The 55,739-nt window shown below is 73.0% G+C and carries 53 protein-coding genes (1 of these 53 only partly in view); 24 read left to right on the top strand and 29 right to left on the bottom strand.

Annotated elements, in window-relative coordinates:
* Positions 1–174 precede the first annotated feature (174 nt).
* Positions 175–891 (bottom strand): response regulator, encoded by a 717-nt coding sequence (locus ACH4E7_RS16415; protein ID WP_396249728.1) that lies wholly within the window; start codon positions 889–891, stop codon positions 175–177.
* Positions 888–1,730 (bottom strand): sensor histidine kinase, encoded by an 843-nt coding sequence (locus tag ACH4E7_RS16410; RefSeq protein WP_396249727.1) that lies wholly within the window; start codon positions 1,728–1,730, stop codon positions 888–890. The genes ACH4E7_RS16415 and ACH4E7_RS16410 overlap by 4 nt, the downstream gene beginning before the upstream one ends.
* A gap of 140 nt (positions 1,731–1,870) precedes the next feature.
* Here ACH4E7_RS16410 and ACH4E7_RS16405 point away from each other — a divergent pair, with 140 nt between their 5' ends.
* The 4 genes from ACH4E7_RS16405 to hemC all read left to right on the top strand — a co-directional run bounded on the left by ACH4E7_RS16405 (position 1,871) and on the right by hemC (position 6,190).
* Positions 1,871–2,596: an ABC transporter ATP-binding protein gene (locus ACH4E7_RS16405; protein WP_396249726.1), complete on the top strand. Its 726-nt coding sequence runs from the start codon at positions 1,871–1,873 to the stop codon at positions 2,594–2,596.
* Positions 2,593–4,905, top strand: coding sequence for an ABC transporter permease (locus tag ACH4E7_RS16400; protein ID WP_396249725.1), 2,313 nt, complete (start codon positions 2,593–2,595; stop codon positions 4,903–4,905). Before ACH4E7_RS16405 ends, ACH4E7_RS16400 begins: the two co-directional genes overlap by 4 nt.
* Before the next feature lie 92 nt (positions 4,906–4,997).
* Positions 4,998–5,213, top strand: a complete 216-nt coding sequence (locus ACH4E7_RS16395) for a hypothetical protein (RefSeq protein WP_396249724.1) — start codon at positions 4,998–5,000, stop codon at positions 5,211–5,213.
* Between the two features lie 41 nt (positions 5,214–5,254).
* Positions 5,255–6,190, top strand: a complete 936-nt coding sequence (gene hemC, locus ACH4E7_RS16390) for a hydroxymethylbilane synthase (protein ID WP_396249723.1) — start codon at positions 5,255–5,257, stop codon at positions 6,188–6,190.
* 553 nt (positions 6,191–6,743) lie between these two features.
* Here the strand turns inward: hemC and ACH4E7_RS16385 are convergent.
* Positions 6,744–7,391, bottom strand: a complete 648-nt coding sequence (locus tag ACH4E7_RS16385; RefSeq protein WP_396249722.1) for a CAP domain-containing protein — start codon at positions 7,389–7,391, stop codon at positions 6,744–6,746.
* 216 nt (positions 7,392–7,607) lie between these two features.
* On the opposite strand from ACH4E7_RS16385, the gene ACH4E7_RS16380 reads away from it, so the two are divergent.
* Positions 7,608–8,126 carry a hypothetical protein gene (locus ACH4E7_RS16380; RefSeq protein WP_396249721.1) on the top strand — a complete coding sequence of 173 codons (519 nt, stop codon included), beginning with the start codon at positions 7,608–7,610 and terminating at the stop codon, positions 8,124–8,126.
* A 13-nt stretch (positions 8,127–8,139) separates the two neighbouring features.
* Here the strand turns inward: ACH4E7_RS16380 and ACH4E7_RS16375 are convergent, their stop codons facing one another.
* Positions 8,140–8,658, bottom strand: coding sequence for an ArsR/SmtB family transcription factor (locus ACH4E7_RS16375; protein ID WP_396249720.1), 519 nt, complete (start codon positions 8,656–8,658; stop codon positions 8,140–8,142).
* A gap of 40 nt (positions 8,659–8,698) precedes the next feature.
* Here ACH4E7_RS16375 and def point away from each other — a divergent pair, with 40 nt between their 5' ends.
* The 5 genes from def to ACH4E7_RS16350 all read left to right on the top strand — a co-directional run bounded on the left by def (position 8,699) and on the right by ACH4E7_RS16350 (position 13,034).
* Positions 8,699–9,307, top strand: a complete 609-nt coding sequence (gene def, locus ACH4E7_RS16370; RefSeq protein WP_396249881.1) for a peptide deformylase — start codon at positions 8,699–8,701, stop codon at positions 9,305–9,307.
* 9 nt (positions 9,308–9,316) lie between these two features.
* Positions 9,317–10,066 (top strand): methyltransferase domain-containing protein, encoded by a 750-nt coding sequence (locus tag ACH4E7_RS16365; protein ID WP_396249719.1) that lies wholly within the window; start codon positions 9,317–9,319, stop codon positions 10,064–10,066.
* A gap of 137 nt (positions 10,067–10,203) precedes the next feature.
* Positions 10,204–10,635 carry an SRPBCC family protein gene (locus tag ACH4E7_RS16360; protein WP_396249718.1) on the top strand — a complete coding sequence of 144 codons (432 nt, stop codon included), beginning with the start codon at positions 10,204–10,206 and terminating at the stop codon, positions 10,633–10,635.
* Between the two features lie 471 nt (positions 10,636–11,106).
* Entirely contained in the window at positions 11,107–12,321 is a 1,215-nt protein-coding gene (locus tag ACH4E7_RS16355; RefSeq protein WP_396249717.1) for a serine hydrolase domain-containing protein, read from the top strand.
* Between the two features lie 185 nt (positions 12,322–12,506).
* Positions 12,507–13,034, top strand: coding sequence for a hypothetical protein (locus ACH4E7_RS16350; protein WP_396249716.1), 528 nt, complete (start codon positions 12,507–12,509; stop codon positions 13,032–13,034).
* Positions 13,035–13,127: 93 nt separating this feature from the next.
* Here ACH4E7_RS16350 and ACH4E7_RS16345 read toward each other — a convergent pair whose 3' ends face one another.
* Positions 13,128–14,147: a hypothetical protein gene (locus tag ACH4E7_RS16345; protein WP_396249715.1), complete on the bottom strand. Its 1,020-nt coding sequence runs from the start codon at positions 14,145–14,147 to the stop codon at positions 13,128–13,130.
* Between the two features lie 125 nt (positions 14,148–14,272).
* Between ACH4E7_RS16345 and ACH4E7_RS16340 the strand changes: the two genes are divergently transcribed.
* Positions 14,273–14,863 (top strand): TetR/AcrR family transcriptional regulator, encoded by a 591-nt coding sequence (locus ACH4E7_RS16340; RefSeq protein WP_396249714.1) that lies wholly within the window; start codon positions 14,273–14,275, stop codon positions 14,861–14,863.
* Here ACH4E7_RS16340 and ACH4E7_RS16335 read toward each other — a convergent pair.
* Complete coding sequence (locus ACH4E7_RS16335) at positions 14,860–15,477, bottom strand: TetR/AcrR family transcriptional regulator (RefSeq protein ID WP_396249713.1); 618 nt, start codon at positions 15,475–15,477, stop codon at positions 14,860–14,862. The two genes, ACH4E7_RS16340 and ACH4E7_RS16335, sit on opposite strands and share 4 nt — an antisense overlap.
* 115 nt (positions 15,478–15,592) lie before the next feature.
* Here ACH4E7_RS16335 and ACH4E7_RS16330 point away from each other — a divergent pair, with 115 nt between their 5' ends.
* Positions 15,593–16,336, top strand: coding sequence for an SDR family oxidoreductase (locus ACH4E7_RS16330; protein WP_396249712.1), 744 nt, complete (start codon positions 15,593–15,595; stop codon positions 16,334–16,336).
* Between the two features lie 159 nt (positions 16,337–16,495).
* On the opposite strand, the gene ACH4E7_RS16325 is transcribed toward ACH4E7_RS16330, so the two are convergent.
* The 4 genes from ACH4E7_RS16325 to ACH4E7_RS16310 form a co-directional block, all read right to left on the bottom strand.
* Complete coding sequence (locus ACH4E7_RS16325; protein WP_396249711.1) at positions 16,496–17,905, bottom strand: SDR family oxidoreductase; 1,410 nt, start codon at positions 17,903–17,905, stop codon at positions 16,496–16,498.
* Between the two features lie 132 nt (positions 17,906–18,037).
* A complete protein-coding gene (locus ACH4E7_RS16320; protein WP_396249710.1) occupies positions 18,038–19,540 on the bottom strand; it encodes a carbohydrate binding domain-containing protein in 1,503 nt (500 codons plus the stop codon).
* Positions 19,541–19,740: 200 nt separating this feature from the next.
* Positions 19,741–20,643 carry an aldo/keto reductase gene (locus ACH4E7_RS16315; RefSeq protein WP_396249709.1) on the bottom strand — a complete coding sequence of 301 codons (903 nt, stop codon included), beginning with the start codon at positions 20,641–20,643 and terminating at the stop codon, positions 19,741–19,743.
* The gene (locus ACH4E7_RS16310) at positions 20,640–21,524 is read right to left on the bottom strand and encodes an NAD-dependent epimerase/dehydratase family protein (protein ID WP_396249880.1); all 885 of its coding nucleotides are present in this window, start codon (positions 21,522–21,524) and stop codon (positions 20,640–20,642) included. Before ACH4E7_RS16310 ends, ACH4E7_RS16315 begins: the two co-directional genes overlap by 4 nt.
* 132 nt (positions 21,525–21,656) lie before the next feature.
* Between ACH4E7_RS16310 and ACH4E7_RS16305 the strand changes: the two genes are divergently transcribed.
* Positions 21,657–22,571, top strand: a complete 915-nt coding sequence (locus ACH4E7_RS16305; RefSeq protein ID WP_396249708.1) for a LysR family transcriptional regulator — start codon at positions 21,657–21,659, stop codon at positions 22,569–22,571.
* Between the two features lie 98 nt (positions 22,572–22,669).
* On the opposite strand, the gene ACH4E7_RS16300 is transcribed toward ACH4E7_RS16305, so the two are convergent.
* Positions 22,670–23,266, bottom strand: a complete 597-nt coding sequence (locus tag ACH4E7_RS16300) for a choice-of-anchor C family protein (RefSeq protein WP_396249707.1) — start codon at positions 23,264–23,266, stop codon at positions 22,670–22,672.
* A gap of 292 nt (positions 23,267–23,558) precedes the next feature.
* Between ACH4E7_RS16300 and ACH4E7_RS16295 the strand changes: the two genes are divergently transcribed.
* Complete coding sequence (locus tag ACH4E7_RS16295) at positions 23,559–24,197, top strand: GDSL-type esterase/lipase family protein (RefSeq protein WP_396249706.1); 639 nt, start codon at positions 23,559–23,561, stop codon at positions 24,195–24,197.
* Between the two features lie 72 nt (positions 24,198–24,269).
* Positions 24,270–25,226, top strand: coding sequence for an aldo/keto reductase (locus ACH4E7_RS16290; protein ID WP_396249705.1), 957 nt, complete (start codon positions 24,270–24,272; stop codon positions 25,224–25,226).
* Positions 25,227–25,274: 48 nt separating this feature from the next.
* Here the strand turns inward: ACH4E7_RS16290 and ACH4E7_RS16285 are convergent, their stop codons facing one another.
* From ACH4E7_RS16285 to ACH4E7_RS16270, 4 genes are all read right to left on the bottom strand, one after another.
* Complete coding sequence (locus ACH4E7_RS16285; RefSeq protein ID WP_396249704.1) at positions 25,275–25,877, bottom strand: GNAT family N-acetyltransferase; 603 nt, start codon at positions 25,875–25,877, stop codon at positions 25,275–25,277.
* An 85-nt stretch (positions 25,878–25,962) separates the two neighbouring features.
* A complete protein-coding gene (locus tag ACH4E7_RS16280) occupies positions 25,963–26,646 on the bottom strand; it encodes a nitroreductase family protein (protein WP_396249703.1) in 684 nt (227 codons plus the stop codon).
* Between the two features lie 71 nt (positions 26,647–26,717).
* Positions 26,718–28,355 carry an ABC-F family ATP-binding cassette domain-containing protein gene (locus ACH4E7_RS16275; protein WP_396249702.1) on the bottom strand — a complete coding sequence of 546 codons (1,638 nt, stop codon included), beginning with the start codon at positions 28,353–28,355 and terminating at the stop codon, positions 26,718–26,720.
* A gap of 106 nt (positions 28,356–28,461) precedes the next feature.
* Complete coding sequence (locus ACH4E7_RS16270; RefSeq protein ID WP_396249701.1) at positions 28,462–29,679, bottom strand: trypsin-like serine peptidase; 1,218 nt, start codon at positions 29,677–29,679, stop codon at positions 28,462–28,464.
* A 505-nt stretch (positions 29,680–30,184) separates the two neighbouring features.
* Between ACH4E7_RS16270 and ACH4E7_RS16265 the strand changes: the two genes are divergently transcribed.
* The 3 genes from ACH4E7_RS16265 (at position 30,185) to ACH4E7_RS16255 (ending at position 32,735) form a co-directional block, all read left to right on the top strand.
* On the top strand, positions 30,185–31,792 hold the full coding sequence (locus tag ACH4E7_RS16265) for an ABC-F family ATP-binding cassette domain-containing protein (protein WP_396249700.1): 1,608 nt from the start codon (positions 30,185–30,187) through the stop codon (positions 31,790–31,792).
* A gap of 267 nt (positions 31,793–32,059) precedes the next feature.
* The gene (locus ACH4E7_RS16260; RefSeq protein ID WP_396249699.1) at positions 32,060–32,272 is read left to right on the top strand and encodes a hypothetical protein; all 213 of its coding nucleotides are present in this window, start codon (positions 32,060–32,062) and stop codon (positions 32,270–32,272) included.
* Positions 32,273–32,360: 88 nt separating this feature from the next.
* A complete protein-coding gene (locus tag ACH4E7_RS16255; protein WP_396249698.1) occupies positions 32,361–32,735 on the top strand; it encodes a toxin Doc in 375 nt (124 codons plus the stop codon).
* A 70-nt stretch (positions 32,736–32,805) separates the two neighbouring features.
* On the opposite strand, the gene ACH4E7_RS16250 is transcribed toward ACH4E7_RS16255, so the two are convergent.
* The 5 genes from ACH4E7_RS16250 to ACH4E7_RS16230 form a co-directional block, all read right to left on the bottom strand.
* A complete protein-coding gene (locus tag ACH4E7_RS16250) occupies positions 32,806–33,453 on the bottom strand; it encodes a Pr6Pr family membrane protein (protein WP_396249697.1) in 648 nt (215 codons plus the stop codon).
* A 136-nt stretch (positions 33,454–33,589) separates the two neighbouring features.
* The gene (locus ACH4E7_RS16245; RefSeq protein ID WP_396249696.1) at positions 33,590–34,291 is read right to left on the bottom strand and encodes a response regulator; all 702 of its coding nucleotides are present in this window, start codon (positions 34,289–34,291) and stop codon (positions 33,590–33,592) included.
* Positions 34,288–35,550 (bottom strand): sensor histidine kinase, encoded by a 1,263-nt coding sequence (locus ACH4E7_RS16240; protein ID WP_396249695.1) that lies wholly within the window; start codon positions 35,548–35,550, stop codon positions 34,288–34,290. Before ACH4E7_RS16240 ends, ACH4E7_RS16245 begins: the two co-directional genes overlap by 4 nt.
* A 40-nt stretch (positions 35,551–35,590) precedes the next feature.
* On the bottom strand, positions 35,591–36,613 hold the full coding sequence (locus ACH4E7_RS16235) for a hypothetical protein (RefSeq protein WP_396249694.1): 1,023 nt from the start codon (positions 36,611–36,613) through the stop codon (positions 35,591–35,593).
* An 81-nt stretch (positions 36,614–36,694) separates the two neighbouring features.
* Positions 36,695–37,219: a GNAT family N-acetyltransferase gene (locus tag ACH4E7_RS16230; RefSeq protein ID WP_396249693.1), complete on the bottom strand. Its 525-nt coding sequence runs from the start codon at positions 37,217–37,219 to the stop codon at positions 36,695–36,697.
* Between the two features lie 272 nt (positions 37,220–37,491).
* Here ACH4E7_RS16230 and ACH4E7_RS16225 point away from each other — a divergent pair, with 272 nt between their 5' ends.
* Genes ACH4E7_RS16225 through ACH4E7_RS16210 form a run of 4 tightly spaced genes read left to right on the top strand, consistent with a single transcriptional unit; the run spans position 37,492 to position 43,248 of the window.
* Positions 37,492–38,619 carry a CaiB/BaiF CoA transferase family protein gene (locus ACH4E7_RS16225; protein WP_396249879.1) on the top strand — a complete coding sequence of 376 codons (1,128 nt, stop codon included), beginning with the start codon at positions 37,492–37,494 and terminating at the stop codon, positions 38,617–38,619.
* A 2-nt stretch (positions 38,620–38,621) separates the two neighbouring features.
* Positions 38,622–39,764, top strand: a complete 1,143-nt coding sequence (locus ACH4E7_RS16220) for an acyl-CoA dehydrogenase family protein (RefSeq protein ID WP_396249692.1) — start codon at positions 38,622–38,624, stop codon at positions 39,762–39,764.
* A 51-nt stretch (positions 39,765–39,815) separates the two neighbouring features.
* Positions 39,816–41,030, top strand: a complete 1,215-nt coding sequence (locus ACH4E7_RS16215) for an acetyl-CoA C-acetyltransferase (protein ID WP_396249691.1) — start codon at positions 39,816–39,818, stop codon at positions 41,028–41,030.
* A 37-nt stretch (positions 41,031–41,067) separates the two neighbouring features.
* On the top strand, positions 41,068–43,248 hold the full coding sequence (locus ACH4E7_RS16210) for a 3-hydroxyacyl-CoA dehydrogenase NAD-binding domain-containing protein (RefSeq protein ID WP_396249690.1): 2,181 nt from the start codon (positions 41,068–41,070) through the stop codon (positions 43,246–43,248).
* A 158-nt stretch (positions 43,249–43,406) separates the two neighbouring features.
* Here ACH4E7_RS16210 and ACH4E7_RS16205 read toward each other — a convergent pair whose 3' ends face one another.
* The 4 genes from ACH4E7_RS16205 to ACH4E7_RS16190 all read right to left on the bottom strand — a co-directional run bounded on the left by ACH4E7_RS16205 (position 43,407) and on the right by ACH4E7_RS16190 (position 47,933).
* Positions 43,407–44,144, bottom strand: coding sequence for a MerR family transcriptional regulator (locus ACH4E7_RS16205; RefSeq protein ID WP_396249689.1), 738 nt, complete (start codon positions 44,142–44,144; stop codon positions 43,407–43,409).
* A gap of 293 nt (positions 44,145–44,437) precedes the next feature.
* On the bottom strand, positions 44,438–45,496 hold the full coding sequence (locus ACH4E7_RS16200; RefSeq protein ID WP_396249688.1) for an isopenicillin N synthase family dioxygenase: 1,059 nt from the start codon (positions 45,494–45,496) through the stop codon (positions 44,438–44,440).
* Positions 45,497–45,882: 386 nt separating this feature from the next.
* On the bottom strand, positions 45,883–46,530 hold the full coding sequence (locus ACH4E7_RS16195; RefSeq protein ID WP_396249687.1) for a response regulator: 648 nt from the start codon (positions 46,528–46,530) through the stop codon (positions 45,883–45,885).
* Positions 46,482–47,933 (bottom strand): histidine kinase, encoded by a 1,452-nt coding sequence (locus tag ACH4E7_RS16190; RefSeq protein ID WP_396249686.1) that lies wholly within the window; start codon positions 47,931–47,933, stop codon positions 46,482–46,484. The genes ACH4E7_RS16195 and ACH4E7_RS16190 overlap by 49 nt, the downstream gene beginning before the upstream one ends.
* A 278-nt stretch (positions 47,934–48,211) precedes the next feature.
* Here ACH4E7_RS16190 and ACH4E7_RS16185 point away from each other — a divergent pair, with 278 nt between their 5' ends.
* Positions 48,212–48,925, top strand: a complete 714-nt coding sequence (locus ACH4E7_RS16185; protein ID WP_396249685.1) for an ABC transporter ATP-binding protein — start codon at positions 48,212–48,214, stop codon at positions 48,923–48,925.
* Positions 48,926–49,075: 150 nt separating this feature from the next.
* Positions 49,076–51,469, top strand: a complete 2,394-nt coding sequence (locus tag ACH4E7_RS16180) for an FtsX-like permease family protein (protein WP_396249684.1) — start codon at positions 49,076–49,078, stop codon at positions 51,467–51,469.
* A gap of 65 nt (positions 51,470–51,534) precedes the next feature.
* Here ACH4E7_RS16180 and ACH4E7_RS16175 read toward each other — a convergent pair whose 3' ends face one another.
* From ACH4E7_RS16175 to ACH4E7_RS16155, 5 genes are all read right to left on the bottom strand, one after another.
* A complete protein-coding gene (locus tag ACH4E7_RS16175) occupies positions 51,535–52,296 on the bottom strand; it encodes a MerR family transcriptional regulator (RefSeq protein WP_396249683.1) in 762 nt (253 codons plus the stop codon).
* A 214-nt stretch (positions 52,297–52,510) separates the two neighbouring features.
* Positions 52,511–53,515: a DUF2332 domain-containing protein gene (locus ACH4E7_RS16170; protein ID WP_396249682.1), complete on the bottom strand. Its 1,005-nt coding sequence runs from the start codon at positions 53,513–53,515 to the stop codon at positions 52,511–52,513.
* A gap of 223 nt (positions 53,516–53,738) precedes the next feature.
* Positions 53,739–54,116 (bottom strand): hypothetical protein, encoded by a 378-nt coding sequence (locus ACH4E7_RS16165; RefSeq protein WP_396249681.1) that lies wholly within the window; start codon positions 54,114–54,116, stop codon positions 53,739–53,741.
* Between the two features lie 108 nt (positions 54,117–54,224).
* On the bottom strand, positions 54,225–55,373 hold the full coding sequence (locus tag ACH4E7_RS16160) for an SUKH-4 family immunity protein (protein WP_396249680.1): 1,149 nt from the start codon (positions 55,371–55,373) through the stop codon (positions 54,225–54,227).
* Between the two features lie 128 nt (positions 55,374–55,501).
* Positions 55,502–55,739, bottom strand: the 3' end of a protein-coding gene (locus ACH4E7_RS16155; RefSeq protein ID WP_396249679.1) for a hypothetical protein. It continues 731 nt past the right edge of the window; only the last 238 of its 969 coding nucleotides appear in the window; the start codon falls outside the window, past its right edge — the gene reads right to left on this strand; the stop codon is at positions 55,502–55,504.

Here is a 55,739-nt window from a genome sequence, read left to right as displayed (position 1 = left end):
TGTCTTCGTCATGCCGGGTGATGCCGACCCGAACGGTTCGTCATGGTTCGGGCAGGGACATGCAGATGTTCCCGCATGGACTGGCAAAAATGTGAATCCGTCGAACTCTTCCCACTATCGAGTGAGATAGATGATGGTCATGAGAATTGTCTTCGCTGATAAGGAAATTGACGGTCAGTCGGTGTCGCCCGGCGAGACCAGTCCGGTCTCATAGGCGAGCACCACCGCCTGGGCCCGGTCGCGCAGATTCAACTTGGCGAAGATCCGGGCGACATGCGTCTTCACCGTGGACTCGCTCAGGGTCAGTTCGGTCGCCAACTCGGTGTTGGACAGGCCGCGTCCGAGCAGCCCGAGTACCTCCACCTCGCGCGGGGTGAGCGGTGCGAGGTCGCGGTGCAGCCGGGGCGCGTCCGAGCCGCGGGCGGCGGGGTGCGGGGAGCCGGCCGCGAAGCGCTCGACCAGCCGACGGGTGATCGAGGGGGCGAGCAGGGCGTCGCCGGTGTCCACCAGTCGTACGGCGGAGGCGAGATGGGCCGAGGTGACGTCCTTGAGCAGGAAGCCGCTGGCCCCCGCGGACAGCGCGGCGTAGACGTAGTGGTCGAGGTCGAAGGTGGTCAGCATGATCACCCGACAGTCGGGGGCCTGGGCCAGGATGCGGCGGGCGGCCTCCAGGCCGTCCATGACCGGCATCCGGATGTCCAGCAGGGCCACGTCGGGCCGGTGCAGCACGGCCGCGGCCACCGCCTCGGCGCCGTCGGAGGCCTCGGCGACCACGTCGATGCCGCGTGCGGTGAGGATCATCCGGAAGCCGGTGCGGACCAGCTCCTGGTCGTCGGCGATCACCACCCGGGGGCGGCGCTGCTCGGTCGGCTCCACGGTCGCCCCCGTCACGGTCGGTCCAGCGGGATGCGGGCGCGCACCCGGTAGCCGCCGCCGATCCGGCGCCGGGCGTCCAGGTCCCCTCCGTACACCGCGACCCGCTCGCGCAGGCCGATCAGCCCGCGCCCGGCGCCGTCCGGCTCCGGCCGGTCCTTGCGCACGGGCGCGGCGGGCGCGCCGGAGAGCACGCTCGGCCCGCTGTTCAGCACCTCCACCCGCAGGTAGTGGTCCGCGTACCGCACCGTCACCTCAGCCGTCACCCCGTCCCCGTGCTTGAGCGCGTTGGTCAGCGCCTCCTGGATGATCCGGTACGCCGTCACGTCGATGCCACCGGGCAGCGGCCTCGGCTCGCCGGAGATCCGGACCTCGACCGGCAGCCCGGCGAAGGCGAACCGGTCGATCAGCGGGCTCAGCCTGGTCAGGCTCGGCTGCGGTGAGAAGCCCTCCTGCTCCGGCTCCTCGGTGCCGTCCGCGGCCGGGGCGAGCAGGCCCAGCAGATGCCGCAGCTCGGTCATCGCGTCCCTGCCCGCCGCCTCGACCGCGCCCATCGCGGCCGCGGCCTCTTCCGGCATGGTGGCCAGCACCTCGCGCGCGGCCCCGGCCTGCACCACCATCAGGCTCACATTGTGGCTGACGATGTCGTGCAACTCGGCGGCGATCCGCGCCCGTTCGGCGTCCACGGCGGCGCTGGCGGCGCTCTCCCGCTCCCGCTCCAGCAGCCAGCCGCGCTCGCCGATCGCCGCCCGGTACAGCCGCCGCGCCCGCATCAGCGCGACGCCCAGCCACCCGGCGCCCGCGCACGCCGTGCCCGCCACCGCGATCGCGGCCCATTCCGTCCCCGTTCCCCACACGAGGGCCAGCTTTCCAGGTCAGTGCTTGATCGACATCATCCGGGGGTGCTGCCCCCGTACATCCCCGGTACTACGGCGACCTGCGGTTACACCTGGGGTGGGACGCCCGGCCGGGGCCGCCGCGCCTACCGTCGTCGACCATGAGCAACGACCACGACGGGACCATCCGGCCGGACGACGCGCAGGTCGTCGTCGAGCTGTCCGGGGTGCACAAGGAGTTCGGCGACGCCAAGGCGCTCGACGGCGTCGACCTGCGGATCCGGGCGGGCGAGGCGGTCGCCGTGATGGGCCCCTCGGGGTGCGGCAAGTCCACCCTGCTCAACATGGTGGCCGGGTTGGACCGGCCCAGCTCCGGCACCGTCCGGGTGCAGGGGCAGGACCTCGGGCAGCTGAACGAGAACGGGCTGGCCCTGTTCCGCCGCCGCCACATCGGCATGATCTTCCAGTTCTTCAACCTGATCGACGACCTCCCGGCCCTCGACAACGTCGCGCTGGCCGCCCAGCTGACCGGCACCACGGCCAAACAGGCGCGGCGCCGAGCACTTGAGTTGCTGGACGAGCTCGGCGTCGCCCACCGCAAGGACGTCTACCCGGCCTCGCTCAGCGGCGGCGAGCGCCAGCGCGTCGCGGTGGCCCGCGCCCTGATGAACCGTCCGGCGCTGCTGCTCGCCGACGAGCCGACCGGCGCGCTGGACAGCCGCTCGGGCGAGCAGGTGATGGACCTCCTGATCGACCTCAACCAGATCGGGCAGACCCTGCTGATCGTCACCCACGACCCCAACCTGGCCACCCGCTGCGCCAGTCGGCTGGTCGAGGTCGCGGACGGCAAGGTGGCGCGCGAGCGGATGCTGGAGGCCCAGTCGTGAGTGGTGCTGTGTGGCGCGCCTCCCGGGCGGCGGTGAAGCGCCGCCGGGTGCAGACCATCGTGATCGGGCTGGTGGTGTTCTGCTCCACCGCGACCGTGCTGCTCGCCCTGGCGGTGATCAGTGCCGCCCGGGCTCCCTTCGACGCCGCCTTCGAGGCCGAGCACGGTGCGCACGTCACCGCCCTGTTCGACCCGGCCAAGGCCTCGGCGGAGCAGCTGGCCGCCACCGCCCACCGGCCGGGCGTCGAGGCGGCCGCCGGGCCCTTCGACGAGGCCGTGGTGACCATCCCCACCGACTGGGTCGGCCGTCCGCCCGGACCGCTGACCCTGGTCGGCCGGGCCGACCCGGCGGCCGCGCCGGTGGACCGGGTGGATCTGCTGGCGGGTCGTTGGGCCACCGCGCCCGGCGAGGTGGTCATCAACAACCCGGGCGGGGGCAGCGGGGCGTGGAACCTCGGCTATCAGCTCACCACCAGCACGGGGCTGAAGCTCACCATCGTCGGCTTCGCGACCGACATGAGCCAGTCCTCCGGCGGTTGGGTCACCCCCGAGCAGGCGGCCGCCCTGCACCCCACCGCCCGGCAGATGCTCTACCGCTTCACCGACGCGGGCACCGAGCAGCAGCTCACTGCCTCGCTCGGCAACACCACCGAGGGCCTGCCCAAGGACGCCGTTGCCAGCGCGCAGTCGTACCTGGTGCTCAAGCAGGCCTTCTCGGCGGGCGCCGACGCCTACCTGCCGCTGATGACGGTCTTCGGCGTGCTCGGCCTGGTGGTCGCCGCGCTGATCGTCGGCAACGTGGTGAGCGGTGCGGTGGTCTCCGGTTACCGGCACATCGGCGTCCTGAAGTCGATCGGCTTCACCCCGCGCCAGGTGGTCATCGTCTACCTGACCATGGTCTCGGTTCCTGCGGTCGTCGGCACCGTCCTCGGGACGGCGGCCGGCTGGGCGGCCTCGTACCCGATCCTCCTGGCCGCCTTCTCCGGGATCTCGACCGGCACCGCCGTGATCGAGCCGGCCGGCTGGCTGCCCGCCGCCACCCTGATCAGCGTCCCGCTGCTGGTCGCCCTCGCCGCCCTCGTCCCCGCCTCGCGCGCCCGCCGGCTCTCCGCCGCCCAGGCCATCTCGGCCGGAAGCGCGCCGCGCACCGGGCGTGGGTTGAAGGTCCAGCGCTGGCTCAGCGGCACCCGGCTGCCGCGCGCCGTCAGCCTCGGCCTCGGCCAGCCCTTCGCCCGCCCGGCCCGCACCGCGCTGACCATGGCGGCGATCGTGCTCGGCGTGGTCACCGTGACCGTGACCACCGGGGTGAGCGGCACCCTGGCCAAGTCCATGGCCGCGCCCGACCGCAACACCCACATCGACGTGCAGACCAGTGCCTTCTCCGAGAACAAGGTCGCGCCCCGGCTGACCCCGGAGCAGACCACGGCGACGCTGCGGGCCACCCCCGGCGCCGACCAGGTCTCCGTCCGCGGGCTGGTCCGGGTCGGCATCGTGGGCCAACCCCAGCTCGTCTTCGCCAACTTCTACGGTGGCGACGCCATGGTCGACCACCGGCGGCTCAACGTGGTCGAGGGCCGCCCGGCGACCGGGCTGGGCGAGATCGAGGCCGGGCCGGCCTTCCTCGACCAGCACGGGCTCAAGCTCGGCGACCGGGTCACCCTGCTCCTGGACGGGCGGCAGACCGCCGTCACCCTCGTCGGCGAGGAGGCCGCAGGCAACGCCAATGCGATCACCTCCAACGACGCCACCAGGGCTTTGCTCACCCCCGACCCGCATGTGGTCGAGTACGACGTGCGGCTCGCCGCCGGCACCGATGCCGCGGCCTACCAGAAGGCCGTCACGGCCGCCGACCCGAGCCTGTCGGCCTCGGTGGTCACGCCGGGCACGGAAGGGTCGATCGTCGCGATCCAGACCTTCAGCACGACCTTCACCGTCCTGCTGTCCGTGGTCGCCGCGCTCGGTGTCTTCAACACCCTGCTGCTCACCATCCGGGAGCGCCGCCGCGACCTCGGCATGCTCAAGTCGATCGGGATGACGCCCCGGCAGGTCGTCGCGATGACGGTCACCTCGGTGGCCTGGCAGGGCGTGGCCAGCGGGATCATCGGCATCCCGCTCGGGATCCTGGTGCACCGGTTGATCGTCGAGAACGTCGCGATCATCCACTTCTCGGACAAGATGATCGACGTCTGGGGTGCCCCGCTGCTGGCCGGCCTCGCCCTCGCGGGCGTGGCGATCGCCGTCCTCGGCGCGCTCGTCCCGGCCCGCTCGGCGGCCCGGCTGCCGATCGCGGAGGTGCTGCACAACGAGTGACGTCCGGCAGGAGGGGGACGGCCGGGCGGGGAACCGCCCGGCCGCCCGTCGCGTCCCAACTCCCGTTGACGCCGGGGGACGCGGCGAGGCGGGTGTCCGTCAACTCCTCGGGCCCGGGCCGTCGGGCGGCCACCACGCTCGGCGGCGTCGTGCTGTTCCGGCTGGGGCAGAGCCTGCCGCTGCCCGGCGTCGACCCGGCGGTCCTGGGTCGGGTCGCGGACCGTATCCTGTCAGGCGACCAACTGTGCGGTTTGGACGAACTGGTGACCGGCGGACGACGATCTCCCGGCGGTATGCCGATCATCTGACGTGCCATCAAGCGTGACGCCGGAGCGCCTATCATCGCGCCATGGCCACCGCTGAGCTGATCCGCATCGTCTCCCGCTCCTCACCCATGGCGCTCGCCCAGGTCGAGCGGGTCCGCACCGAACTCGCCACCCTGCACCCGGGGCTGCGCACCGAGGTGGTGCCGGTCACCACCTCGGGCGACCGCTGGACCGGCGACCTCGCCAAGCTGGGCGGCAAGGGCGCGTTCACCAAGGAGGTCGACGCCGCGCTGCTCGCCGGGGAGGCCGACGTCGCCGTGCACTGCCTCAAGGACGTACCCGCCGACCGCCCGCTGCCCGCCGGCACCGTCTTCGCCGCCTACCTGCGCCGCGACGACATCCGCGACGCCCTGGTCCACCCCGGCGGCCTGACCCTGGCCGAACTCCCGCCCGGCACCCGGCTCGGCACCTCCTCCGTCCGCCGGGTCGCCCAACTCGCCGCCTCCCACCCGCACCTGGAGTGCGTCCCGATCCGCGGCAACGCCAACAGCCGGCTCGCCAAGCTGGCGGCGGGGGACGTGGACGCGCTGCTGCTCGCCGTCTCCGGCCTGGAGCGGATCGGCGAGCAGGCCCGGATCACCGAGGTCCTCGGCGTCGAGGAGATGTGCCCGCCGATCGGCGCCGGCATCCTCGTCCTGCAGTGCCGCGAGGACGACGCCGCGACCATCGAGGCCGTCACCGGCCTGGGCCACCCCGGCACCTGGCGCGAGGCGGCGGCCGAGCGGATGTTCCTGCACGTGCTGCAGGGTCACTGCAACAGCCCGATCTCCGGCTACGCCAAGGCCGAGGAGGACGGCCGCCTCTCGCTGCGCGGCCGGGTCTTCACCCCGGACGGCAAGCGGGTGCTGGACGCCCACGAGTGGGCTGGCGCGCTCAGCCCGGAGGACCTCGGCACCTCGGTGGCGCTGGCGCTCAAGCGGCAGGGGGCGCAGGAGCTGATCGCCTCGATCCCGCACTGAGGCCGCTCCCGGTCCCGGGGGTCAGGCTTTACCGGCGCGATCTTTTCCGCCGCGCCCGCTGCTGACATGATTCGGTCTGCACGACGCCGCAACTGACGTTGCGTCAGGCGGTGTTGATTCAAAGAGTGCGGATCGATCGCGGGCGAGCCGGTCGGCCCGGCCTGTGACCTGTTCAGCCTCGGGCGGGTGCTCTGCCACGCCGCCGGGAGCGACCCGTACGGGGGTGGCGGCAACCCGCAGGAACTGCTCTACCGGATCATGTACACCGAGCCGGACCTCACGCGCGTGCCCGAGGCGCTGCGCCCGGTCGTCGCCGCCTGCCTGGCCCGCCGCCCGCAGGACCGGCCCACCCCCGCCCAGCTGCTGGAGCGGCTCGACCCGCTCGGCGACGGCGTCCACACTCTGACCGCCCAGGCGACCGGGAGGCGCCTGGGCGTCGCCGGCGGCGACAGCCGGAGGCGGTGGCTGACCCCGGTCGCTGAGGCGATCGCCACGCCACCGTGGGCAGGGCGCTGCCCACGGTGGCGGATGCCCAGCGGCGTCCGATCAGTCGCTACGACCTGGCCGGCAGGACGTTCTTGGTGTAGGCGCTCGCGGCCTCGCCCTGCACGTAGAAGTTGCCGGGCGGGGTGAAGTCGCAGGCGATGAACGTGTCGTGCCAGTAGAAGCCATCGCCGGCGGGGCCGCCTTCGCGCGCCCCGCCCACCCTCGCGCAGCCGACGGCGGTCGTGGCCTTCCACACGAGCTGGGTGAAGCTGCCCGTCTCGTAGGCCTGGTCGGGTCCGGGGTTGTTGAAGTCGTAGTGCCCGGCTTGGCCGTACCAGCTCTCCACGGCCGCCTTGCAGGTGCTCGGCGTGTACGGCGTGTTCGGGTCAGGGGTGCCGCGCGAACCCCAGTAGAGGTTCTCGCCGTACCCCGGGGCCAGGCCGTCGTGGTTGAAGTTGCCGGGCTGCGAACTCCGCAGCGCCCGGGTCTTGGCGTGGTCCACGGCCTTCTGGTCGATGGTGAGCGGCGATGCCTGGTGCTTGGCCCGGTAGGCGTTGATCGCGGTGAGGCATTCGTTCTGGAAGTCGGAAGTCGTCTGGTCCGACATGGTCCGCGGGGACTGTCCGTCGGCCCACACGGGCTGTGCTGCCGTCATCACGGCCATGGTCGCCGCGGCTGCGGCGAGGACGATCCTGCGGATCGGACGTGCGGTCAAGGCATTCTCCTCATCCCGTCGATAGTGCCGATCTGCTCAACGCGGCAGGAGGCGCCAGGACACGGAGATCCACAACCGGACGGCTCGACGGACCGCGGCCGCCCGGAGCCCGGCGAGTCCCGTCCCGGATCCGTCGTGATGCGGTCGGCCCCGGCGCAGAACCGAGCGGGCGTTCGGGGCGTCCGTTGTGGCGTGATCAGTGCGGTGCTCGGCGGGATGCCGAATTTCTGGCCCGGGCTGCTGCTCTCGCTGGTGCCGGCGGCTCTGCTGAACCGGCCGGTGGGGCGGCTGCTGCGGGCCCATTGGGTGGTGGGCTTCCTGCTGCTGCTCGGGCTCGGCGGGGTCGTCGTGGCGACACTGCTGCCGGACGCGTTCCAGCTGTCGGAGGACGTCGTGCGGCACTGCACGGTGCGGGGCGGGCGACCGCGCTCGCCGCACGAACTGCTGCACGTGCGGCACATCGAGCTCAAGCTGGCGACCTACGTCCCGGTGGGCTTCGCCGCCGCCCTGGCCGGGACGCGGCGGCGGGCGGCGGTGGCGCTGCTGGGCGCCGCCGCGCTGCCGTTCGGGGTGTCGGTGCTGCAGTACGCGGTGCCGGCGATCGGGCGGGCGTGCGATGTGCAGGACGTCTGGGACGGCGTGCAGGGCGTCGTGCTGGGGGCGGCGCTGGGGCTGGTGGTCGGGCCGGTGCTGCGGGCGGTGACCAGGTCCCGGGCGCGCTCGCGGGCGGCCTGACGAGGCGGCCCGACTACTGGTCGAGCAGCGGGAACAGGCGCGTCACGGCGGCGACCGGACGGGCCCCGGCGGGACGGGTGGCCGGGTCGTCGTCGCGGCCGCGGTAGCGGGCGAGCACCTGCCGGACGGCTTCGCCGACGGCGGTCAGTTCCTCGGGGGTCAGGTAGACGACGGCGCTGAAGGCCTCGTCCTGCCGCCAGTCGGCCGGGGCCTCGGCGCGCCGGGCCAGCCAGCGCTGGTAGCTCTCGTCCTCCAGGCCTCGGGCCAGTTCGCCGAACTCGGCGTCGTCGGGCGCGGGTTGGTCCTGCGGCAGCCGCCACGGCCGGGCCCGTCCGTCGACGGCCGGCGCCTCCTCGATCAGCCCGTACCGGGCCAGCTGCCGCAGGTGGAACGAGCACAGGCCCGAGCTGTACCCGAGCCGGGCGGCCGCTTCCGTGGAGGTGACGGTGCCGCGTTCGGCGAGCAGCCCCAGCAGCGCGGTGCGGACGGCGTGCTCGGGGAGCGAGCCGGTTCTGACGAAGTCTTCGGTCACTTTGCAAAGTCTGCTACTTTGCAAAGCCGACAGCAAATCCATCGAGGGAGCACCCGTGTCCGAGCTGCGCGAACGCCCGACCGTCCTGCGGATCACCGAGGTGGGGGAGGAGATCCTCCGGCGCACCTGCCGCACGGCGACGGAGGAGGACTTCGGCAGCGAGCGCCTGGCCCGGCTCATCGAGTCCATGTTCACCACGATGTACGTCGCCGACGGCTGCGGCCTCGCCGCCAACCAGGTGGACGTGGACCTGCGCCTGTTCGTCTACGACTGCACCGACGAGGAGGGCGTCAGGCACGTCGGCCACGTGCTCAACCCGGTCGTCGACGAGCAGGAGCCCGGCCGTCGCCTGATCGAGGACACCGAGGGCTGCCTCTCCGTACCCGGCGCCAACACCCGACTCGCCCGCCCGGCCCACGCGGTGGTGCGCGGCGTCGACCAGCACGGCACCCCGGTCACGATCGAGGGCACCGGCTACTTCGCCCGCTGCCTCCAGCACGAGACCGACCACCTGAACGGTCACCTGTACATCGACCGGCTCTCCGCCCGCGACCGGAAGCGGATGATGAAGCAGACCGCGGACCGCCGCGAGAAGGTGTTCGCCGAGCGTGCCGCCAAGGCGGCCAAGGTGGTTGAGGCCGGACGCTAGGGTGGCGCGGTGACCGAACCCGCCCACCTCGCCGCCGTCCGGGAGTCGTACGACACCCTCGCCGCCGACTACCTCCGCCTCGTCGTCCCGCCGGAGGGCATGGATCCGGTCTCAAGGGCGATGCTCGCCGCCTTCGCCGAGCTGGTCCGGGAGTCGGGCGGCGGCCAGGTCGCCGATCTCGGGTGCGGGCCGGGGCGGGTGACGGCGTATCTGGACGGTCTCGGCCTGTCGGCCTTCGGCGTCGACGTGTCGGGTGAGATGGTCGCCCTCGCCCGTCGGGCCTACCCCCAACTGCGCTTCCTGCGCGGCTCGATGGCCGCCCTCGACGTTGCCGACGGCGCCCTCGGCGGCGTCCTCGCCTGGTACTCCGTCCACCACACCCCGCCGGAGCGACTGCCGCAGCTGTTCGCCGAGTTCGCCCGCGTCCTCGCCCCCGGCGGTCACCTGCTGCTGGGTGGCCACGCCGGTGACGCCCGGCTGTGCCCGGCGGAGGCGTACGGCCACCCGGTGTCGTACGCCGCGCACCTGGTTCCGGCAGACCGCCTCGCCGGGCTGCTGGAGCAGGCCGGCTTCACGGTCACGACCCGGCTCGAACAGCCGAACCCGCGGCACGCGGATCGGTCCTATGTGTGCATTCTGGCGCGCTTCGAAGGCGGTGCCCCCGAGCGCGTCATCGCCGACCACCACATGGTCGCCGACAGTAGCGGAACCCAGCCGGAGCGCGACCGCCGGTGTCCTGCTGCCCGGAACCCGGGCTGACCCCTCGCCCGCCCTCCGGGGCGCAACGCGGACGGGCGTGGAGCCGCTTCCCGGCCCTGGTTGCCGGGCAGGTGTCGACGGCGCAGGCTGGAAGAACCCAAGGGCCCGGTGTGCCGGGTCAGGAGGTGAGGTTCGCGATGAGCAGGCTTGAGGAACAGATCACCATAGACGCCCCCGCGCATGAGGTCTGGGGTCGGCTGCACGACGTCGAGGCCTATCCGACGTTCATCGACGGCATCCAACGTGCTTATGCGCCCAGCAGCGACCGCGCCCATCTGGACGTGCGGGCTGGCGACGTGCAGCGGGAGTTCGACGCCGTTCTCACCGACCGAGGCAACGAGCAGGTCCTCGCCTGGGAGACGCAGGGCAGTCCGGAGCTGAAGGGCACACTCTCGGTGCGGGCGCTGGACCGAGACCACAGCCAGCTGCAGGTGCAGGTGGAGTACGAGCCGGAGGCCATCCACGACACCTTCGGCGGACCGCGGGGCATGGCCCAGGTCCACCGGATCGAGAACACCGTCCGGGGCGACCTGGAGCAGTTCAAGAACATGCTGGAGTCGGAGCGGTAGCCATCCGGCGTGAAGCCGGAGAACGTCGGAGCGGCGGCGAGCCTCGGGTGGTGATCAGCACGGCGAACCCCTCGGGGTGCCCCGCCGCCCACCCGGAACCCCCGGGCTGATCCGGACTCCCTCCTCCGTCCGGGCGCGCCAGAAAGGAGTGGGAAGTCGGCCCCACCGACTTCCCACTCCTCGCGGTGCCCCCGTCCATACCCGGTGACAAGGGCTCTGGTCGCTCCCGCGCACCGGGCGCGTCTGCCCCAGTCTCATAACGCGGCGGGCGAGCCATGCGTGAGGTCGATTCCGCCCACGGCGTGACCCGTCCTCTTGAGCCGAGGGGTTCGGGGTCGTCCCTGACAGAAGATCAGGGTTCATCGGGGGCCCAACCCTGATGATCTTGGCGTCCGGGTTCGGGAGACTCATCGTGCGGGCCGGGAAACGACCACCGGTCCGGATGACGATCAGTCTGGAGACGGACCTCACGTGAACGCCTACACGAACCGCACCCGTTGGGCCGTTGTCGCCGCCGCCGGCGCTCTGGCGGCCGCGCTGACGGTCGGGGCGGGCGCGCCCGCCCTCGCCGCGACGCCCGCCGCCCCGTCCGCCGGTGCGTCCGCGAGTGCGTCCGCGCTGCCGCCGCTGGACCAGGCGGCCATCCGGGCCGCTCTCGCCAAGCGGCCCGCCGCCGACGTCTCGGCCGCCTTCGTGCGCGTCACCGGCTCCGGTGGGCGGTTCGAGGGCACCTCGGGGGAGGACGGCATGGACATCGACCCGCACGGCAGGTTCCGGGTCGGCTCGATCTCGAAGGTCTTCACCGCCACCGTCGTCCTCCAGCTCGCCGCCGAGGGCCGGATCGACCTGGACGGCAGCGTCCAGCAGTACCTCCCGGACTTCCCCTACGCGTCGGTCAAGGTCGGCCAGCTGCTCAACCACACCAGTGGACTGCCCGGCGGCTCCAACGTGCCCTGGGGCGACGGCACCACCACCTGGTTCGCCGAGCACCGCTTCGACTCGTTCACCCCCGAGCAGGTCCTCGCCACGATGGCCGGCCAGCCGTTGGGCTTCCAGTCCGGCACCGCCCAGCAGTACAACGGCATGAACACCTTCGTCGCCGGGCTGATCGTCGAGAAGGTCACCGGTAACAGCTACGCCGACGAGCTGCGCGAGCGGATCATCCGCCCACTCGGCCTGCACGACACCTCCCTCCCGGACGCCGACGACCCGGAGCTGCGGCACCCCGCCACCCACCCGTACCTGACCGTCCCCGACGCGGACGGCGGCTCGCACCGCGTGGACGTGACCGAGCAGAGCCCGTGGCCCTGGGCCGAGGGCGGCATGATCTCCACCGCCCCCGACCTGGACCGCTTCATGACCGCCCTGTTCCGGGGGCGCCTCCTCCCGTCGGCCGAGCAGGAGAAGCTGTTCACCGTTCCCGACGTGCCCGTCGCCGATCACAGCAGCCACTGCCCGGGCGGCAAGGCGTGCATGAGCATGGGGCTTGAGCGCCTTGAGGCCAACGGCGTCGTGGCCTGGGGCAAGACCGGATCCCGCCCCGGCTACACCAGCGGCGTCTTCGCCACCCGCGATCTCGCCCGCAAGGTCGTGTACTCGGTCGACCCGACCGCCCTGAACGGCGCCGAAACCCCGTACGCCCTCGGGCTCCTGGTCACCGCCTTCGGCCTGGGTGCCAAGTCCTGACGGGGCGACAGCTCTGCGGGCCCGCCGGAGCGGGGCGGGCCCGCCGCCTCCTGCGCGGGAAGTCGGTCCCGCCGACTTCCCGCGCGTCTCCACCCGTGTGACGACCGACAGCTGGCTCGCGCGGGGGAGGGGGTCGGGCCCTGCGGTGGAGGTGGGGCCGGGGTGGTGTCCGCGACGGTGGACACATGCTGAAGAACATCCCGGTGGGTGACACCGAGCGCCCCGTCCCCCGTTGGGCCCTGCGTCTCGCCAAGGCCCTCCCGTTCATCGTGCTGCCGCACTGCCTGTGGCGGCTGCCGTTCGCGTTCGACTTCCGGATGGGCACCGTCGACCCGAACGCCGGGCCGTACGTCTGGTGGGCAGCCCCGTACGTGTTCGGCCTGAGTGTGATCACCGAGGCGCTGACGATCCTCACCCTGGGACTGGTCAGCGGCTGGGGCGAGGTGTACCCGCGCTGGGTGCCGTTCCTGCGGGGCCGCCGGGTGCCGCCGCTCGCGGCGGTCGTTCCGGCGGTGTTGGGCGGGCTGACCCTGGTCGCGCTCTTCGACGGCATGCCCCTCGCCTGGCTCGGCGTGTTCAAGGAGGTCGGCTACAGCAACGGCTGGTGGATGGCACTGGGCCGCATCTGCACCTCGACGGCGACGTTCTGGGGCCCCATCACCCTCGTCCTCGCCTGGGCCTACTACCGCCGCCGTCGTCCTGCGGTCGCCTGACCGGCGGGCGCCGGCTCGCTCGCAATCCGTCCCCGTCCGCCCACACGTCACGCGCAGGAAGTCGGATCCGCAGACTTCCTGCGCTGCTGCGGGTCAGTGCGTCCGGTAGTACTCGCCGACCGACGCGAAGGCGGCCTTCGGCTCCCAGGGCAGGCCGGGGTGAGCGCTGCCGGAGCGGTCCTCGTAGACCTTGACGACGCCGTAGCTGGCGAGGTCGAGGTCCTCGATCGGGTCGCCGTCCGGGCGGTGGGTGAAGTCGTACAGAGCGAAGGTGAACACGAAGGCGGCGTCGACCCCGCCGGCCTCGAAGGCCTCCAGCAGCTCGTGCAGGTAGGCGGCCTGGCCGGGCTCGTCGCGCTCGTAGGCGGCCTTCAGGCGCACCGGGCCGTCGGCGTCGTACTCGACGACGTCCAGGCCGAGGGCGCCCCGGTCGCCCGCGCCCCGGTAGGTGGCCGAGCCGAACTCGGTGATGGCGACCGGCTTGCCCTGCGCCGTCAGGTCGCGGACGCCGTCGGCGAAGCGGTCGGCGGTCTCGGCGGAGCGGTAGAGGTCGAGGGAAATGACGTCGAAGGGCGCCCAGTCGACCCGCTCCAGCGGGACGGCGGCGTAGGTGACCGGCCCGGCGAAGTGCTCGCGGACGGAGGCCACCGCCTTGCCGAGGAACTCGTTGACCCTGCCGCTGACCGCGCCGAGGTGCTCGCGCACCGCCTCCGGCCGGGCGAGCAGCGCGATCCGCTCGTCCGTGCCGTCCCCGGGCAGGAAGCCCGGGTTCATGAGACTGAGTTCGGCGCCGGCCACGAACACCACCTCGGCCCCGCGCCGCCGCAGCCGTTCCGCCCGCTCGGCGCAGTCGGCGAACAGCCGCAGCATCTCGTCGCCGGTCAGCTCCAGAGGGTACGGGGAGTACCAGATATCCAGTCCGAGGTCGGCGGCGTACCCGGCCGCGAGCTCGATCCGATCCGGGTCCCCGCCCATGATCCGGACGGCGGTGCAGTGCAGCTCGTCGCGGATGATCCGCAGTTCCTGCTCGACCACCTCGGGGTCGAACCGCTTGCGGGAGTACGCCCCGTCCCTGACGAACCCGGTGTCGTAGCTGATTCCCTTGGCGCGCATGGTCTCCTGCCTTCGTGGCTCACTGGAAACTTACGGTACGGCCAGTACCGTAGTTGCCGTCGCCTCGGGATGGCAAGAAGGATGGGGCGGGACGGTGCGGGCGACAGCGAGTGCGGAGCGTGGGCATGGCCGGGCAGACGCGGCGGCGCGGGGCGGCGCTGGAGGAGGCGATCCTCCGGGCGGCGGTCGCGGAGCTCGTCGAATCCGGGTACGCCGGGTTGACCATGGACAAGGTCGCCACCCGCGCCGGCACCAACAAGAACGCCATCTACCGCCGCTGGCCCAACCGCCTCGCGCTCGGCATCGCCGGCTACAAGCAGCTCGCCAAGGCCGCGCCGCTCCCCGACACGGGTGAACTGCGCGGTGACGTCCTGGAGCTGCTGCGCCAGGCGAACCGGCACTGGAGCTCCCCGCTCGGCGCGATCCTGCGCGAGCTGCTGGCTGCGGCGGGCGGCGCGACGGAGGTCCTGGCGCAGCTGCAGGACCAGTCCGGCGACGCGGCGGCCGCCCCCTGGCTCACCGTCCTTGGTCGCGCGGTCGCCCGCGGTGAGGCGGCCCCCGAGGTGCTGCATCCGAGGGTGGCGACGGTGGCGATGGTGCTGCTGCGCAACGAGTTCGTCGTGCGCGGGGTGCCGACGGCGCCCGACGACGTGCTCGTGGAGATCGTCGACGAGGTGTACCTGCCGCTGGTGCGGCGCCGCGGCCCCCTCGCCTAGACCGCCGCGCTCCCCCTGGCCAGGGAGTCGGCCAGCCGCTCGGCGACGGTCCCGTCCAGCGGGCCGTGGCCGAGGAGGAAGCGGTACCAGAACACCCCGTAGACCTGGTCCACGATCAGGTCCAGGTCGGCGTCCCCGGCCAGTTCGCCGCGCTCCCGCCCCCGGGAGAGCAGGTCGCGCAGGGCGGTCCGGCGGGTGCCGATGAAGCTCTGCATCAGTTCGGCGAGGTGCGGGTCGCGGGCGGCCTCGCGGGTGAGGGTGCGCAGCGCGGAGGCGGTGGTGCCGTGCTGGACGGCGTCGAAGGTGGCGGCGATGAAGGCGCGCAGGTCGGTGCGCAGGGCGCCGGTGTCGGGGCCGGAGACGTCCTGGTCGGCGCGGTCGGTGAGGGCGTCGAGCAGCACGGCGCCCTTGGAGGGCCACCAGCGGTAGACGGTCTGCTTGCCGACGCCGGCGGCGCGGGCGATGGCGTCGATGGTGACGGGCGTGTCGTCGGACTCGGCGAGCAGTTTCAGTGCGGCGTCCAGGATCGCGCGGTGGGCGGCCTCGTTGCGGCGGCGGCCGGTGTGCGGCCGGGTGGAGGGGGCCTGCTCGGCCTGGGGTTCGGTGTCGCTCATCGTGGTCGTCCCTTTCTTCTTGCCCCCGCTTGACAAGACTAGCAGTCTCGACAACCATCATTACCGGAACTAGCGGTATCGACAAGCTCTCGAACCAGCCGGAAGGGCCCCGACCATGAGCACTGCATCGAACCTCTTCACCGGACAGCGCGTCGTCGTGATGGGCGGCAGCTCGGGCATCGGCGAGGCGGCCGCCACCGCGTTCGCGGCGGACGGCGCCGAGGTCGTGATCACCGGCCGCGACCGTGAGCGGCTGGACGCCGCCGTCGAGCGGATCGGCGGCAAGGCCGGTGGTAAGCGGCTGGACGCGACGGACCCGGCCGCCCTCGCCGCCTTCTTCGCCGAGACCGGGACCGTCGACCACCTGGTGGTCGCGGTCAGCGGCGCGGCCGGCAGCGGCCCGTTCGCCCAGCTCGACCTGGCCGACCTCGCCGGCGGCTTCGACGCCAAGTTCTGGCCCCAGGTCCGGGTCCTGCAGTCGGCGCTGCCGCACCTGCGCGAGGACGGCTCGGTCATCCTGATCACCGCCGCCTCCGCCCGGGCCGCGATCCCCGGCACCGCCGGACTGGCCGCCATCAACGGAGCCCTGGAGGCGATGGTCCCGCCGCTCGCGGTCGAACTCGCCCCGCTGCGGGTCAACGCCGTCTCGCCCGGCGTCATCGACACCCCGTGGTGGGACCGCGTGCCCGTCGAGCAGCGCACCGCGCTCTTCGACGGTCTGGCCGCCACCACCCCGGTCGGCCGGGTCGGCCGCCCGGAGGACGTCGCCCGGGCGATCCACATGCTCGCGGCGAACACCTTCGTCACCGGCGTGGTCCTCGACTGCACCGGCGGGGCCAACCTGCCCACCGGCCGCTGAACACGTGTGAGCGTGCCTGAGCGCGTCTGAGCGTGCCTGAGCATGCCTGAGCGCGTCTGAGCGTGCCTGAGTGCGCCGCAATGGCCCGGCCCGGGAGGGATCCCGGCCGGGCCGTTGCGGCGAGCCGGTCGCCCCTGCCGCGTCGCTACGCCCCGCCCGTCACCACTCCGCCACTCGGTAGTCCTTCAGGAACACCCCCGACACCGGGTGCCCCGCCTCGCCCCGCACGATCGGGTCGTAGACCCGGGCCGCGCCGTCGACGATGTCCAGCGGGGTGCGGAAGCCGTGGGCGGCGATCCGGGTCTTCTTGGGGGCCGGGTTCTCGTCGGTGATCCAGCCGGTGTCGACGGCGCACATGTGCACGCCCTGGGTGGCGAGTTCGGCCGCGCTGGTGCGGGTGAGCATGTTGAGCGCGGCCTTGGCCATGTTGGTGTGCGGGTGGCGCGAGGTCTTGTTGCGGACGGCGAACCGGCCCTCCACCGCCGTGACGTTGACGATGTAGCGGGCGGGGAGCGGGGAGGCGAGCAGCAGCGGCAGCAGTCGGTCGCAGAGCAGGGCCGGGGCCAGGGCGTTGACCAGCTGGGTCTCCAGCACCTCCGCCGGGTCGAGCGAACCGAGCGTGGCGGACCAGGAGTTGGCGGGCGCGAGGTCGGGCAGCAGTCCGGCCTCGTCGGTGAAGTCCAGCAATGACCCGGCGCCCGCGGGGAGTTGGGTGGAGGCTCCGGAGAGCGGCCGGAAGCCGGGGGCATGGGTGATGGCCCGGTGGTCGGTCGCGGGCAGCGCCGTCACCTCGCCCGCCGCCAGCAGGGCGTACGACTCCGGCGGGCGGCGCAGGGTCTGCGCGGCGTTGTTGACGAGGATGTCCAGCGGGCGTCCGTCGGCCCGCAACTGCTCGGTCAGGCCGAGGACTTGGCGGGGGTCGCGGAGGTCGATGCCGACCACGGTCAGCCGGTCCCACCACTGCTCGCTGCCCTGGGCGGCGCGGAAGCGGCGGACGGTGTCCTGCGGGAAGCGGCTGGTGACGATCAGCTCGGCGCCGTCCCGCAGCAACATCAGCGCGAGCTGGAAGCCGATCTTCACCCGCCCGCCGGTGAGCAGCGCCCGGCGTCCGCGCAGGTCGGTGCCGAGGTCCCGGCGGGCGGTGTTGTCGGCCGCGCAGTCCGGGCAGAGCATGTGGTAGAAGCCGTCGACCTGACGGTAGGCCTGTTTGCAGACGTAGCACCGGCGCGGGAGCTGCAGCTCGCCGACCGGTCCGGTGGTGGTCCGGGTGAGCGGCGCGTCCTCGCGGCGGCGCCGGCCGCCGGTGGCGGTGGCGGCGAGCAGTTCGGCGTCGGCCTGCCGGACGGCCTGCTTGGCCTCCTGGCGGCGGCGCTTGCGGCTCTCCATCACGAAGGAGCTGAGCTGCCGCTCGGCGTGCAGCCGGGTGCGGTCGTGGGAGGGGAGCGCGCGCAGCCGGCCGAGGGTGCGGCTGAACGCGGCGAGTTCCTCGGGGGTGAGGCCCGCCGCGCAGGCGGCGTCGCCGGTCGGAAAGATCGTGTCGAGCTGGTCGTGGTCGTCCCGGACCGTCATGTCCGCCCCCTCGTGCCGTACAGGTGGGAGGGACTGTAGTGGACGGTCCGGGGCGATGAGATGCCAATTTCCGCGGGCTCGCAGCCGAGGTGCCGGCGGCCCCCTGACCCGCCGGCACCTCGGACGACCGGCTCAGCCCGTGTACTGGCTGAAGATCTTCGCGAACTCGTACGGCTGCTGCGGGATGTTGGTGCACTTCGACAGCGAGCCGCCGGTGCAGGCGTTGGCGTCCCGGGTGGCGTCCCAGAAGGCCAGCAGGCCGAGGTGGTTCCGCTCGGCGAAGGTCACCAGCTGCTGGGCGGCGGCCTGGTGGTAGATCTGGTGGTCGTCGTTCTCGCCGATCATCGGGGTGACCCCGACCATGGCCCACAGCTGGGCGTCGGTCTTCGCCGGGTAGAGCGCCTTGAGCTGCCCGAAGAGCGACTGCGCGGCCTGGACGGCGGCGTCGCCGTAGTCGGTGCCGGACCGGTAGTAGTCCATCGCCATGATGTCGACCAGGTCGAGGTTGACCCCGGCGTCCCGGGCGGACTTGACGATCGCGACGCCCTCGCTGGTCAGGCCCTCGGGCAGGACCGGCAGGGTGAGCGAGACCTTGAGGCCGGGGTGGGCCTGCTGGAGCTTGGCGAGCGCGGCGGAGCGGCGGTCGTTGGAAGCGGTGTCGGCGATCGCCGCGCCCTCGATGTCGTAGTCGACGTAGCGCAGGTTGTAGGCGTTGACCACCGCGTCGTACTCGTTGAACAGCGAGTCCACCGAGCCGCAGGCGGCGGCGAGTTCGGTGCCGCCGGCGCCGCCGAAGGAGAGCTTGACGTCGCCGCCGGCCGCGCGCAGCGCGTCGATCTGGTCCTTGGCCCAATCGGTGCGCGGGTCATAGGCGTTGAACCAGCTGGCCTTGCAGCCGATGCCGGTGACGAAGCCCATGGTGTAGCCCTTGACGCCGCCCGCCTCGGCCATGTTCGGCATGGACGGGGTGGGCCAGGCGCCCATGTCGATGTACGGGGCGACCGGCAGCGGGACGTTCGGCGGCGGGGTGCTCGGACCGCCGGTGGGAGTACCGGTGGGAGTGCCGGTGCTCGGCGGGGTGCTGGGACTGCCGCCGCCGGGGCCGGTGAGCGTGAGGTCGTCGGCGAGGTAGCCGCCCTGCCCGTACCAGCCGTGCAGGTAGACGGTGACGCTGGTGGTGCTCGGGCCGGTGGTGAAACTGGTGGACAGCTGCTGCCAGTCGGGGCCGCCGACGGTCCAGGTGGCGGGGTCGGTGACCCCGCTGCCGGTCGCGCCGAGGTAGACGTACCGCCCCTGCACCCAGGCGCTGAGGTTGTACGTGGTGTCGGGCTGGACGCTCACGGTCTGGCCGCACTGCGCGGTGTCGCTCGCGCCGACCGCCCCCTTGAGCGCGTAGGTCCCGCTGCGCGCACCGGAGTTGACGATGCTACCGGTCCCGCCGGAACAGCTCCACGGGTCGAGCGTGCCGCTCTCGAACCCGGCGTTGGCGAGCAGGTTGCCGTCGGTGGCGCCGGCGTTCCCGGCGAGGGCGGCCAGGCCGCCCGCCGCGAGCACGGTGGCGGCGGCGAGGCTCGGCAGTTTGGTCCGGCCGGCCGGACGGCGGTGCGTGGGGGCGTGCTGGGGCGCGCTGGGCATGGGGGTGCCTCTCGGGACGGTGGGCCGCCCGCGCAGCGAAGGGGGGATGCGGGGCGGGCGGCAGCGTGGGGGCTGGTCCGGTGCGGGGAGGAGCGCGGTGCTGAGGATCAAACTGGACTAGACCAGCTGTGCACGTCAAGCACTTCCCGGGTTCCGAAAGCCCCCCGAAGGCAGGTTTTAGGACGGGTTTAAGGGCGGGTTCAAGGGCGGGGGGTCAGTTCCGCCAGCTCCTGCGCCGAGAGCGCGAGCCCGGTGGCCGCGGCCGAGTCGCGGATGGAGGCCGGTCGGCGGGCGCCCGGGATCGGGATGACGGCGGGGGACTGGGCCAGGTGCCAGGCCAGGCAGATCTGCTGCGGGCTGACGCCGTGGGCCCGGGCGAGGGTGTGGAAGGGGGTGTCCGAGGCCGGCGCGCTGGTGCCGGGGTCGTCGACGGCGCTGAGGGAGATGCCGCCGAGGGGGCTCCAGGGGAGGAAGGCCAGGCCCAGTTCGGTGCACAGGTCGAGGGTGTCGCGGGTGGCCGGGTGTGCGGGGGAGAAGCGGTTCTGCACGGACACCAGGCAGGGGCCGAGGATCCGCTGGGCGGTGCGGATCTGCTCGCGGTCCACGTTGGAGAGGCCGACCATGCGGATGGTGCCGGCATCGGCGAGGTCCCGCAGGGCGCCGACGGAGTCGGCGAAGGGGACGGCGGGATCCGGCTTGTGGAGCTGGTAGAGGCCGATGGCCTCCACGCCCAGCCGGGCGGCCGAGGCCTCGGCCGCCCGGCGCAGGTGGCGCGGATCGCCGTTGACCGTCCAGGTCCCGTCGCCGGGGCGGCCCCGGCCGCCCTTGGTGGCCACCAGCACCTCGTCGGTACCACTGCCGCGGGCGGCGAGCGCCCGGGCGATCAGCCGTTCGTTGTGGCCGAGTTCGTCGGCGTGCCAGTGGTAGCTGTCGGCGGTGTCGATCAGCGTCACGCCCGCGTCGAGGGCGGCGTGGATCGTGGCGACGGCCTGGTCCCGGTCGGGGCGGCCCTCGACGGACAGGGGCATCGCGCCGAGGCCGACGGCGCTGACCGTGATGCCGCCGATGGTGCGGGCGTCGGTCGGCACGGGGGTCGGGGTCATCGGCGGGCCTCCTCGACGGCCTGGGGCAGCCAGTCGGTGATCGGGGCGAAGCGGAAGCCGAGGCGGGCCGCCCGGCCGGTGTCCATCGCGTAGCAGCGGTCGAAGGAGAACGGCGAGAGCGGCTCGTCGGCCCCGACCGTCAGCACCGGCTCGGCGCCCAGCTCGCGACCGATCGCCGCGCACAGCTCACGTACGTCCAGCGCCCCGTGGGAGGCCGCGTTGACCGGGCCGGTGAACTCGCTCGTCGCGGCCCAGGCCAGGAAGCGGGCGATCTCCGCCTGGTGGACGAAGGAGGCGCTCTGCGGTGCCGGGTGGACGGCCACCGGCAGGCCGCGCCCGATCCGCTCCACGTAGTGCGCCAGCCGTCCGGTGAAGTCGGTGCCGCCGAGGACGTGCGCGGTGCGCACGGCGACGACGTCGAAGGGCGCCTGCCCGGTGAGCAGCGCCTCCGCCTGGCGCTTGCCCTGACCGTAGTGGCCCGCCTGGAACGCCGGGTCGGCCCACGGGAGTTCGAGGTCCACCGGTTCGGCCGACAGGTCGAGGGCCTCCTCCCCGAGGGCCGGTCCGCCCGCCCGGCCGAGGTGGGCGTAGACCTCGACCGTGGAGGTCAGCACGTAGCGCGGGGTGCGGTCGGCGAAGACCCGGGCGGCGAGGGCCGCCTGGACGGGCGTGTAGCAGACCTGGTCGACCACGGCGTCGAAGCGCCGGTCGCCGAGTGCCGCGCGCAGTGCGGCCTCGTCGTCGCGGTCGGCGCGCAGGTGGGTCACGCCCCGCGGTGCGGGCGTCGAGCCGCGGTTGACGACGGTCACCGTCGCGCCCGCGTCCCGCAGGTCCTCGATCAGCCGTCTCCCGAAGTAGCGGCTCCCGCCGATCACGCACATGTCCACGCTCTCGATCCCTCCCTGGTCCCGGTGCTGTCCGATCCCGGTGTCGTCCGATGTCGGTGATGAGCCTGCCGGGCCCTGGTCGACAGCGGTAGTGTCGATTCGGATACCGCACCATTAGGAGAACTGTTGATCGACGTTCAGCGCCTCGCGGTGCTGCGGGAGGTCGCCCGCCGCGGCAGCTTCAACCAGGCGGCCCTGGCGCTGCACTGCACCCCCTCGGCCGTCTCGCAGCAGATCGCCGCACTGGAACGCGGCCTCGGCGCCCCCGCGGTGGAGCGCTCCACGCGCGGCGTCACGCTCACCGACGCGGGCCGCCTGCTGGTGGAGGCCGCCGACGCGATCGCCGCCGAGCTGGCCGACACCCAGCAGCGCATCGGCAGGCTCACCGCCGACCGGACCGCGCTGACCGTCGCCACCTTCGCCAGCGGTGGCCGTCGGCTGCTGCCCGCCGCCCTGGCCGGATTCGCCGCCGACCACCCGGAGGTGGAGCTGACGATCCTGGAGGCGGAGCCGGAGGAGAGCCTGCCCGCCGTCCGCGAGGGGCGGGCCGACCTCGCCCTCGCCTACTATTTCGACGGCCCGCCGCCCGCCCGGCCCGGCGACCGCTCCGGCCTGGACTGGACCCCGATCGGCGAGGACCCGCTGCGGGTCGTCCTGCCGCACCACCACCCGGTCGCGGCCCGTCACCGGGCCCGGCCCGAGCCGCCGCACCTGGCCGAACTCGCCGATCAGCGCTGGATCCTGGGCTGTCACAAGTCCGCCGGTCAGCTCGCCCGGTACGCCGCCCTGGCCGGTGTCGACCTGCGGATCTCCTGCACCGCGACGGACTACGACTTCGCGCAGTCCCTGGTCCGCGCCGGCATCGGCATCGCCCTGATCCCCGAGATCGGCCTGACCCGGCATCCGGAGCTGGTCGCGCTCCCACTGGCCGAACCCAGTCCTCGCCGCCGCCTGGGCCTGGCCCTCTCCCGCCGCCGACGCGGCCGCGCCGCGCGCCTGGCCGAGGAGTTGGCGGCCCGCCTCGTCGCGGAGGCCGGCTGACCGTCCGGATGGAGTCGTCACGCACCTGGTCGGCGCGCTGTCGTCGGACGACCTCACCCGGACGGGACATCGCGGGCAGGGGCATCAAATGCCCGGGGTCAGCCGCAGCAGGGCTTGCACTCCTTGACCTGTACGTTGTCCAGCACCGGCCCGTACACGCCAGGGACGGTGCTCTCGAAGGTCAGCGTGGTGGCGGAGCTCTGCGCGACGAAGCTGAACTGGTGGCCCACGTAACCCATCGCGGCCCTGGTCTTGCCGGTGACGTCGAAGGAGAAGTCCTGGAAGTCCTGCCCGTCGACGAGCACCCGGCCGGTGCGCAGGGGGGCGCCGCCGTCGGGGTTGCCGGCCAGGGCGTAGGACACCGAGTAGGTGGTGCCGGGGACGGTGGTGAAGGTCTGGGCGATGGTGCCGGGGCCGGCGCCGTTGAGGTCGACGGACTGGTCGCCCTCGGCGGCCTGCCAGAAGCCGGCGCCGATCAGGTCGACGCTGCCGCCGGTGACCGTCCAGGGGCCGATGCTCTGCCCGGCGACGGGCTCGGTGAAGGCGTTCGCCGGGGCCTTGGGGGACTCGAAGCTGCCGTCGTCGAAGTGGCTGAGGGTGCGGTGCCCGCCGGCCGCCTGCGCCGGGACGGCCAGCGCGGTGCCGGCGGCGACGAACAGGGCGAGGGCGGCGATGCGGGTGCGCGAGAGCGACATTTCTTCCCCAACTTCCGTGGTGACGGGCCGAGATGATCGGCTGTGCACAGAGCGTCGACCGTCCCGGAGTGCCCTGCCAAGACCGGACGGGCGGCGCCCGGTGGTGGGGGGCTCGTGGGGTGGGCTCCCGCGCGCCGGTTTGCCGGGCGGCCGGTTGCCGCAGGCTCGACGGACCGTCCGCGGGCGAATGTCCTTTCGTGCGGGGGCGAACCCTCGGGGTCGACCGCCGGGTCCCCGGGCCCGGTGGTGAAACCGGAGGCGCGCGCCCCGCTCGCACCCCTATGGTGGCGCGATGACCATACGAACGCCAGGTGACCCCTTCGGCGGCCCGCGGATCTGCTTCCTCGGCGACTCCTTCGTCCAGGGCCTCGGCGACCCGGAGTTCCGCGGTTGGGTCGGCCGGGTGCTCCAGGCCGCCGCGCCGGACGCCACCGCCTTCAACCTCGGTGTCCGGCGCCAGACCTCGGCGCAGGTGCGGCAGCGCTGCTGGGCCGAGGTCGAGCCGCGCAGCCTGCCCGGCGCCGACCACCGCCTGGTGCTCTCGTTCGGCGCCAACGACGCGGTGGCGGAGGGCGGCGCGCCCCGGGTCGCGCACGCGGACACCCTGGCCAACCTCGCCGCCCTGCTCGACGGCGCCCGCGAGCGCGGCATCGCGGCCCTGGTGGTCGGCCCGCCCCCGGTGGTCGGCCTGGGCGCGCAGCACCTGGAGCGGCTGCTGCGGCTCGCCCCCGCGATGGCCGGACTCTGTGCCTCCCGCGGCGTCCCGTTCATCGACGTCACCGAGGCGCTGGCCCGGGACCCGGCCTGGGTGGCCGGGGCGGAGGCGGCGGACGGCGCGCATCCGGGCGCCGGAGGGTACACGCGGCTCGCGGAGCTGGTGCTCGACGGCGGCTTCGGCGACTGGATCAAGCCAACTCCGCGTCGGACTTGACCTTGAGTGCACTCGAAGGTGAAAGCTGGAAGGCGTTGATCCAACCCGCGGACATCGAATCGGAGCATTGGCATGCGCAACGTCTCGTTCGGCAGCAACGGCCCTGAGGTCGGCGTCATCGGCCTCGGCTGCATGGGGATGACCTTCGCCTACGACGTGCAGAACCGGGATGACGAGAAGTCGGTCGGTGTGATCCGCCAGGCGCTGGACCTCGGCGTCACCCTGATCGACACCGCCGACATGTACGGCCCCTTCACCAACGAGGAGTTGGTCGGCACCGCGCTGGCCGGCCCGTACCGCGAGCGTGCCTTCCTGGCCACCAAGGTGGGCATCGTCCCCGGCCAGATCGGCCGGACCGGGGCCCGCGACGGCAGCCCCGAGCACGTGCGCCGCTCGATCGACGACAGCCTGCGCCGCCTCGGCACCGACCACGTCGACCTCTACCAGCTGCACCGGGTCGACCCGGCCGTCCCGATCGAGGAGACCTGGGGAGCGCTCGCCGAGACCGTCAAGGCCGGCAAGGCGCGCCGGATCGGGCTCTCCGAGGTGACCGTCGAGGAGATCAAGCGGGCCCAGTCGGTGCACCCGGTGGCCTCGGTGCAGTCCGAACTCTCGCTGTGGACCCGGGACGTGCTGGCCGACGTGCTGCCGTACACCGAGGAGCAGGGCATCGCCTTCCTACCGTACTCGCCGCTCGGCCGCGGCTTCCTGACCGGCAACATCTCCTCCTTCGACGAGCTGCCCGCCGACGACTTCCGCCGCCGGCTGCCGCGCTTCCAACAGGACGCGCTGAAGGCCAACCTGGCGCTGGTCGGCAAGGTCAAGGAGATCGCCGACCGGCTCGGCGTCACCCCCGCGCAGGTCGCGCTGGCCTGGGTGCTGGCGCAGGGCCGGTACGTCTTCCCGATCCCGGGCACCAAGACGCCGCGCTACCTGGTGGACAACGTGGGCGCGGCCGAGGTCGAGCTCTCGGCGGCCGACCTGGCCGAGCTGGACGCGCTGCCGGCGCCGACCGGCGAGCGCTACTGAGGTCCTCGAGGAGCCGGGGCGTGAGGTTCCCGAGGAGCCGGGGCACGGCTAGCGCTCCATGATCCACACCAGCTGCCGTCCGGTCTCGCCCGGAGCCCGGACGGCGGCCTCGGCCACCCGGTCCAGCCGGTAGCCGAGCTTGCGCGGGACGGCCGCGCTGGCGCCGTTCGCCTGGTCGCAGCGGATCTCCACCCGCGTGATCCCGGGCAGCGCCAGCGCGGCCTCGGTCAGTGCCCCGGCCGCGCTGGTGGCGATGCCCCGGCCGACGTGCCGGGCGGCGACCCAGTAGCCGATCTCCAGCGCGCCCGGGCCGATCCGCCCGTGCAACCCGAAGGCGCCGACCACCCGGCCGGGTTCGGCGTCCAGGCCGGCCAGGTACATGAAGTCGGTGCCGGCCTCCCAGGCGGCGGTGCCGGCCCGGGTCAGCTCGGTGGTCCGGGCCCGGGTGGGGGCCTCGGCCGCCCACTCCATCCAGGGCCGCAGATGGTCCAGGTTGGCGCGGACGGCCTTGTTCAGCGCCGCCGCGTGGGTGCTGCGGCGGCGGTGCAGCCGGAGGCCGCCGGGCAGCCGCAGCAGCTCGGGCGGCCGCCCGGTGCTGGCCTCCGGTGCCACGGGGGCGGGGCCACAGGGCCGTGGCTGTGCTTGGCTCATGGCGGCGATTATGTCCTTGGCCCGGACCTGTCACCATTCGGAGCTCCGGCCGGCCCGGGGGCGCACCCGGCGCCGCCCCGGCGCGTCAGAGCCTGACCATCACCTCGTCGAGCTCCTTGCGCCGCAGGTCCGGCACCCGCGCCCCCTCGGCGGGGTAGCCGACCGGGATCACATAGGCGGCCCGCTCCTCCGCCGGGCGGTCGCACACCTCGTTGAGGAACCTCATCGGGCTGGGGGTGTGGGTCAGCGTGGCCAGTCCGGCCTGGTGCAGCGAGGCCAGCAGCAGCCCGACCGCGATCCCCACCGACTCCTTGGTGTAGTACGGGCGCGGCGACTGCGGCCCCTTGTGCACCTCGAAGACCACGATCACGGCCGGTGCGTCCTCCAGGAACGGCTTGCGCCAGTCGGTGCCGATCGGCGTCAGCGCGGCCAGCCACTCCTCCGAGGCCCGGTGGCCGTAGAACTCGCGCTCCTCGGCCTCGGCCGCCTCGCGCAGCCGCCGCTTGCGCTCCGGGTCGGTGATCACCACGAACCGCCAGGGCTGGACGTGCGCACCGCTGGGCGCGGTGCTCGCGGTGCGGACCGCCCACTCGACCACCCCGTCCGGGATCGGGCGGGTGGCGTAGTCGCGGACGGTCCGGCGCTGCGCCATCACGTCGTGGAAGGCCTTGCCGCGGGCCTCGGCCTCGTGGGCGGGCACCGTCATCGGAGTGAGCGGGACGCTCGGGTACGGCGTCCCGGCCACCGCACTGCCTGTGCTGTCAACCATGGCCGACAGCACAGCACATGACGGCCGCTCCGGGAAGAGGTCGAGACCAATCCGGGGGTCGGTCCGGGCGGCTAGAGCTCGTGCACCCGCCCGTCCCGGACCTCGATCCGCCGGTTCACCGCCACGGTGTCCAGCATCCGCCGGTCGTGGGTGACCAGCAGCAGGGTGGCGGTGTACGAGCCGAGCGCGGACTCCAGCTGCTCGATCGCCGGCAGGTCCAGGTGGTTGGTGGGCTCGTCCAGCACCAGCAGGTTCACCCCGCGCGCCTGCAGCAGCGCCAGCGCGGCCCGGGTGCGCTCGCCGGGGGAGAGGGTGTCGGCCGGACGCAGCACGTGCACCGCCTTGAGGCCGAACTTGGCCAGCAGGGTACGCACCTCCTCCGGCGTGAGGTCCGGTACGGCGGCCGCGAAGGCCTCCGCCAGCGGCTCGCCGCCCAAGAACAGCCCGCGCGCCTGGTCCACCTCGCCGACCACCACGCCGGAGCCCAACACGGAGCTGCCGCCGTCGAGTTCGAGCCGGCCGAGCAGGGCGGCCAGCAGCGTGGACTTGCCCGCGCCGTTGGCGCCGGTGATGGCGACCCGGTCGGCCCAGTCGATCTGCAGGTCCACCGGGCCGAAGCCGAAGTCGCCGCGCCGGGCGACCGCCCCGCGCAGGGTGGCGACCACCGAGCCGGAGCGCGGCGCGGCGGCGATCTCCATCCGCAGCTCCCACTCCTTGCGCGGCTCCTCGACCGCGTCCAGCCGCTCGATCATCCGCTGGGTCTGCCGGGCCTTGGAGGCCTGCTTCTCGGTGGACTCGGCACGGGTGGCGCGGGCCTTCTTGTCGTTGTCGCCGCCCTTGCGGCGGGCATTGCGCACGCCGTGCTCCATCCAGTTGCGCTGCATCTGCGCCCGGGCCTCCAGCGAGGCCTTGGTGTCGGCGTACTCCTCGTACTCCTCGCGGGCGTGCCGGCGGGCCACCGCCCGCTCCTCCAGGTACGCCTCGTAACCGCCGCCGTACAGGTTGACCTGCTGCTGGTGCAGGTCCAGCTCCAGCACCTTGGTGACGGTGCGGGCCAGGAACTCGCGGTCGTGGCTGATCAGCACGGTGCCGGCGCGCAGGCCCTTGACGAAGGCCTCCAGCCGCTCCAGGCCGTCCAGGTCGAGGTCGTTGGTGGGCTCGTCCAGCAGAAACACGTCGTAGCGGGAGAGCAGCAGCGAGGCCAGGCCCGCGCGGGCGGCCTGGCCGCCGGAGAGCGCCGTCATCGGCAGGTCGAGGGAGACCTTCAGGCCGAGCGAGTCGGCGACCTCCTCGGCCCGCTCCTCCAGGTCGGCACCGCCGAGGTCCAGCCAGCGGTCCAGGCTCGCCGCGTAGGCGTCGTCGGCGCCCGCCCGGCCCTCGACCAGGCCCTCGGTGGCCTCGTCCAGCGCGGCCTGCGCGGCCGCCACACCGGTGCGCCGGGCCAGGAACTCGCGCACCGACTCGCCCGCGCGCCGCTCCGGCTCCTGCGGCAGGTGGCCGACGTTGGCACCGGCCGGGCTGAGCCGCAGCGAGCCGGCCTCGGGGGTGTCCAGGCCCGCCAGCAGGCGCAGCAACGTCGACTTGCCGGCGCCGTTCACGCCGACCAGGCCGATCACGTCGCCGGGGGCGACGACCAGGTCCAGGCCGGAGAAGAGGGTGCGTTCGCCGTGGCCGGCGCTGAGGTCCTTGACTACGAGTGTGGCGCTCATGATGGGCCGATTGTAGGAGGAGCGGGCCCCGGACCGGAAAAGCCCGGGGGCCGCGGCTGTGGCAGCCGCGGCCCCCGGGGTCACCCGTGGATCACTTCTCAGCGACTCACTTGGTCTTCTTGGAGAAGTAGTCGAACATGTGCGCCGCCACGTCCTCCAGGTACGGGCCCGCCTCGTAGGTGTTGGCGCCGTTGCCGATGGAGGTGTCGCTGACCAGTGCCGGCTTGCCGTCCTTGGTGGCGTACCAGCCGCCGCCACTGCTGCCGCCGGTCATGTTGCAGCCGATCATCAGCATCGCCGGGCGGTCCGGGACGCCGGCCTTCGCGGCCGGCTTGCCGCCGTCGCAGTGCTCCAGCTCGACGCCGTCGAAGGGCTTGCCCTCCGGGAAGCCGTAGTTGGAGACGGCGGTCAGCTGGTCACGCGGGGCGTTGAACCACAGCGGCACCGAGCCGCCGACGGTCTCCTCCAGCGACTTGCCGTTCGGGTCGGGGTTGGCGACCTTGATGATGCCGAAGTCGTACTGGCTCCACGGGCCGCCGTGCTCCGGGTCGGCCTCGGCCGTCCACTGCGGCGAGACCATGCCGGCGGTGGCGCCCCACTCGCCGTACGGCTCGGCGTCCTCCAGCTTGGACTTCTGCTTGTTGCCGTTGCTCAGCACGCCGTTGCTGTTGAAGGCCGGGGCGAAGGTGATGTCGGTGTAGTACTTGTTGCCCTTGCCGCCGTGCAGGCAGTGGCTCGCGGTCCACACCAGGTTGCTCTTGCCCGGGTTGGCCGGGTCGGAGACGACGGTGCCGGAGCACACGTAGTCGTCGTTGCCGTCCTTGAAGAAGATCTTGCCGTTGACGTGCATGTTCGTCGGGAACGGGTGCGCCACCGGCTTCGCCGCGACCACGGCGGGCAGCTGGTCCGGCCCGGTCGGCGGCTGAGCGGCGGTGGGCTGGGCCGGGGCCGCGCTGGTCGGCGCCGCGGTCGGCTGGGCCGGGGCCTGCGTCGGGCTCTGGTTGGGCGCCTGCGGCAGCGGCTTCGGCTTGGCGTTCAGCAGCTTCTGCAGGGTCCAGTAGCCCTTGACCGCCGGGGTGATGACGTTCGCCTGGGCCCACTTGTCCCAGTCCTCGAGCTTCCAGGTCTTCAGCTCTTCGAGCGTCGGAAGCTTGATCGGGGCCGCGCCCGGCTTGCCGGAGGCGGTGGCCGCGACGGTGGGAGCCGTGGTCTGGGCTCCGGCCGGGTCGCTGTTGTCCGGCCCGCAGGCGGTGGCGACCACCATGGTCAGCGCGGCGACGGACGCGCCCAGGACAGCACGGCTCGGCCGGGATATCGATGACATGAGTTCAAATCCCCCTGTTGACTACTCGCCATACGGCCCGTTCCTCGGGTACGGCCCCGGGGAGCCGCAGGTATGGCAGGTGAGGAGTCTGCCATGTGGATAAGAAACTCCTTACATCCGCCCCGGGCTGGGACAGGGCTGTCACCGGATCGGCACCGGATCGGCACCCGACCTCCGTCGGGGGCCGGTGAATCGGCGGCCGGGTGAGTCGGCGGCCGGGTGAATCGGGGGCCGGGTAAATCGGTTGCACACGTCTGTTGACGTTCGTACCGTGGAGTTCGTCATCAGCCAGACAAGGAGAAGGCCGTTGCTCTACTGAGGTCCCGGGACACCGCCCCGCCGCGCAGGCCCTGCTGCCGCCGCGCGGTGTGCGAGTGTGCGACCTCAGTCACGGCCCCTGGCGCCTTGCCGCGCCCCCTCGTCGTCAGGCCGTACCGGTTCCGCACCCGCGGTGTCTCCCCGTGTTGCTCATCACCCCATTCAGCAACCATCCGGGAGGCCTTACATGGCACAACCCACCACCGCCGTCCTCTGCACCGACCTCGCGTTCGAGTGGCCCGACGGCAAGCCCGTCCTGGACGGCTTCCACCTCGCCGTCGGCCCCGGTCGCACCGGACTGATCGGGCTCAACGGCGCCGGCAAGTCCACCCTGCTGCGGCTGATCGCCGGCGAGCTCACCCCGACCGGCGGCACCGTCCGGGTCGAGGGCGAACTCGGCTACCTGCCCCAGGGCTTGACGCTCGACACCGGGATGCGGGTCGACGAGGCGCTCGGCATCCGGGCCGCCCGCGAGGCCCTGCACGCCATCGAGTCCGGCGACACCGACCAGCGGCACTTCGACGCCGTCGGCGACGACTGGGACGTCGAGGAGCGCGCCCGCGCCACCCTCGACCGGCTCGGCCTGCGCAACCTCGGCCTCGACCGCACCACCGGCGAACTCTCGGGCGGTGAGGCGGTGTTGCTGCGGCTGGCCGCCCTGCTGCTGCGCCGCCCCGACGTCCTGCTGCTCGACGAGCCCACCAACAACCTCGACCGGGCCGCCCGCGAGCGGCTCTACGAGACGGTGGCGGGATGGAACGGCGCCATGCTGATCGTCAGTCACGACCGCGAGCTGCTCCGGCGCGTCGACCAGATCGCCGACCTGAGGGACGGCGAAGTGACCTGGTACGGCGGCAACTTCGACGAGTACGAGCGCACGCTCGCGGCCCAGCAGGAGACGGCCGAGCGGCTGCTGCGCAACGCCGAAGCCGATGTCCAGCGCCAGAAGCGGGACTTGGTCGAGGCCCGCGTCAAGCTGGACCGCAGCGCCTCGTACGGCAAGAAGCGCTCGGTCACCCGCAACGACCCGCACATCTTCGCCGGGATGCTCAAGCGCAAGGGCCAGGAGACGGCGGGCCGGCTCACCGGCATGCACACCGAGCGACTGGAGGAGGCGAAGCAGCGGCTCACCGCCGCCGAGGAGGCCGTACGCGACGACGCCGAGATCCGGATCGACCTGCCGCGCACCGCCGTTCCGGCCGGGCGCACCGTGCTCACCCTGCAGAAGGTCAAGCTGCCCTACGGCACCACCGCCGACCTCGACCTGCGCGGCCCCGAGCGGATCGCCCTGGTCGGGCGCAACGGCTCCGGCAAGACGACGCTGCTGCGCACCATCGCGGGCGAACTCTCCCCGCTGGAGGGTCAGATCACCACCCCGGCGGCGCTGCGCTACCTGCCGCAGCGACTCGACCTGCTGGACGACAAGCTGACCGTCGTGGAGAACGTCAAGCTGTTCGCCCCCAACGCCGGGGACAATGCGATCCGCGCCCGGCTGGCCCGCTTCCTGTTCCGCGGCGCCCGGGCCGACCAGCCGGCCGGCACCCTGTCCGGCGGCGAGCGGTTCCGGGCGACGCTGGCCGCCCTGCTGCTGGCCGACCCGCCGCCGCAGCTGCTGCTGCTCGACGAGCCGACCAACAACCTGGACCTCGCCAGCGTCCGCCAGCTCACCCAGGCGCTGGCCGCCTACCAGGGCGCGCTGATCGTGGTCAGCCACGACCTGCCGTTCCTGCGCGGCCTGGGGCTGACCAGATGGCTGGAGCTGGACGGCGAACTGAGGGCGGTGGACCCGATGTAGCGGGCGAAGTGGGCGAAGCGGGTGCGTCGGGTCCAGTGGGTGCGGCGGGGGTGCCGGTGCGGCGGCTACTCCTGCCCGCCGTGCCCGGGCCGTGCCCGCCCTGCCCGCCGGGCGTCATCCGACGTGCCGTACCCGTGCCTCTTCGGTCCCATCCGCCCGGCCGGCCGAACGGGCCCGGGGAGGGTCCGACGGCAAACCGTTTTGACGACCGGTGGAAAAACGTCGGTCGTGCCCCCAACTTCCGTGCGCTGCAGTACCATCGGCGGCATGCCTGCGCTCAACATCGAGTACACGGAACACGAGCTCGCCGCGATCCGCGAGGCCGCCGCCGCGGACGGCAAGAGCGTGAAGGCGTACGTCCACGACCTGAGCGTGCGGGAGCAGCAGCGCCGGGTGTTCGTGGACCACGCGGTGGCGTTCTGGAAGACGCACCAGGCGGAGTTCGACGCCGCGTTCCCGGAGGACGCGCCGGCCGCGTGAGCGGCGGCGGTGCGGGTGTGAGGTCGGGGCCCGGAGTGGTGGCGGGTCGGGGCACGATGAGGGCCGGGGCGCGGTGAGGGACGAGGGCGTGGCGTTGCTGCACGTCGACCTGCGCTGGCTGCTCGACGTGCAGGAGCTGGCCTCCCCGGAGGACCTCAGCGTGCGGGACTACTCGGCGCTGCAGGCCGCCGTGGCCCGGCACCGGGTGAACACCGCCCAGCTCGGCCATGACGCCGATCCCGCCTGGTGCGCGGCCACCCTGATGCACACCATCGTGCTGCTGCGCCCGCTCCCGGTGCGCAACAACCTGTACGCCTGCATGGCGACGGCCGCGTACATGCACGCGGCGGGAGAGGGGATCGACCCGCCGTACGGGGCGCTGGTCGAGCTGGCCCGGGACGTCGCCGAGGCCCAGGCGGACGTGTTCGCGGCGGCCGACCGGATCCGCGGCTGGCGGATCTGAGCTCCCGGACGGGTGCGGGGCCGGCCGCCGCGCAGCTCAGGCTCCGGCGGCCATCACCGCCATCAGGCCATCAGGCCCTCGCGGGCCTCAGCTTGGCCGCGACCAGCGTGCCCAGCCGGTCCAGCCCGACGACGAGCGCGGCGAGCACGATGAACTCCACGGTCAGCTGGGCGATCTGGCCCCAGACATAGCCGTAGCCCTTGCCGGTCGGGTCGAAGAAGAAGTACGGGTACGGCGTCGGGAAGTCGTCGAACAGCGCGTTGCGGGCGAGCACGATCGCCGCGTAGCCGAGCGGGAAGGCCAGCCAGAGCGGGATGTCCTTCCAGGCCGTCGCGTTGCGCGGCTTCAGCAGCAGCCAATCGGCGAGCACCATCACCGGCGTCACGTAGTGCAGGAAGAAGGACGACCAGTGCGCCAGCCGGTCCGGCCCGCTGACCAGCCCGGGCAGCGGGTTGGCGCCGTGCTGGAGCAGGATGTGCGAGACCAGTCCGGTGATCAGGATGTACAGCGTGGCGGCGCCGCGCAGCCGGGGTGCGGGCGCGTCGACGGTGTCGCGCTTGATCATCCAGTAGACCGCGCCGATGAAGTAGCCGAGCACGATCACATTGCTCTGCACGGTGAAGTACACCAGCGACGCCGCCCCCAGGGACAGGCCGAGGCCCGCCGAGAGCGCGATGCCCGCGCGCCACCACAGCGCGGGGCTGGTCCGGACTGTCATACGGCCACCAGTTCGTTCCAGGCGATACGGGAGGTATCGGACGGCCAAGAGGAATGCCGCACTCTACTTGGTGGTAGTGGGCGGGCGGAACCTCTCCGCGAGCCGGTGCGTACCCGTACGAATCGCTGTCCGAGGCTCAGCCGGGCAGGACGAACCCCGACTCGTACGCCGCGATCACCGCCTGGGTGCGGTCCCGGGCGCCCAATTTGGCCAGCACGCCGCCGACGTGCGTCTTCACCGTCTCCTGGCTCACCACCAGCTGCCGGGCGATCTCGCCGTTGTTGAGCCCGGTGGCCATCAGCCGCAACACCTGCCCCTCCCGCTCGGTCAGCCGTCCGATCGGCCCCCGGTCCACGGCGGCGGCCTTCCGGCGGCCGTCCGCGCCGTGGCGCAGCGCGAGTTCGCGTACGGCCGCCGGGAACAGCAGCGAGTCCCCGCGCGCGACCAGCCGTACCGCCTGGACCATCTCCTCCGCCCGTGCCCGCTTCAGCAGGAACCCGGCCGCGCCCGCGCGCAGTGCGTCGTACACGTGGTCGTCGTGCTCGAAGGTGGTGACCACCAGGATCCGCGGCGGCTCGGCCATGCCGCCGACCAGCTGCTCGGTGGCCCGGATCCCGTTGATGCCGGGCATCCGGACGTCCATCAGCACCACGTCCGGGCGCAGCTCGCGCACCAGCGGGACGACCTCGGCGCCGTCGGAGGCCTCGCCGACCACGGTGAGGTCCGGCTCGGCGTCGATCACCACCCGCAGGCCCATCCGGACCAGCCGCTCGTCGTCCGCGATCACCACGCGGATGCTCTCGTGACCGATGCTCTCGCTACCGGCGCTCTCGTTCATGATGTCCCTCCCACCGGCAGCCAGACGGCCAGCCGCCACGTCGTTCCGTCCTCGCTCGGCCCCGCCGTGCTCCCGCCGCGCAGGGTCGTGGCGCGTTCCCCGATCCCGCGCAGCCCGCGCCCGCCGCCCGGGCGGCTCGGGCGGGCGGGGCCGAGCGGATTGGTCAGTTCGATCTCCAGCCGGTCCGTGTCCAGGGCGACCCGCAGTCCGGCCGGGGCGGGCCCGGCGTGCCGCAGCACATTGGTCAGGCCCTCCTGCACGATCCGGTAGGCCTCGCGGGAGACCTCGGCGGGCAGCGCGGCCAGACCGGGGTCCAGCTTGGCGTCCACCGTCACGCCGGTGCGGGCGAGTTGGCGCAGCAGGTCGTCCAGCTCGGCGAGTGTAGGCCCGGCGGGTTCGGCGGTGGCCTCCTCCTCGCGCAGCAGCCCGAGCACGGTGTCCAGTTCGGCGACGGCCCCCCGCGCGGTCTCCTCGATCGCCCGCAGTGCCTCGGTGGCGAAGTCCGGGTCGGTGCGCAGCACCCGGGCCGCCGCGGAGGCCTGGATGCCGACCGCGCTGAGCGCGTGCCCGACGGAGTCGTGCAGCTCACGGGCCAGCCGGTTGCGCTGGGCGAGGACGGCGGCCCGTCGCTCGGCGGCGGCCAGCCGCTCCTCCGGGGTCGGCCCGAGCAGGGCGGGCGCCCAGCGGGCGAGCAGCGCACCGAAGGCGGCGTTGGTGCCGACGACCAGCAGCAGGACGGCCAGGCCCAGCATCGGGCCGGTGAACATCCAGCCGGGGAAACGGTCCTCCCAGAACCGGGCGAGGTCCTCGGACCCGCCGAGGCTCATCAGCAGCACCGCCGAGAACGGGACCCCGGCCAGCGTCATCCCGGCGACCACCCCGCCGGAGAACAGGTGCAGCACGAACCAGACGGCGGTGCGCCACCTCGCCCCCCAGGACCGGGCCGGTCCGGTGGTGAGCTCCTCCGGCCGCGCCACCATGCACAGCGCCCGCGCGGCCGCGCCCTCCAGCCCCCGGACGGTCGGCACCAGCGCGGTGACGGCCGCCATCGGCAGCGAGGTGAACAGCGCCAGCAGCTGCAGCAGCACTTGTCGCAGGTGCCCCTGGTCGGGGTTGAGCGCTCCGAGCCCCACGATCGACAGCAGCCAGTACGGCATCAGCAGCGCGCCGCCCAGCACCAGATGCACCCAGCGTAGCCGGGCCCGCCGCCCGAACAACGCCTCCACCACTGACCGCAGCCGGCCGCCCCCCGTGTCCACCCGGGTGACTCTACGTCAGCGGGCGTCCGGCGGGTCGGTGTCATCGCGCGACCTGGTCGCTCGGCGGCTCTGTTTCGCTCAGGGCCGCCCGTGCACTCGGCCGTTCCCGCTGCACCGCCCGTTCGGTCAGTGCCATCGCGCCGACGGCCAGCACCAGCACCCCGGCCGTGAACTGCCCGGCCTGCACCAGGTTCATCAGCCCCGGTGTGGCGCTCGGCAGGTCCTTTACCGTCGTCTCGGTCCCGAACGCCACCAATTGGTAGCCGCCCCAGCCGAACAGCGAACCGGCGCCCAGCCACGCCACCGTCAGCGGACCCCGGAGCCGCCGCCCGGGCCCGATCCGGAACACCAGCACCAGCGTCGCGGCCGTCGCGGCCACCGCCATGGTCGCCATCGTGGCGTCCATCGTGGCGATCGACCGGGTGCGCTGCTCGACCCAGTGGACCGGCAGCCCCACCTCCCCGCCGGCCGCCCAGTACGCCCGGACCCCGGCGACCGCCAGCGCGACCAGCGCGGCGACGCAGGCGAAGGCCCGCTGCACGGTGCGGGTGGGGGAGTCGGGCAGGTCGCCGATCCGGCTGCGCAGAAGGCCCGCCCAGCGCCGGCGGGCGTAGAGCACGAACGCGGTGATCAGCGAGAGGCCCTGCACTCCGAAGCCGCCGTAGACGAGGGCGAACACCCAGTCCGCGATGGTGTCGTCGAGGTGCGGCTGATCCGGCGTGCGGTGCTCCGGCCCGAGCACCAGCGAGGCGAGCGCGTCCGCCGGCACCGCCACCAGGATCGTTCCGAGCAGCCCGGTCGCCACCCACATCGGGAAGGCCACCAGCCCGGCCGGTGCCCGCCGCCCCCACGGCCGTACGAAGGAGAGCGCGAGCGCCAGCGCGATCGCGTCCATGCCGAAGGTGAGGAGGTTGAGCGTCCAGAGGCTGTCCAGCGCCTTCGGGTCACGCACGCCCACGTGGGAGCCGGTCAGCCACAGCAGTTTCAGTGTCAGATAGGGCGCGGTGGAGGCCATCGCGATCCCGGCCGCCACCCCCCGTACCACATCCTCTTTGCGCCTCATGCCCCCTACGTTGCCGCCGCCCCCCGGGCCCGCACCTCCGCCCGGCGCCCGATCCCCCTCCCCCCGGCGGGGGATTCCGGCTCACGCCATCCGGTGGATCAGCCGCTCCTCGTCGTCGACCCGCCCGTCCGGGTCGGCCACCAGCCCGAGCCGCTCGGCGAGCCGCCGCGAGGGCAGGTTGTCGGCCCGGATCAGCGCGGTCACCGGAATCCCCGGGAACCGCGGCAGCGCCTCCGCCATCGCCGCCCGCGCCGCCTCCGCCGCGTAGCCCTTGCCCCACGCGGACGGCCGGAAGCGGTAGTACAGGTTGAACACCTTCTCCCCGTCCAGGGTGTTCAGATACAGCCCGGCGAACCCGATGATCACCCCCGGCTCCTCCCGCGTCGACACGGCGCAGTACCCCACCCCGTCCCGCGGCCAGTCCGCCACGAACCCGTCCAGCATCTCCTGCGCCTGCGCGATGTCCCGCTGCGGCCCGTGTGGGTTGTACCGGTTGGTCTCAGGATCCCCGTGGATGGCGAACATCGCCTCCACGTCCCCCTCCTGCGGCCGCGTCAGCACCAGCCGCTCGGAGACGGCGACGATCGTGCGTGCGGTGGTGGTCATGGCGGCTCCCCCGTGTCGTGAGTAATAGACCAGTCGCACCTTAGGCCATTACCCCGACACTCGCCCGCCCATTTCTCCCCGGCTGTGGAATTGGCCCACACCCGATCGCCCCGGTGACACGAGGCCGGGGAGGAGGTCTTGTTACCGGCCGGTCGCTTCCCTATCATCGCGAGTGTTACAGCTTTACTGTCAAACCCTGAAGGGGTCTGCGGCCAGTGCGTGACACAAGCAGTCCAGCGGGCGGCGCGGGCGGTCCGGGGCCGTTGGCGGGTGTGCGGGTGGTGGAGCTCGCGGGGATCGGGCCGGGGCCGTTCGCGGCCATGCTGTTGGGGGACCTCGGAGCGGACGTCGTGCGGGTGGACCGGCCGGAGCCCTCGCCGCTGGGGACGGATCCGGTGTACGACCTGACCAATCGGAACAAGCGGTCGGTGCTGATCGACCTGAAGTCGCCGGAGGGCCCTAGGCGGGTGCTGGACCTGGTCGAGCGGGCGGATCTGCTGATCGAGGGGTACCGGCCGGGGGTCGCGGAGCGGCTCGGGGTCGGGCCGGAGGTGTGCCTGGCGCGCAATCCGGCGCTGGTGTACGGGCGGATGACCGGGTGGGGGCAGCAGGGGCCGCGGGCCGCGACCGCCGGGCACGACCTCGGGTACTCGGCGGTGGCCGGGGTGCTCGGGATGGTCGCGGCGCAGGGCGGGGCGGAGGAGGCGCCGGGGATCCCGGCCAATCTGCTCGGCGATTACGCGGGCGGCTCGCTCTACCTGGTCGTCGGACTGCTCGCCGGGCTGCACCACGCCCGTGCCACGGGTGCCGGCCAGGTGGTCGACGCCGCGATCGTGGACGGCGCGGCGCACCTCGGCAGCATGCTGTGGGGCCTGCTCGCGGCCGGGCACTGGCAGGACCGCCGGGGCGTCAACCTGCTGGACGGCGGCGCGCCGTTCTATGCGATCTACCGCGCGGCCGACGGCGGGCACCTCTCCGTGGGCGCGTTGGAGCCCCGGTTCTACGCCGAGTTCGTCCGCCTGCTGGGGCTGGACCCGGGCGCGCCGGGGCAGCACGACCTCGCCCGCTGGCCCGAACTGCGCGCGCTGATCGCCGCCCGCTTCGCCACCCGGACCAGGGCCGAGTGGGAGACCGTCTTCGCCGGCTCGGACGCCTGCGTGGAGCCGGTTCTGACGATGCGGCAGGCGGCGGCGGACGGGCATCTGTCGGCGCGCGGTACGTACGTCGAGGCGGACGGCGTCACCCAGCCCGCCCCCGCCCCGCGCTTCTCCGCCACCCCCGGTGCGCTGCGCCGCCCACCCGCCCGGCCGGGCGCGGACACCGCCGAGGTGGCCCGGGACTGGCGGGTCCCGTCCATCGACCCGTCGGCTCTCGACTCCGCAGCAGAACAAGGAGAGTAGCGTTGCAGCGCGAGATCTTCACCGAGCAGCACGAGGACTTCCGGGCCACCGTGAAGGCCTTTCTCGCCAAGGAGGTGCTGCCGCACTACGACCGCTGGGAGAAGGCCGGCATCGTCGACCGCTCCGCCTGGCTCGCGGCCGGACGCCAGGGCCTGCTCGGCCTGGCCGTCCCCGAGGAGTACGGCGGTGGCGGCACCCCGGACTTCCGCTACGCCGCCGTGCTGGCCGAGGAGTTCGCCCGGGCCGGTGCCTCCGGGCTGGCGATCGGTCTGCACAACGACATCATCGGCCCGTACCTCACCTCACTCGCCAGCGAGGAGCAGAAGCGCCGCTGGCTGCCCGGCTTCTGCACCGGCGAACTGATCACCGCGATCGCGATGACCGAGCCCGGCACCGGCTCCGACCTGCAGGGCATCCGCACCCACGCGGTCGACCAGGGCGACCACTACCTGCTCAACGGCGCCAAGACCTTCATCTCCAACGGCATCCTCGCCGACCTGGTGATCGTGGTCGCCCGCACCACTCCCGAGGGCGGCGCGCACGGGCTGAGCCTGCTCGCCGTCGAGCGCGGCACGCCCGGCTTCGAGCGCGGCCGCAACCTCGACAAGATCGGCCAGAAGGCCCAGGACACGGCCGAGTTGTTCTTCGAGGACGTCCGGGTGCCGAAGGGGAACCTGATCGGCGAGCTCAACGGCGGCTTCGTCCACCTGATGCAGAACCTCGCCCAGGAGCGGCTCACCATCGCCGTCGCGGCGATCGCCGGCGCCGAGTACCTGGTCGAGATCACCACCGACTACGTCAAGCAGCGCGAGGCCTTCGGCCGTCCGCTGGCCAATCTCCAGCACGTCCGCTTCGAGATCGCCGAGCTGGCCACCGAGTGCGCGATCACCCGGACCTTCGTCGACCGCTGCATCACCGAGCACAACCGCTACGCGCTCACCCCGGCCGACGCCTCGATGGCCAAGTGGTGGGCCACCGAACTGCAGAAGCGCACCGCCGACCGCTGCCTGCAACTCCACGGCGGCTACGGCTACATGAGCGAGTTCCCGGTCGCCCGGGCGTTCACCGACGGCCGCATCCAGACCATCTACGGCGGTACCACCGAGATCATGAAGGAGATCGTCGGCCGCTCCATCCTCGGCTGAGCCCCGTCCGGAACCCTCAGGAACCCCCCTGCCCCGAAAGGCATTTCCATCGTGACCACCGAAGCGTACGTCTACGACGCGATCCGCACCCCGCGCGGCCGCGGCAAGGCCACCGGCTCGCTGCACGGCACCAAGCCGATCGACCTGGTCGTCGGCCTGATCCGTGAACTGCGCCACCGCTACCCCGAGTTGGACCCGGCCGCGATCGACGACATCGTGCTCGGCGTGGTCAGCCCGATCGGCGACCAGGGCTCCGACATCGCCCGGATCGCCGCCGTCGCGGCCGGCCTGCCCGACACCGTGGCCGGCGTCCAGGAGAACCGCTTCTGCGCCTCCGGCCTGGAAGCCGTCAACCTGGCCGCCGCCAAGGTCCGTTCGGGCTGGGAGGATCTCATCCTGGCCGGCGGCGTGGAGTCGATGTCCCGGGTCAAGATGGCCTCCGACGGCGGCGCCTGGTTCGCCGACCCGATGACCGCGTACGAGACCAACTTCGCCCCGCAGGGCATCGGCGCCGACCTCATCGCCACCATCGAGGGCTTCTCCCGCACCGACGTGGACGCCTTCGCCGCCGAGTCCCAGGCCCGCGCCGCCAAGGCCCAGGCGGACGGCCTGTTCGACCGCTCGGTGGTCCCGGTGCGTGACCGCAACGGACTGGTCGTGCTGGAGCGCGACGAGTTCATCCGCCCCGGCACCACCGTCGAGACCCTGGCCGGCCTCAAGCCCTCCTTCGCGGCGATCGGCGAGGCCGGCGGCTTCGACGCCGTCGCCCTGCAGAAGTACCACTGGGTGGAGGCCATCGACCACGTCCACCACGCGGGCAACTCCTCCGGCATCGTGGACGGCGCCGCCCTGGTCGCGATCGGCAACCGCGAGGTCGGCGAGCGGTACGGGCTGCGCCCGCGCGCCCGGATCGTCTCCGCCGCGGTCTCCGGCTCCGAGCCGACCATCATGCTCACCGGCCCCGCTCCGGCCACCCGCAAGGCGCTCGCCAAGGCCGGCCTCACCGCCGCCGACATCGACCTGGTCGAGATCAACGAGGCCTTCGCGGCGGTCGCGCTCCGTTTCATCCGCGAACTCGGCTTCCGTCACGACCAGGTGAACGTCAACGGCGGCGCGATCGCCCTCGGCCACCCGCTCGGCGCCACCGGCGCGATGCTGCTCGGCACCGTGATCGACGAGCTGGAGCGGCGCGACCTGCGCTACGGCCTGATCACCCTCTGCGTGGGCGGCGGCATGGGCATCGCCACCGTCGTCGAGCGCGTCTGACCCCCTCCCCAGCAGACCGGTAGACCTGGAGAACTTGATGAGCGACACCACCACCATCCGCTGGGAGCAGGACCAGGACGGCGTGGTCACCCTCGTCCTCGACGACCCCACCCAGTCCGTCAACACCATGAACGAGGCCTTCACCGCCGACTTCGAGACCGTGGTCGGGCGGCTGGCCGAGCTCGGAGACGCGCTGCGCGGCGTGGTGATCACCTCCGGCAAGAAGACCTTCTTCGCCGGGGGAGACCTGCGGATGCTCTCCGCGGCCCGCCCCGAGGACGCCGAGGCCGTCTTCGAGAAGTCCATGCGGATCAAGCGCTCGCTGCGCACCCTGGAGACCCTCGGCAAGCCGGTCGTCGCCGCCGTCAACGGCAGCGCGCTCGGCGGCGGCCTGGAGATCGCCCTCGCCTGCCACCACCGGATCGCGCTGGACACCCCGGCCAGCCGGATCGGCCTGCCCGAGGTCACCCTCGGTCTGCTGCCCGGCGGCGGCGGAGTGGTCCGTACGGTACGGCTGTTCGGCATCACCGACGCCCTGCTGAAGTTCCTGCTGCAGGGCCGCCAGTACCGCCCGGCGCAGGCGCTGGAGCACGGACTGGTGCACGAACTGGTGGACACCCCCGAGGAGTTGGCCGCTCGCGCGAAGGCCTGGATCGAGGCCAACCCGACCGCCGTCCAGCCCTGGGACGTCAAGGGATACAAGATCCCCGGTGGCACCCCGGCGACCCCCGCCTTCGCCGCCAACCTGCCCGCCTTCCCGGCCAACCTGCGCAAGCAGCTGAACGGCGCGCCCTACCCGGCCCCGCGCAACGTGCTGGCCGCGGCGGTGGAGAGCAGCCAGGTCGACGTCGACACCGCGATGGCGATCGAGGCCCGCTACTTCACCGAGCTGGCCTGCGGGCAGACCAGCAAGAACATGATCCAGGCGCTGTTCTTCGACATGCAGGCGGTCAACTCCGGTGCCGGGCGCCCCAAGGACGTCGAGCAGCGGCTGGTCCGCAAGGTCGCCGTGCTCGGCGCCGGGATGATGGGCGCCGGCATCGCCTACGCCTGCGCCAAGGCCGGCATCGAGGTCATGCTCAAGGACGTGAGCCTGGAGGCCGCCGAGCGCGGAAAGGCCTACTCCGAGGGGCTGTTGAACAAGGCCGTGGCCCGCGGACGCTCCACCGAGGCCAAGCGCGACGCGCTGCTCGCCCGGATCACCCCCACCGCCGAGGCCGCCGACCTGGCCGACTGCGACGCGGTGATCGAGGCCGTCTTTGAGAACACCGAGCTCAAGCACAAGGTGTTCCAGGAGGTCGAGGGCGTCGTCGCCCCCGACGCGCTGCTCTGCTCCAACACTTCCACCCTGCCGATCGGCCTGCTCGCCGAGGGCGTCCAGCGCACCGGCGACTTCATCGGCCTACACTTCTTCTCGCCGGTCGACAAGATGCGGCTGGTCGAGATCATCCGTGGCCCGCAGACCGGCGACGAGGCGCTCGCCCGCGCCTTCGACCTGGTCCGGCAGATCGACAAGACCCCGATCGTGGTCAACGACTCGCGCGGCTTCTTCACCTCGCGGGTGATCGGCCAGTTCCTCAACGAGGGCGTCGCCATGGTCGGCGAGGGCATCCACCCGTCCAGCATCGAGCAGGCCGCCGCCCAGGCCGGCTACCCCGCCAAGGTGCTCTCCCTGATGGACGAGCTGACCCTCACCCTGCCGCGCAAGATCCGCGACGAGTACCGGCGCTCGGCGGAGGCCGCCGGCGGCACCTGGACGCCGCACCCGGCGGACGCGGTGGTGGACCGGATGGTCGACGAGTTCGGCCGCCCGGGGCGCAGCGGCGGCGCGGGCTTCTACGAGTACGGCGAGGACGGCAAGCGCGGGCGGCTCTGGCCGGGGCTGCTGGAGCACTTCTCGCGTCCGGACGTCGACGTCGCCGACGTCCCGTTCGAGGACCTCAAGGAGCGAATGCTGTTCAGCGAGGCGCTGGACTCGGTGCGCTGCCTGGAGGAGGGCGTACTGACCTCGGTCGCCGACGCCAACGTGGGCTCGATCCTGGGCATCGGCTTCCCGGCCTGGACCGGCGGCGTGTTCCAGTACATCAACGGCTACCAGGGCGGCCCGGCCGGCTTCGCGGCCCGCGCCCGCGAACTCGCCGCCGCGTACGGCGAGCGCTTCGCGCCGCCGGCGCTGCTGGAGCGGATCGCGGCGGAGGGGCGGACCTTCACCGACTGATCCCGGCCTCGGATCAGGCGGATCCGGGTGAGGCCGTGCCCGTCACGGCCTCACCCGCTTCCCGGCCCGATTCCCTTGTCCGGCTTCCCGGCCGATTTCCGGCCCGATTTCCTGTCCGGTTCCCCGGCCCGATTCGCCGGCCGATTCCGCCCGGCCCCTCACTCCTCGCCGAGCTGCTCGCCGAATTCCTCCCGTAGGGACCGCTGGAACGCCGTGACCAGCGCCTGGGCCACCATCGGCTGGATGTGGTCGGTCAGGGCCTTCATCCGGGCCAGCTCATCGGGGGCCGGCTCGCTCTCCCGGTACGGCTTCCACACCGTCTCCCGGAACAGCCGCTGCAACTCCCGGGCCGTCGCCCGGCTGTGCTCCAGCACCACCGCCCGGGCGGCCAGCAGCGTTTCCAACGGGATCGGCACGTCCAGGATCCGCACGCCCAGCGGCAGCAGGCCCGGATCCACCCGGAACACCTCCGGATCCGTCGTCCGCTCCAGCGCCCCCATCGCGACCAGCCGCTCCACGTGCTGCTCGGACAGCCCCCGCCCGGCCCGCCGCTCCAGCTGCGCCCTGGTGGCCTCCTCCGGGGTTTCCGGCGTCCAGGACGCCACCAATGCCCGGTGGATCGCCAGATCCAGCGGCGTACTGTCCTCCGGCAGCCGCGCCAGGTACCGCTCGATCGCCGCCAGCGTCAGCCCCTGCCGCTGCAACTCCTCGATCAGCCCCAGCCGGTCCAGGTGCTCCGCCCCGTACAACCCCACCCGCCGCGGTCCCAACTCCGGCGGCGGCAGCAGCCCCCTCGTCCCGTAGAACCGCACCGTCCGCACGGTCACCCCGGCCCGCGCCGCCAACTCATCCACCGTCAGCCGCACCTCCCCCACAACGGCGCCGTGCTCCCCCATCTGCTGCCTCCCGCGCTGGCACACTCCTGCTGTGACACCAGCAGTGTGACAGTGCCGTGCGGCCAGGTCCATCGATGGGTTTCCCGCCCGATGGCCGCGCCCTCCGGTAGACCCCGCACGATCTCGCCGCGCGCTGCCCGGGGCCCGCGTCCGGGCCCGCGGCATGCCCGACGGCGTACGACGCGGACGCCCCTGCCTCCCGCAGGGACCGGACCGTTGGAGCGGGCCGGGACCGGACCGTTGAAGCGGGTCCGATCGGCGGGGCAGGGGCGTCGACGACCGTTCGCCTGGGGTCAGCGGACGGCGGGTTCGGTCAGGGCGGCGTGGTGGCGGCGGGTGACTTCGGGGTGGGCTCGGGTGTAGCCCTTCCATTCGTTGAGGCCGAAGTCGGCGAAGAGGGGGTTGTCGGGGTCCTCGGTGGCGCCGGGGGCGTGGTGGGCGAGCGGGAAGTCGAGCGGCTCGATGTGGGCGTCGAGGCGGGGGTTGTAGAAGAAGGGGACGGAGAAGCGCTCGCGGGCGCCGGGCGGGCTGACCACACGGTGGCTGGTGGCCTTGAGGTAGCCGTCCGTGGCCACTTCCAGCAGTTCGCCGAGGTTGACGACGAAGGCGCCGTCGAGCGGGGGGATATCCAGGAAGGTGCCGTTCGGGCGCTCGACCTGGAGCCCGCCGACGGTGTCCTGCAGCAGCAGGGTGATGAAGCCGTAGTCCTTGTGGGCGCCGACGCCTTGGCCGGCGCCGTTCGGGGCGGTGCCGGGGTAGCGGACCAGCTTGAGGCGCAGGTGGGGGTGGCCGGCGAAGGCGTCGTCGTAGAAGTCGGGGCGGGCGCCGATCGCGGTGAGGAGCTCGTGCAGCAGGCGGCGGGCGACCCCGCCGAGGTGGTCGATCCAGCCGAGGGCGGCGGTGCGCAGCTCGGGGAGTGCGTCGGGCCACTGGTTGGGCCCCTCCAGCCACCAGTACGCGGGCTCGCCGGCGCCGGGGACGTGCGGCGGCAGCTCGGCGCCGATGTCCAGCTGGTCGCGCCAGTCCTGGCTGCCGCCGGTGCGCTCGTCGCCGGTGCGGGTGTAGCCGCGGTAGTGCGGGGAGTTGAGGTTGCTCACGGCGAGCCGGTCGGCCTCGGGGAGGGCGAAGAAGGCGCGCATGGCGGCGGTGAGCGCGGCCGTCTCCTCCGGGGTGACGCCGTGGCCGACGAGCTGGAAGAAGCCGACGCCGGTGGCCGCGGCGCGCAGGTCGTCGTGCAGGCGGAGGCGGTCCTCCGGGCTGCCGTCGGCGAGCGAGAGGTCGATCACCGGGAGGGCTTCGGGGAGCGCCTCGGTGGAGCCGGTTCCGGGTATGGGCGTGTGCTGCTGCGTCATGTGTGACATCCGCTGGGTCTCGTCCCGGTCGGTCCCGGTGGTCGACCGGGAGGGGCCGGAGCTGCGCCTGGTGCGGCGGGGTGCTCCGGGAGCCGGGAGGTGGTGGCGGCCGCTGAGGGCCGCCGTTGAGGGTGGGTGGCGCGAGGTTCAGCCGGAGCGTCGACAGGACATGCTTGTCACGCGGAGCAGGTCCACGTGGCGGCGGCGAACAAGGATGAGCACCTCACCAGCGTAAATGACCGCTTCCACGGTGGGCGAGCCCCCTGCGGCGGAGGGCCGCCCATCACTTGTCCGTGATCCTTCAAGTTGCGGGTCTTTCAGGGTGAGGCCTTTCAGCGCGGGCCCATGCTCTGATCGGCGGCTCCCTTCCGGGGGTGTCGGGGTTTTCAGGCGTTGTTGAGATAGGCCAGGACGGCCAGGACGCGGCGGTTGTCGTCGTCCGAGGGCTGGAGGCCGAGCCGGACGAAGATCGACGCGGTGTGCTTGGCGATCGCCCGCTCGGTGATCACCAGCTGTTGGGCGATCGCCGCGTTGGACCGGCCCTCGGCCATCAGCGCCAGCACCTGCCGCTCGCGCGGGGAGAGGGTGGAGACCGGACCGGCCGAGGAGTTGTGGGTGAGCAGCCGGGTGATCACCTCCGGGTCCATCGCGGTACCGCCCTGAGCGACCCGCCGGACGGCGTCGATGAACTGGGCGCCGTCCAGCACGCGGTCCTTGAGCAGGTAGCCGATCCCGCCCGTGCTGCCGGCCAGCAGCTCGCGGGCGTACAGCTGTTCCACGAACTGCGACAGCACCAACACGGGCAGGCCCGGGTGGGCCTGACGGGCCGTCATGGCCGCGCGCAGCCCCTCGTCGGTGAAGCTCGGCGGCAGTCGCACGTCGACCACGGCGATGTCGGGCCGGTCGGCGGCCACCGCGGCGAGCAGCTGTTCGCCGTTCTCAACCGCCGCGGTGACCTTCATGCCGTTGGCCTCCAGCAGCCGGGTCAGCCCGTCCCGGAGGAGGAAGAGGTCTTCGGCGATGACAACGCGCACGGGATCTCCATGTTCACGATGGTCGGACCACCGGACGGGCTGCTGATCGCGAGCACCCCGTCGAAGGCGGCCAGTCGGCGTTCGGTTCCGCTGAGGCCGGTTCCCCGGGACGGGTCGGCGCCACCGCGCCCGTCGTCGGCTACCGATATCCGCAGCAGCCCGTCACTGTGCCCTATCTCGATCCACACGTGCGAGGCCCCGGCGTGTTTCACCGTGTTGGCCAGCAGCTCGCTCACCGCGAAGTAGGCGGCCGACTCCACCGGGGCCGGGGCCCGGCCCGGCAGGCTGCCGGTGAAGGTGACCGGCAGCGGCAGGTCCAGCGCGGTCGCCTGCACCGCGTCGGCCAGGCCGCGGTCGGCCAGCACCGGCGGGTGGATGCCCCGGACCAGGTCCCGCAGCTCGCTCAGCGCCTTCACCGAGGACGTCCGGGCCTCGGCCAGCAGCGGCCCGAGGGCTTCCGGGTCGTGCTTCAGCTGCTCGGCGACAGTCAGCAGCATGCCCAGGGCCACGAGCCGGGCCTGCGCCCCGTCGTGCAGGTCCCGCTCGATCCGGCGCAGCTCGGCGGCGCCGGCGTCGATGGTGTCCGCCCTGGTCCGGGTCAGGTGACTGACCTGGCGGGCGAGTTCGGTTCGCCGGGACGGCCCGAGCAGTGCCCGGGCGGACTTCTCGTGAATCCGCAGGACGGGCGGGGCGGCCCACAGGACGGCGAACGGGAACATCCAGACGCCCATGCCGTAGACGATGAACAGCGGGAAGAACGGCCCGTTCCGGCCGAAGACCTCCAGGGCGACCGGGGTCAGCAGCACGATCGCGGCGGTGAACAGCACGGCGAGGCCGGTGAGGAGCGCCCAGGCGAGGTCCCGCCAGGTCGCCGGGTCGGTCAGCCACCCGCCGAACCGCAGCCGCCGCCAGGGGCCGGCCTCCCCTGCCGGGCGACGGTACGGCACCGGGACCGGCCGGCCGCTCCACCGCTCGACGACGCGTCGGCTCTCGGTGGCGGCCCAGCGCGCGCCGAACAGCCCGAGCACCAGCAGCGAGGGCGCCAGCCAGAGCGAGACGGACCGGTTGCCGGGCGCCGCTCCGCCGTACAGATGGGTCGCCATCACCGCGAGCGCGCCCGGGGCGAACAGCGCGGCCCCGACCGCCCGGCCGCCGCCCCCGGTGGCCCAGCAGAGCGCCCAGAGGGCGACCGGCGCCATCGGCACGAGCAGGATCAGCGGCCCGCCGGGGGAGAACGGCCGGGACTCGTCCGGACCGAACAGAGCGGCAGCCAGCAGGATCGGCCCGGCCAGCAGCGAGACCAGCCCCGTCACGGCCAGTGTCGCCACGTACCAGGCGCGTACGCCGTCCACGCAGGCCCGGCCCAGTTGCCGGGCCACCCTGCCGATCGCTCCTGTCCTCATGACACTCCCCCTCTGCGTTCCGCAGCCCCTGTGCAGGGGCCCCGAAGCCTGCGGTTCCGAAGCCCCACAGGCCCGCGGTCCCGATCTTTCGACGGCTCAGTCTGCCTGGCGCGCGGACCCGGCGCCCTAGGCCTGAACACCCAGTTCGAGGTGTATCTGGATACACCTCCGAGAGGCCGTTTAGACGGCTGTCTGCACCCCGCCGCCGATCCGTAGCGTCGTCTCCCGTCAGCCGGCCCGGTGTCTCCCGGTGCCGGACCTCGAACGGTGGAGGGCCCGTGAACGCGCCGATCATCCGGATCCGCGGCGTCAGCAAGACGTACGACCGAACCGACGCCGCCCGCCCCGCGCTGGCCGGGCTCGACCTGGAGGTACGGGCCGGCGAGGCGCTGGCCGTGCTCGGCCGCTCGGGCAGCGGCAAGTCCACCCTGCTGAACCTGATCGCCGGCCTCGACCGCCCGAGCGAGGGCGCGGTCGAGGTGGACGGCGTGGCCGTCCACCAGCTCGGTGAGGCCGCGCTGGCCGAGTACCGGCGGACGCGGATCGGCATGGTGTTCCAGTTCTTCAACCTGCTGGACGACCTGACTGTGGAGGACAACGTGCTGCTCCCGGCCCAGCTGGCCGGGATGCGGCGGGAGCAGGCCCGGGCCCGGGCCGGGGAGTTGCTGGAGCGGCTCGGGGTGGCCCGGCACGCCAAGGCCTTCCCCGGCCGGCTCTCCGGCGGCGAGCGCCAGCGCGTCGCGGTGGCGCGGGCGCTGATGAACCGTCCGCCGCTGCTGCTGGCGGACGAGCCGACCGGCGCGCTGGACACCGCCTCGGCCGCCGACGTCCGCGACCTGCTGCGCGGGCTCAACGCGGAGGGCCAGACGATCCTGCTGGTCACCCATGACACCGCACTCGCCGAGGCCTGCGCCGACCGCACGATCGAACTGCTCGACGGCCGGCTGGTCCGGGACACGGCGGCCGTCCCGACCCCGGGTGGGATGCGATGAGCGAGCGCATCGGGCGAATCGATGGAAGGTGCGCGTGGGTGAATGCCCCTGCCGAGCGAAGCGAGGTGGGCGCATGAGCGAGCGCAGCGAGCGAATTGATCGCAGGTGCGCGTGGGTGAATGCCCCTGCCGAGCGAAGCGAGGTGGGCGCATGAGCGCCCTCGGCAAGGTGGTCCGGGCAGGGGTCGGCCGCAAGCGGGTACAGACCCTGGTCATGGTGCTCACCACGATGATGTCCGTGACGGCGTGCATCCTCGCGGTCGGGCTGCTGGTCGCCGCCCAGGGCCCGTACCAGCGCTCCTTCGCAGACCAGCACGGCGCGCACCTCAACGTGCTGTACGACCAGACCAAGGCGAGCCCCGCCCAGCTCGCCGCGGCCGCCCACGCGCCCGGCGTGACGGCTTCGGCCGGCCCCTACCAGGCCGTCACCGTCCAGCCGCGCTCCGGCCCGGCCACGAAGATCCCGCCAGGTGGAAGCCTGCTGCCGCCGCTGACGCTGGTCGGCCGCGCCCAGGACGGCCCCATGGACGGCCTGCGGCTCACCATGGGCCGCTGGGTCGCGGGCCCCGGCGAGGTGGTCTTCCTGGACGGGCACTCCCCGCTGGCCCTCGGCGACAGCATGCAGTTCCCGGATCTGCCCGGGCACCCGACGCTCAAGGTCGTCGGCCTGGCCTCCTCGGTCTCCTGGAGCGCGGACGGCTGGGTCGCCCCCGAGCAGGTGGCCGGGCTGACCGCGCCTGGCACGACCCCCGCCGCCCAGTACCTCTACCGCTTCGCCCACGCCGGCAGTGACGCCGAGGTGGAGGCCGACCACGCTGCGCTGGCAGCTGCGGTGCCGAGCGGAGCACTCACCGGGGCCACCTCCTACCGGCCCGCCCGGGAGGAGGCCAACCGGACGGCCTCGACCTTCGTCCCGTTCGTCACGGCCTTCGGAGTGCTCGGCCTGGCCATGTCGGTGCTGATCATCGGTGTCGTGGTCAGCGGCGCCGTGAGCGCCGCCACCCGTCGGATCGGCATCCTCAAGTCCCTGGGCTTCACCCCGGCCCAGGTGGCGCGCGCCTATGTCGGCCAGGCGCTGATCCCCGCCGGGGTCGGCACGGCGCTCGGCGTGTTCGGCGGCAACCTGCTCTCCGTACCGGTTCTCGGGATGGCCCACAAGGCCCTGCGCGGAGGCCTGCTCGGCATTCCGCTCTGGGTGGACGTCGTGGTCCCGGTGGGGGCCCTGGCCGCCGTGACGGGCACTGCGCTGGTGCCGGCGCTGCGCGCCGGGCGGCTGCGCACGGTGGAAGCGCTCGCGGTGGGCCGGACGGCGCCGGGCGCCAAGCGGGCGGCCGCCGGTGGCACGACCGACCGGGCCGGAGCGGCCGGCCTGCTGTCCCGGGCGCAGAACCTGATCGGCCGACTGCCGGTGCCGCGTGCGCTCAGCCTCGGGATGGCCTCGCCGCTCAACCGGCCGGGCCGCTCGGCGACCACCGCCGCCGCGGTGGTGCTCGGCACGGTCGGGGTCACCCTCTGCGTCGGCCTGACCCTGTCGCTCGGTTCCCTCCAGGACGGCCTGACGGCCGACCGCGCGGGCAAGGTGCTGGTCCAGCCCCCGATCGAGGGCACCCCGAAGCCCGTCGACCATGTGGACGAGGCGGCCGTGGTGAAGGCGATCGAGTCTCGCTCCGGCACCCGGGCCTGGTACAGCAGTGTGCCGACCCCGGTCACCGTGGCCGGGAACACCGGGCGCTCCCAGGTGGTCGCGTTCACCGGTGACGCCTCCTGGAGCGGCTTCCAACTGGTCTCGGGCCGTTGGTTCCACGGCCCCGGCGAGGTCGTGGTCAGCGCAGCCTTCCTGCGCGCCGACCAGGCGAAGGTCGGTGACACCGTCATCCTCACCGACCAGGGGCACAGCACCCCGGCGAAGATCACCGGCGAGGTGCTGACCACCAACGACCTGGTGTTCCTGGACCGGGCCGCGCTGGCGCCGCTCGGCGGCGCGGTCCACGCCGAGGCGATCTCGTTCCACATCGACCTCACCCCGGGCACCGACACGACGGCCTATGCCGACGGGCTGGACCAGGCCGTGAAGCCGCTGGGGCTGAGCGCCGACCCCGGCGGGGAACACATCAACATCGTGGTGCTGGCGATGAACACCCTGGCGGGCACGCTCACACTGCTGCTCTCCGTGGTGGCAGGGCTCGGGGTGCTCAACACGGTGCTGCTGGACACCCGGGAGCGGGTGCACGACCTCGGGGTTCTCAAGGCGCTCGGGATGTCTCCCCGGCAGACCGTCGGGATGGTGCTCACCTCGGTCTGCGGCAGCGGGCTGGTGGCCGGGTTGATCGGGGTCCCGGTCGGGATCCTGGTGCACCACCAGGTGATGCCCGCGATGGCCCGCGCCGCCGGGATCGGGGTGCCGGACGCGGACCTCACCGTGTTCGCCCCGTCGGTGGTGGGGCCGCTGATACTCGGGGGCCTGGTGCTGGCGCTGCTCGGCGCCCTCCTGCCCGCGACCTGGGCGGCCCGCACCCGGACGGTCACGGCGCTGCGGACGGAGTGACGGCGGGGGAGGGGCGCGGGCGGTCGGCCCGTCCGGGCCGATCACCACGCCCCTCCCCACCCTCCTCAGAAGAGCCGCGCGGCCGCGTACGCCTCCATGGCGGCCCGCTGGTAGGCGGCCAGCCCCGGGGCGATGGCCTCGTACGCGGCGCTCCACATCTCGTTCTCCGTGCAGGAGCGCGCGATCGCGAGGTACTCCTCCACCGGGACCGCCCGGACCCCGCTGAGCAGCTGGTACTCCTCGTCGATCATGCGCTGCGCGGGCTCGGCGTCCGCCGGTTGGCCACTCGCCATCAGCTCCGCCAGGCGGACCATCCGTGCGGTCCGCTCGCGCTGGCCGGCCTCGATCTCGGCCGGGGTCATCGCGGCGGTCGCCTGCCGGGCCGCCTCGGCGTGCTCGGGGAAGTCGCGCAGGCTGACGTCGACGTCGGCGGGCTGGATGCCCTCGAACAGGTTCTCGGGTCGGTTGATGCTGGTCATGGACGTGCCGTCCTTCCGGGAGCGTTCCAGGTCGGCGATCGTGCGAGAGACGGTGGCGGCCAGGGAGTCGAGCCGGTCGCGCTCGGTGACCAGTCGGCGGTGATGGCCCCGCAGGGCCTCCAACTCGTCCACCTGGTCGCCCAGGATCCGGGCGATCTCGGTCAGCCCCACGCCCAGTGCCCGTAGCACGAGGATCTGCTGCAGCTGCAGCAACTGCCGCTCCTCGTAGTAGCGGTGGCCGTTGGAGCCGATCCAGGCCGGGGGCAGCAGCCCGATCTCGTCGTAGTGCCGCAGGGTTCGGGCGGTCACCCCGGACATCCGGGCGACCTCCGCGATGGGCCAGGCCATGGCCGTCTCCTCTCCCACATCGCTTGGACCAGGGCCGGTTCCTCCGGCCCTGGTCATGACGGTAGAAGCTGCCGCTGCGGCAGCTTCAAGCCCGCACGTTCAAACCCTCAGCGCTGAACGGCTCGCACGGCTGAACGGCCGGATGGCTCGCGCGGTTGAACGACTGAACGGTCGAATGGCTCGCATGGCCGAACGGTTCAAGCAGCTGAACGGCTCACACGCCGGTGAACCAGTCCAGCGACTGCCCGTGCGGCCCGGTGTAGGCCACCGGCTGCTCGTCCAGGGCGAGTGCGAACAGTCCGGGCCGGGCCGGGGCCTGGGCGGGGAGCCGCTCCGCCACGGTCGGCAGCACGGCGATCGCCTCGTTGGAGATCCAGTGCCCTGGCAGCTCGCGCATCGTCGTCGCGAACTGCTCCCGGGCCTCCGGCGGCAGGTAGGCGAGCACCGCGCTGTGGAACACCACCGGCGTCGCCCCCGCCGGAGCCAATGCCACCAACTCCCGTACGGTCGCGTTGAGATCGCCGCGCGTCAGTAGCGGCGGTTCGGTCCGGGCGATCTGGACGGCGCCGCGCAGCCGCTCCAGCCGGTGGGTCTGCTCCGGCCAGACCAGCGACTCCAGCCAGCGCATGTCCTCCTCGGCCCGGACGTCCAGCGGGTTGAGGTCGCTCCCGGCCCGCCGCACCACCTCGGGCAGCCGCTCCCGCAGGGAGTCGACCATCGGCACCGGTCCGCTCACCGCGCACTCCAGCGTCACCGGGCTCCCCTCGGTGCCGAACTCCTCCACCGCGGCGCCGGATTCACCCTCGGACACATACCGGTACCGGTACCGGTCCGGGTACAGGCAGAGCCCGGCCGAGGCGCCCACCTCGATCAGCGCGAGCGGCTGCGGCAGCGAGGCCAGCAGCGGCAACAGGGTGGCGCAGCGGCCCGCCTCGTTGGTCTGGGTGCGCCGCTCCAGCATGGTCGCCGAGACTTCGTCCCAGCGCGTCGCCGCCCAGTCGCGGAAGGCCGGCCAGCCCTCGGCCACCGGACCGCCCAGGTGCCGCACCGCGCCGAACAGCAGGTTCGGCTGCCGCTTCGGGACCGGCAGTTCCCCCAGCAGCCCGAGCAACTCCGCGTCCCCCGCGACCCGTTCGGCCAGTTCCTGGTAGATCGCCGAGTTGCCGCGTGCCTCCCGCTCCGCAAAAGCGAGGTAGAGGTTCCCCGTTCCGGTGTCCATGGTGCGTACTATGCTCGGCGAACTCCTCGGCCCGCGCACCACGCTCTGGCTCGGCGAGGTCGGCCTCGCGACGGCCTTCCTGCCGGTCTACCTGTCCCCGCCGCGCACCCGCCGACCGCCTCGGGTGCCGGAGCCGGAGCCGAGCCGGCACTGGCACCAGCCCCGGCACTGCCACCGGTACCGGCGCTGCCACCGACACCGACACCGACACCGGGGCACACGTCTACCAGCGCGGAGTGCCGTGTCCCGGCTGCCAGTCCAGCCCCGGGTTCGGCCGCGGACGAAGGGTGCGCACCAGCGCGCTGACCGACCAGACGACCACGGTCAGCAGCCCGTAGAACAGCAGCAGCGCCCAGAACGGGGTGGTGGACAGGCTCCGGCTCTCGAACCGGCACCACGCGTCCGGCGGCAGCCAGGACGCCCCCGTCTCCAGCAGCCGCCCGCCGCCCCGCACCAGGCCGCGCTCGCAGCGATCGCCGTAGTCCAACGACCGCACGTACAGCAGGCCGTACAGCGCACCCGCCGTGGCGAAGGAGAAGGCGGCGCTGATGCCGAGGAGCATCGCCCGTCTTCGCCCGGCCGCCGTACGGATGTTCGTCACTGGGGCAGCGTACCGGCGTGATGGCCCCGGCCCTGTTCAGAAGGGCCCGAACGGCCAGCACGCCCCTGGCCCGGATCACCCGAACGGCCGACGCGCTCCCGGCCCGGATCACCCCAGCAGGCCGCCCATGTGCCCGTCCTCGGCGAGCAGCCGCCAGGAGCGGCCCGGCGAGGCGAAGGCCTCCGGGTCGACGGTCTCCACCAGCCGGTCCACCACCGTGCTCAGCAGCGACTGCGGGTCGAACACCGCCCAGGTGTCCCGGCCCCGGCCGTGGTCCCAGCGCTCCCACTCGGCGCGCAGCCGCTCGTACGTCCACAGCGCGTAGAGCAGGGCGGACAGGTCGCGGTTGAGGTAGGCCTCGGGCTGGCCGTCGTCGTACCAGTCCGGCAGTTCGAGCCGGCCGGTGGCACCGTCCAGGGCGATCGTGAGGTCGGTCGGCCAGTCCCCGAGGGCCAGGTAGTCCCGCTGGTACGGGCGCTCCTCCTCGCCGTCGAAGTACTCGGGGTACGCCTCCGCCATGGTGACCAGCGGTTCCTCGCACGCCCCGAACATCGCCCCGCCCAGCGGCAGCCCGACCTCGGTCAGCAGCCGCCGGGTCGGCTCGTGCACCAGGGCAGCAGGCAGCCCCTCCGGCCGGAAGCGGTGCACCAGGCCGGCCCCGCCGTCCTCGTCCGTCAGCGCCGCGAGCTCGGTCACCAGCTCCTCGCCGACCTCGTACGCGGGCCCGTCCGGCCCGCCCGGCAGGGCGCCCCAGCCCAGCGCCCGCACCAGCAAGGCGGTTCCCCAGTGCGCCGGTACGGCGCTCCGCCCGAACAGCGCGGGGTCGATCTCCCGCATCCGCCGCTCGGCCCCCGCCGTCACCTCGGCCACCACCGCCGGACCGCGCCGCCCGTCCAACGCCTCCGACCGCCGGGACGCCTCGCCCACCGCGTCCACCTCGCGCATCAGGGCGGCCAGCGCGGTCAGGTCGGAGGCCAGCAGATCGCGTCGCGGACCGCCGTTGCCGAGGAACACCTCGCCGGTGGTCCCGTCCAACAGCACCAGGTTGCCGACCGCGGCGAAGGGCGTGCAGTAGTCCGTCTCCCCGAGGACGAACAGTCGCCCCGCCCCGCCCGGGAAAGCCTTCAGTGGGCCGCCGTCGAGCACCCCGAAGTCCAGGAACGCCCCGGCCGTGGGCAGCTCCTCCCGCACCAGGAACTCCCGGCTGCCCTCATGGACCACTCCGCCCGGCACCCCGACCACCCGCGCACACCCCACGTCCCCCACCCTTCACGGTTCCGCCCCCTGACCCACCAGACCCTAGCGGGCCCGCCCGACAGGGCCACGCGGGTTTCGCGCGTCGGGGCGGGATCGTGACGTGCCGCCCGGCGAAGCGGCGGTGCGTCCTACGGCAGTGGCACCTCGTCGACGTTGCACTGCCCCGGCAGATCCGCATCGCAGAACACGCACACGTAGTGCTCCTCCCGCACGATCCCGCAGCGCCCGCACTCCGGGCAGCGCCGGAACACCACCGCGTGGGTGAAGCCGCCCGGGTGCGGCAGTCCGACCCGGTCGAGGGCCGCGGCGACGGCGGTCCAGGATCGGACGTCCGGGCAGTAGCCGGTGGACAGGTTGCTGACCGTC

The organism is Kitasatospora sp. NPDC018058 (assembly GCF_044327205.1).
Lineage (GTDB): Bacteria > Actinomycetota > Actinomycetes > Streptomycetales > Streptomycetaceae > Kitasatospora.
This window is presented reverse-complemented; position numbering and strand designations above follow the sequence as displayed.

Coding starts and splice junctions, on each gene's coding strand:
- ACH4E7_RS16405 (WP_396249726.1), top strand. CDS start 1,871: ATGAGCAACGACCACGACGGGACCATCCGGCCGGACGACGCGCAGGTC.
- hemC (WP_396249723.1), top strand. CDS start 5,255: ATGGCCACCGCTGAGCTGATCCGCATCGTCTCCCGCTCCTCACCCATG.
- ACH4E7_RS16380 (WP_396249721.1), top strand. CDS start 7,608: ATGCCGAATTTCTGGCCCGGGCTGCTGCTCTCGCTGGTGCCGGCGGCT.
- ACH4E7_RS16360 (WP_396249718.1), top strand. CDS start 10,204: ATGAGCAGGCTTGAGGAACAGATCACCATAGACGCCCCCGCGCATGAG.
- ACH4E7_RS16350 (WP_396249716.1), top strand. CDS start 12,507: ATGCTGAAGAACATCCCGGTGGGTGACACCGAGCGCCCCGTCCCCCGT.
- ACH4E7_RS16345 (WP_396249715.1), bottom strand. CDS start 14,147: ATGCGCGCCAAGGGAATCAGCTACGACACCGGGTTCGTCAGGGACGGG.
- ACH4E7_RS16340 (WP_396249714.1), top strand. CDS start 14,273: ATGGCCGGGCAGACGCGGCGGCGCGGGGCGGCGCTGGAGGAGGCGATC.
- ACH4E7_RS16335 (WP_396249713.1), bottom strand. CDS start 15,477: ATGAGCGACACCGAACCCCAGGCCGAGCAGGCCCCCTCCACCCGGCCG.
- ACH4E7_RS16330 (WP_396249712.1), top strand. CDS start 15,593: ATGAGCACTGCATCGAACCTCTTCACCGGACAGCGCGTCGTCGTGATG.
- ACH4E7_RS16325 (WP_396249711.1), bottom strand. CDS start 17,905: ATGACGGTCCGGGACGACCACGACCAGCTCGACACGATCTTTCCGACC.
- ACH4E7_RS16320 (WP_396249710.1), bottom strand. CDS start 19,540: ATGCCCAGCGCGCCCCAGCACGCCCCCACGCACCGCCGTCCGGCCGGC.
- ACH4E7_RS16315 (WP_396249709.1), bottom strand. CDS start 20,643: ATGACCCCGACCCCCGTGCCGACCGACGCCCGCACCATCGGCGGCATC.
- ACH4E7_RS16310 (WP_396249880.1), bottom strand. CDS start 21,524: ATGTGCGTGATCGGCGGGAGCCGCTACTTCGGGAGACGGCTGATCGAG.
- ACH4E7_RS16300 (WP_396249707.1), bottom strand. CDS start 23,266: ATGTCGCTCTCGCGCACCCGCATCGCCGCCCTCGCCCTGTTCGTCGCC.
- ACH4E7_RS16295 (WP_396249706.1), top strand. CDS start 23,559: ATGACCATACGAACGCCAGGTGACCCCTTCGGCGGCCCGCGGATCTGC.
- ACH4E7_RS16290 (WP_396249705.1), top strand. CDS start 24,270: ATGCGCAACGTCTCGTTCGGCAGCAACGGCCCTGAGGTCGGCGTCATC.
- ACH4E7_RS16285 (WP_396249704.1), bottom strand. CDS start 25,877: ATGAGCCAAGCACAGCCACGGCCCTGTGGCCCCGCCCCCGTGGCACCG.
- ACH4E7_RS16280 (WP_396249703.1), bottom strand. CDS start 26,646: ATGGTTGACAGCACAGGCAGTGCGGTGGCCGGGACGCCGTACCCGAGC.
- ACH4E7_RS16275 (WP_396249702.1), bottom strand. CDS start 28,355: ATGAGCGCCACACTCGTAGTCAAGGACCTCAGCGCCGGCCACGGCGAA.
- ACH4E7_RS16270 (WP_396249701.1), bottom strand. CDS start 29,679: ATGTCATCGATATCCCGGCCGAGCCGTGCTGTCCTGGGCGCGTCCGTC.
- ACH4E7_RS16265 (WP_396249700.1), top strand. CDS start 30,185: ATGGCACAACCCACCACCGCCGTCCTCTGCACCGACCTCGCGTTCGAG.
- ACH4E7_RS16260 (WP_396249699.1), top strand. CDS start 32,060: ATGCCTGCGCTCAACATCGAGTACACGGAACACGAGCTCGCCGCGATC.
- ACH4E7_RS16250 (WP_396249697.1), bottom strand. CDS start 33,453: ATGACAGTCCGGACCAGCCCCGCGCTGTGGTGGCGCGCGGGCATCGCG.
- ACH4E7_RS16245 (WP_396249696.1), bottom strand. CDS start 34,291: ATGAACGAGAGCGCCGGTAGCGAGAGCATCGGTCACGAGAGCATCCGC.
- ACH4E7_RS16235 (WP_396249694.1), bottom strand. CDS start 36,613: ATGAGGCGCAAAGAGGATGTGGTACGGGGGGTGGCGGCCGGGATCGCG.
- ACH4E7_RS16230 (WP_396249693.1), bottom strand. CDS start 37,219: ATGACCACCACCGCACGCACGATCGTCGCCGTCTCCGAGCGGCTGGTG.
- ACH4E7_RS16210 (WP_396249690.1), top strand. CDS start 41,068: ATGAGCGACACCACCACCATCCGCTGGGAGCAGGACCAGGACGGCGTG.
- ACH4E7_RS16205 (WP_396249689.1), bottom strand. CDS start 44,144: ATGGGGGAGCACGGCGCCGTTGTGGGGGAGGTGCGGCTGACGGTGGAT.
- ACH4E7_RS16200 (WP_396249688.1), bottom strand. CDS start 45,496: ATGACGCAGCAGCACACGCCCATACCCGGAACCGGCTCCACCGAGGCG.
- ACH4E7_RS16190 (WP_396249686.1), bottom strand. CDS start 47,933: ATGAGGACAGGAGCGATCGGCAGGGTGGCCCGGCAACTGGGCCGGGCC.
- ACH4E7_RS16180 (WP_396249684.1), top strand. CDS start 49,076: ATGAGCGCCCTCGGCAAGGTGGTCCGGGCAGGGGTCGGCCGCAAGCGG.
- ACH4E7_RS16175 (WP_396249683.1), bottom strand. CDS start 52,296: ATGGCCTGGCCCATCGCGGAGGTCGCCCGGATGTCCGGGGTGACCGCC.
- ACH4E7_RS16170 (WP_396249682.1), bottom strand. CDS start 53,515: ATGGACACCGGAACGGGGAACCTCTACCTCGCTTTTGCGGAGCGGGAG.